The 56,553-nt window shown below is 58.6% G+C and carries 62 protein-coding genes and 1 pseudogene (2 of these 63 cut by a window edge); 46 read left to right on the forward strand and 17 right to left on the reverse strand.

What is annotated here, in order from left to right:
* The 12 genes from F6V25_RS07725 to F6V25_RS07780 all read right to left on the reverse strand — a co-directional run.
* Positions 1-92, reverse strand: partial view of an alginate export family protein gene (locus tag F6V25_RS07725; RefSeq protein ID WP_151128044.1) — the start only. It extends 1,324 nt beyond the left edge of the window; 92 of the gene's 1,416 nt are visible here — the first part of the coding sequence; it begins with the start codon at positions 90-92; the stop codon falls past the left edge of the window.
* A gap of 13 nt (positions 93-105) precedes the next feature.
* Positions 106-1,242 (reverse strand): potassium channel family protein, encoded by a 1,137-nt coding sequence (locus F6V25_RS07730; RefSeq protein WP_151128045.1) that lies wholly within the window; start codon positions 1,240-1,242, stop codon positions 106-108.
* A gap of 1 nt (position 1,243) precedes the next feature.
* Positions 1,244-2,152, reverse strand: a complete 909-nt coding sequence (locus F6V25_RS07735) for a pirin family protein (protein WP_151128046.1) — start codon at positions 2,150-2,152, stop codon at positions 1,244-1,246.
* Between the two features lie 78 nt (positions 2,153-2,230).
* Positions 2,231-4,057, reverse strand: a complete 1,827-nt coding sequence (locus F6V25_RS07740; protein ID WP_151128047.1) for an amidohydrolase — start codon at positions 4,055-4,057, stop codon at positions 2,231-2,233.
* Positions 4,058-4,180: 123 nt separating this feature from the next.
* Positions 4,181-4,708, reverse strand: a complete 528-nt coding sequence (locus F6V25_RS07745) for a DUF302 domain-containing protein (RefSeq protein WP_151128048.1) — start codon at positions 4,706-4,708, stop codon at positions 4,181-4,183.
* 84 nt (positions 4,709-4,792) lie between these two features.
* Positions 4,793-5,224 carry an OsmC family protein gene (locus F6V25_RS07750; RefSeq protein WP_151128049.1) on the reverse strand — a complete coding sequence of 144 codons (432 nt, stop codon included), beginning with the start codon at positions 5,222-5,224 and terminating at the stop codon, positions 4,793-4,795.
* Positions 5,225-5,263: 39 nt separating this feature from the next.
* A complete protein-coding gene (locus F6V25_RS07755; RefSeq protein WP_151128050.1) occupies positions 5,264-5,914 on the reverse strand; it encodes a hydrolase in 651 nt (216 codons plus the stop codon).
* Between the two features lie 403 nt (positions 5,915-6,317).
* Positions 6,318-6,794 carry a hypothetical protein gene (locus tag F6V25_RS07760; protein WP_151128051.1) on the reverse strand — a complete coding sequence of 159 codons (477 nt, stop codon included), beginning with the start codon at positions 6,792-6,794 and terminating at the stop codon, positions 6,318-6,320.
* Between the two features lie 14 nt (positions 6,795-6,808).
* Positions 6,809-7,366 carry a DUF1499 domain-containing protein gene (locus tag F6V25_RS07765; protein ID WP_246166997.1) on the reverse strand — a complete coding sequence of 186 codons (558 nt, stop codon included), beginning with the start codon at positions 7,364-7,366 and terminating at the stop codon, positions 6,809-6,811.
* Positions 7,353-7,964 carry a hypothetical protein gene (locus F6V25_RS07770; protein ID WP_151128052.1) on the reverse strand — a complete coding sequence of 204 codons (612 nt, stop codon included), beginning with the start codon at positions 7,962-7,964 and terminating at the stop codon, positions 7,353-7,355. The genes F6V25_RS07765 and F6V25_RS07770 overlap by 14 nt, the downstream gene beginning before the upstream one ends.
* Positions 7,965-8,375: 411 nt before the next feature.
* The gene (locus F6V25_RS07775; RefSeq protein ID WP_151128053.1) at positions 8,376-10,073 is read right to left on the reverse strand and encodes a methyl-accepting chemotaxis protein; all 1,698 of its coding nucleotides are present in this window, start codon (positions 10,071-10,073) and stop codon (positions 8,376-8,378) included.
* A 517-nt stretch (positions 10,074-10,590) separates the two neighbouring features.
* A complete protein-coding gene (locus tag F6V25_RS07780; RefSeq protein ID WP_151128054.1) occupies positions 10,591-10,965 on the reverse strand; it encodes a hypothetical protein in 375 nt (124 codons plus the stop codon).
* Positions 10,966-11,552: 587 nt separating this feature from the next.
* On the opposite strand from F6V25_RS07780, the gene F6V25_RS07785 reads away from it, so the two are divergent.
* The 9 genes from F6V25_RS07785 to F6V25_RS07825 all read left to right on the forward strand — a co-directional run bounded on the left by F6V25_RS07785 (position 11,553) and on the right by F6V25_RS07825 (position 23,079).
* Positions 11,553-12,698: an ABC transporter permease gene (locus tag F6V25_RS07785; protein WP_218043534.1), complete on the forward strand. Its 1,146-nt coding sequence runs from the start codon at positions 11,553-11,555 to the stop codon at positions 12,696-12,698.
* Position 12,699: 1 nt separating this feature from the next.
* The gene (locus tag F6V25_RS07790; protein ID WP_151128056.1) at positions 12,700-13,404 is read left to right on the forward strand and encodes an ABC transporter ATP-binding protein; all 705 of its coding nucleotides are present in this window, start codon (positions 12,700-12,702) and stop codon (positions 13,402-13,404) included.
* Complete coding sequence (locus F6V25_RS07795; RefSeq protein WP_151128057.1) at positions 13,394-14,479, forward strand: HlyD family secretion protein; 1,086 nt, start codon at positions 13,394-13,396, stop codon at positions 14,477-14,479. Before F6V25_RS07790 ends, F6V25_RS07795 begins: the two co-directional genes overlap by 11 nt.
* Positions 14,480-14,546: 67 nt before the next feature.
* Positions 14,547-15,596 (forward strand): hypothetical protein, encoded by a 1,050-nt coding sequence (locus tag F6V25_RS07800; RefSeq protein ID WP_151128058.1) that lies wholly within the window; start codon positions 14,547-14,549, stop codon positions 15,594-15,596.
* Between the two features lie 81 nt (positions 15,597-15,677).
* On the forward strand, positions 15,678-16,868 hold the full coding sequence (locus tag F6V25_RS07805) for a DUF3300 domain-containing protein (protein WP_151128059.1): 1,191 nt from the start codon (positions 15,678-15,680) through the stop codon (positions 16,866-16,868).
* Positions 16,869-16,937: 69 nt separating this feature from the next.
* Positions 16,938-17,909 carry a DUF2950 domain-containing protein gene (locus F6V25_RS07810; RefSeq protein ID WP_246166998.1) on the forward strand — a complete coding sequence of 324 codons (972 nt, stop codon included), beginning with the start codon at positions 16,938-16,940 and terminating at the stop codon, positions 17,907-17,909.
* A complete protein-coding gene (locus F6V25_RS07815; protein WP_151128060.1) occupies positions 17,899-18,369 on the forward strand; it encodes a hypothetical protein in 471 nt (156 codons plus the stop codon). The genes F6V25_RS07810 and F6V25_RS07815 overlap by 11 nt, the downstream gene beginning before the upstream one ends.
* Positions 18,370-18,664: 295 nt before the next feature.
* Positions 18,665-20,839: an HDOD domain-containing protein gene (locus tag F6V25_RS07820; protein WP_151128061.1), complete on the forward strand. Its 2,175-nt coding sequence runs from the start codon at positions 18,665-18,667 to the stop codon at positions 20,837-20,839.
* Complete coding sequence (locus F6V25_RS07825; protein ID WP_151128062.1) at positions 20,836-23,079, forward strand: EAL domain-containing protein; 2,244 nt, start codon at positions 20,836-20,838, stop codon at positions 23,077-23,079. Before F6V25_RS07820 ends, F6V25_RS07825 begins: the two co-directional genes overlap by 4 nt.
* A 172-nt stretch (positions 23,080-23,251) precedes the next feature.
* Here F6V25_RS07825 and F6V25_RS07830 read toward each other — a convergent pair whose 3' ends face one another.
* The 5 genes from F6V25_RS07830 to F6V25_RS07850 all read right to left on the reverse strand — a co-directional run bounded on the left by F6V25_RS07830 (position 23,252) and on the right by F6V25_RS07850 (position 28,372).
* Positions 23,252-24,448, reverse strand: a complete 1,197-nt coding sequence (locus F6V25_RS07830; protein ID WP_191966125.1) for a sensor histidine kinase — start codon at positions 24,446-24,448, stop codon at positions 23,252-23,254.
* Between the two features lie 771 nt (positions 24,449-25,219).
* Positions 25,220-25,846: a transcriptional repressor LexA gene (gene lexA / locus F6V25_RS07835; protein ID WP_151128064.1), complete on the reverse strand. Its 627-nt coding sequence runs from the start codon at positions 25,844-25,846 to the stop codon at positions 25,220-25,222.
* Positions 25,847-26,118: 272 nt separating this feature from the next.
* On the reverse strand, positions 26,119-27,258 hold the full coding sequence (locus F6V25_RS07840) for a tyrosine-type recombinase/integrase (RefSeq protein WP_151128065.1): 1,140 nt from the start codon (positions 27,256-27,258) through the stop codon (positions 26,119-26,121).
* Complete coding sequence (locus F6V25_RS07845; RefSeq protein WP_151128066.1) at positions 27,255-27,497, reverse strand: hypothetical protein; 243 nt, start codon at positions 27,495-27,497, stop codon at positions 27,255-27,257. Before F6V25_RS07845 ends, F6V25_RS07840 begins: the two co-directional genes overlap by 4 nt.
* 455 nt (positions 27,498-27,952) lie before the next feature.
* A complete protein-coding gene (locus tag F6V25_RS07850; RefSeq protein ID WP_151128067.1) occupies positions 27,953-28,372 on the reverse strand; it encodes a helix-turn-helix domain-containing protein in 420 nt (139 codons plus the stop codon).
* Between the two features lie 113 nt (positions 28,373-28,485).
* Here F6V25_RS07850 and F6V25_RS07855 point away from each other — a divergent pair, with 113 nt between their 5' ends.
* The 37 genes and pseudogenes from F6V25_RS07855 to terL form a co-directional block, all read left to right on the forward strand.
* Positions 28,486-28,716, forward strand: a complete 231-nt coding sequence (locus F6V25_RS07855) for a hypothetical protein (protein ID WP_151128068.1) — start codon at positions 28,486-28,488, stop codon at positions 28,714-28,716.
* A 64-nt stretch (positions 28,717-28,780) separates the two neighbouring features.
* Entirely contained in the window at positions 28,781-29,008 is a 228-nt protein-coding gene (locus F6V25_RS07860) for a hypothetical protein (protein WP_151128069.1), read from the forward strand.
* A 1-nt stretch (position 29,009) separates the two neighbouring features.
* The gene (locus tag F6V25_RS07865) at positions 29,010-29,390 is read left to right on the forward strand and encodes a hypothetical protein (protein ID WP_151128070.1); all 381 of its coding nucleotides are present in this window, start codon (positions 29,010-29,012) and stop codon (positions 29,388-29,390) included.
* Between the two features lie 2 nt (positions 29,391-29,392).
* The gene (locus F6V25_RS07870; protein ID WP_151128071.1) at positions 29,393-29,578 is read left to right on the forward strand and encodes a hypothetical protein; all 186 of its coding nucleotides are present in this window, start codon (positions 29,393-29,395) and stop codon (positions 29,576-29,578) included.
* Between the two features lie 132 nt (positions 29,579-29,710).
* Positions 29,711-29,974, forward strand: coding sequence for a hypothetical protein (locus F6V25_RS07875; protein ID WP_151128072.1), 264 nt, complete (start codon positions 29,711-29,713; stop codon positions 29,972-29,974).
* Between the two features lie 12 nt (positions 29,975-29,986).
* Complete coding sequence (locus F6V25_RS07880) at positions 29,987-30,211, forward strand: hypothetical protein (RefSeq protein ID WP_151128073.1); 225 nt, start codon at positions 29,987-29,989, stop codon at positions 30,209-30,211.
* Positions 30,212-30,587: 376 nt separating this feature from the next.
* On the forward strand, positions 30,588-31,052 hold the full coding sequence (locus F6V25_RS07885) for a hypothetical protein (RefSeq protein ID WP_151128074.1): 465 nt from the start codon (positions 30,588-30,590) through the stop codon (positions 31,050-31,052).
* Positions 31,049-31,459: a hypothetical protein gene (locus F6V25_RS07890; protein ID WP_151128075.1), complete on the forward strand. Its 411-nt coding sequence runs from the start codon at positions 31,049-31,051 to the stop codon at positions 31,457-31,459. Before F6V25_RS07885 ends, F6V25_RS07890 begins: the two co-directional genes overlap by 4 nt.
* A 130-nt stretch (positions 31,460-31,589) precedes the next feature.
* Entirely contained in the window at positions 31,590-31,928 is a 339-nt protein-coding gene (locus tag F6V25_RS07895; protein ID WP_151128076.1) for a nucleoside triphosphate pyrophosphohydrolase family protein, read from the forward strand.
* Entirely contained in the window at positions 31,925-32,167 is a 243-nt protein-coding gene (locus F6V25_RS07900; protein WP_151128077.1) for a hypothetical protein, read from the forward strand. The genes F6V25_RS07895 and F6V25_RS07900 overlap by 4 nt, the downstream gene beginning before the upstream one ends.
* Positions 32,164-32,556, forward strand: coding sequence for a hypothetical protein (locus tag F6V25_RS07905; RefSeq protein ID WP_151128078.1), 393 nt, complete (start codon positions 32,164-32,166; stop codon positions 32,554-32,556). The genes F6V25_RS07900 and F6V25_RS07905 overlap by 4 nt, the downstream gene beginning before the upstream one ends.
* A gap of 19 nt (positions 32,557-32,575) precedes the next feature.
* A complete protein-coding gene (locus tag F6V25_RS07910) occupies positions 32,576-32,980 on the forward strand; it encodes a hypothetical protein (RefSeq protein WP_151128079.1) in 405 nt (134 codons plus the stop codon).
* Between the two features lie 2 nt (positions 32,981-32,982).
* Entirely contained in the window at positions 32,983-34,017 is a 1,035-nt protein-coding gene (locus F6V25_RS07915; RefSeq protein ID WP_151128080.1) for a tyrosine-type recombinase/integrase, read from the forward strand.
* A 9-nt stretch (positions 34,018-34,026) separates the two neighbouring features.
* Positions 34,027-34,443 carry a hypothetical protein gene (locus F6V25_RS07920; RefSeq protein WP_151128081.1) on the forward strand — a complete coding sequence of 139 codons (417 nt, stop codon included), beginning with the start codon at positions 34,027-34,029 and terminating at the stop codon, positions 34,441-34,443.
* 4 nt (positions 34,444-34,447) lie between these two features.
* Positions 34,448-34,900: pseudogene (locus F6V25_RS17515) on the forward strand (DNA cytosine methyltransferase); the annotation flags it as partial.
* 7 nt (positions 34,901-34,907) lie between these two features.
* Positions 34,908-35,369, forward strand: coding sequence for a hypothetical protein (locus F6V25_RS17265; protein WP_246166999.1), 462 nt, complete (start codon positions 34,908-34,910; stop codon positions 35,367-35,369).
* Between the two features lie 76 nt (positions 35,370-35,445).
* Positions 35,446-35,886, forward strand: coding sequence for a DNA N-6-adenine-methyltransferase (locus F6V25_RS07930; RefSeq protein WP_151128083.1), 441 nt, complete (start codon positions 35,446-35,448; stop codon positions 35,884-35,886).
* A 23-nt stretch (positions 35,887-35,909) separates the two neighbouring features.
* A complete protein-coding gene (locus F6V25_RS07935; RefSeq protein WP_151128084.1) occupies positions 35,910-36,191 on the forward strand; it encodes a helix-turn-helix domain-containing protein in 282 nt (93 codons plus the stop codon).
* 170 nt (positions 36,192-36,361) lie between these two features.
* Positions 36,362-38,011, forward strand: coding sequence for a portal protein (locus F6V25_RS07940; protein ID WP_151128085.1), 1,650 nt, complete (start codon positions 36,362-36,364; stop codon positions 38,009-38,011).
* Positions 38,008-38,217, forward strand: a complete 210-nt coding sequence (locus F6V25_RS07945) for a Bbp19 family protein (RefSeq protein ID WP_151128086.1) — start codon at positions 38,008-38,010, stop codon at positions 38,215-38,217. Before F6V25_RS07940 ends, F6V25_RS07945 begins: the two co-directional genes overlap by 4 nt.
* Before the next feature lie 12 nt (positions 38,218-38,229).
* The gene (locus F6V25_RS07950) at positions 38,230-38,697 is read left to right on the forward strand and encodes a hypothetical protein (protein ID WP_151128087.1); all 468 of its coding nucleotides are present in this window, start codon (positions 38,230-38,232) and stop codon (positions 38,695-38,697) included.
* Positions 38,697-39,545: a hypothetical protein gene (locus F6V25_RS07960; RefSeq protein ID WP_191966126.1), complete on the forward strand. Its 849-nt coding sequence runs from the start codon at positions 38,697-38,699 to the stop codon at positions 39,543-39,545. Before F6V25_RS07950 ends, F6V25_RS07960 begins: the two co-directional genes overlap by 1 nt.
* Positions 39,546-39,695: 150 nt before the next feature.
* Positions 39,696-40,697 carry a phage capsid protein gene (locus F6V25_RS07965; RefSeq protein WP_151128089.1) on the forward strand — a complete coding sequence of 334 codons (1,002 nt, stop codon included), beginning with the start codon at positions 39,696-39,698 and terminating at the stop codon, positions 40,695-40,697.
* Positions 40,698-40,764: 67 nt separating this feature from the next.
* Positions 40,765-41,316 carry a hypothetical protein gene (locus F6V25_RS07970; protein ID WP_151128090.1) on the forward strand — a complete coding sequence of 184 codons (552 nt, stop codon included), beginning with the start codon at positions 40,765-40,767 and terminating at the stop codon, positions 41,314-41,316.
* Positions 41,317-41,400: 84 nt separating this feature from the next.
* The gene (locus tag F6V25_RS07975) at positions 41,401-41,712 is read left to right on the forward strand and encodes a hypothetical protein (RefSeq protein ID WP_151128091.1); all 312 of its coding nucleotides are present in this window, start codon (positions 41,401-41,403) and stop codon (positions 41,710-41,712) included.
* Between the two features lie 4 nt (positions 41,713-41,716).
* Complete coding sequence (locus tag F6V25_RS07980; protein WP_151128092.1) at positions 41,717-42,265, forward strand: phage connector family protein; 549 nt, start codon at positions 41,717-41,719, stop codon at positions 42,263-42,265.
* Positions 42,265-44,457, forward strand: coding sequence for a phage tail protein (locus F6V25_RS07985; protein WP_151128093.1), 2,193 nt, complete (start codon positions 42,265-42,267; stop codon positions 44,455-44,457). Before F6V25_RS07980 ends, F6V25_RS07985 begins: the two co-directional genes overlap by 1 nt.
* On the forward strand, positions 44,450-44,800 hold the full coding sequence (locus F6V25_RS07990; RefSeq protein WP_151128094.1) for a hypothetical protein: 351 nt from the start codon (positions 44,450-44,452) through the stop codon (positions 44,798-44,800). Before F6V25_RS07985 ends, F6V25_RS07990 begins: the two co-directional genes overlap by 8 nt.
* A gap of 1 nt (position 44,801) precedes the next feature.
* Positions 44,802-45,338 carry a hypothetical protein gene (locus F6V25_RS07995; protein ID WP_151128095.1) on the forward strand — a complete coding sequence of 179 codons (537 nt, stop codon included), beginning with the start codon at positions 44,802-44,804 and terminating at the stop codon, positions 45,336-45,338.
* A 165-nt stretch (positions 45,339-45,503) separates the two neighbouring features.
* Complete coding sequence (locus F6V25_RS08000; protein WP_151128096.1) at positions 45,504-47,543, forward strand: hypothetical protein; 2,040 nt, start codon at positions 45,504-45,506, stop codon at positions 47,541-47,543.
* A 47-nt stretch (positions 47,544-47,590) separates the two neighbouring features.
* Positions 47,591-47,773: a hypothetical protein gene (locus F6V25_RS08005; RefSeq protein WP_151128097.1), complete on the forward strand. Its 183-nt coding sequence runs from the start codon at positions 47,591-47,593 to the stop codon at positions 47,771-47,773.
* Positions 47,773-48,024 carry a hypothetical protein gene (locus tag F6V25_RS08010; protein WP_151128098.1) on the forward strand — a complete coding sequence of 84 codons (252 nt, stop codon included), beginning with the start codon at positions 47,773-47,775 and terminating at the stop codon, positions 48,022-48,024. The genes F6V25_RS08005 and F6V25_RS08010 overlap by 1 nt, the downstream gene beginning before the upstream one ends.
* A 60-nt stretch (positions 48,025-48,084) precedes the next feature.
* Positions 48,085-52,494 carry a hypothetical protein gene (locus tag F6V25_RS16980; protein ID WP_191966128.1) on the forward strand — a complete coding sequence of 1,470 codons (4,410 nt, stop codon included), beginning with the start codon at positions 48,085-48,087 and terminating at the stop codon, positions 52,492-52,494.
* 2 nt (positions 52,495-52,496) lie between these two features.
* Positions 52,497-53,198, forward strand: a complete 702-nt coding sequence (locus F6V25_RS08015; protein WP_151128099.1) for a glycosyl hydrolase 108 family protein — start codon at positions 52,497-52,499, stop codon at positions 53,196-53,198.
* Positions 53,195-55,843 carry a hypothetical protein gene (locus F6V25_RS08020; protein ID WP_151128100.1) on the forward strand — a complete coding sequence of 883 codons (2,649 nt, stop codon included), beginning with the start codon at positions 53,195-53,197 and terminating at the stop codon, positions 55,841-55,843. Before F6V25_RS08015 ends, F6V25_RS08020 begins: the two co-directional genes overlap by 4 nt.
* Positions 55,844-56,194: a hypothetical protein gene (locus tag F6V25_RS08025; protein WP_151128101.1), complete on the forward strand. Its 351-nt coding sequence runs from the start codon at positions 55,844-55,846 to the stop codon at positions 56,192-56,194.
* Positions 56,195-56,197: 3 nt separating this feature from the next.
* Positions 56,198-56,553, forward strand: the beginning of a protein-coding gene (terL, locus tag F6V25_RS08030; RefSeq protein WP_151128102.1) for a phage terminase large subunit. It continues 1,279 nt past the right edge of the window; the window shows 356 of its 1,635 coding nt (coding positions 1-356); its start codon is at positions 56,198-56,200; its stop codon lies beyond the right edge, outside the window.

Raw genomic sequence — 56,553 nt, forward strand, 5'->3', positions numbered from 1 at the left:
GGTGGCTCCCCGAAGCCGGCAGGGGAAGGCGCCGGAAGAGCGAGCAACGATACCCCGATAATAGCCACCCAAACCGCCTGAAAAAGCTTCATCGCACCGCCTCCCCTAAAAGTGTTCACCCCTGCCTTTCCGCACCGATATCCTGTCCTTGGCCGACCGCTCCCAGAAGCTGCCCCGCCAGTTGTCCACCGAATCCTCGGCAGCGATCCAGGGAGGAAGGGCGATCTGGAAGTGGGCGGCAAGCTCGTGGACGTACGGCTCGTACAGAAGGCGCAACTCCCGCAGTTTCCGGTCGAAGGCCTCGCCCTGCCGCAGGTGCTGCCCGCTTTCTGTCAGAAGGAGGCGCAACTCCTCCAGCCGCTCCGGGGGCAGCCGGTCCGGGATCGATTCCCGCGGGGCGGTCCTGAAGACCAGGGAGAGGTCGATGACCGCGTGGCGGGCCATGGCGAAGGTCAGTTCCGCCTGGCGCTCGCAGGCCCCCTCCAGGCCAGCCATGACCAGCGCGCAGGTGTCCAGGATCGCGGCCAGTGCCGCCAGCCACGACTGGTTGTCGTGCTGGGAGCGGAAATAGGCCAGGACCGGATAGGAGAGGTGCCCCTCCAGGAACTCCGCCGACCAGCGCTCCCATTCGTGCAGGAGCTGGCGGAGCGCCTCCTTCCCGTGTTCGTAGCCGTGGCGGCGGAGCATCTCCGAGGCGGTGGGGGGCGATCCGGCCCGGGCGTCCAGGAGGGAGATGCTCACCTCCCGGCGGGCGAAGGACTGGTTGAGGGCCGGCAGGTAGCCGATCACCAGGGCGAGAAAGGCGAATCCCATGCCCGATTCCACCACTACCAGGAGGCGCGCCAGGGGGGTGCGGGGAACGACGTCCCCCAGCCCCAGGGTGAAGAAGGTGGTGCCGCTCAGGTACAGGTCGGTGAGGAAGCCGCTGGCACCGTCCCGGGCCACCACCGCCGAGCCGAGGGCCCAGTGGATGAGGGCGAAGCCGCAGATCAGGCCGAAGGCCCAGAAGCTCAGGAGCAACAGGAGCGACAGGGGGCCGAAATAGCTGAGCCAGGTCTCCTGCCGCCGGGCGGGGATCAGGAGCGTGACCATCCGCACCCAGGGGCGCCAACTGCTCCGGTAGAAAAAACGGGTGAGGCGAAAACGGCGCGTCACCCGGCGCGGCAGGACGATGGTCTCGAACCCCTCCCACAGGACCAGGAGGACCAGGGCAATGCCGGATATGATTGCCAGGACCGTCACGTTATCTGCTCTTGATAAAGGTGCCGTTCTGGAATTCCTCGAAGGCGACCCGCAACTCCTCCTGGGTGTTCATGACGATGGGGCCGTACCAGGCCACCGGCTCATGGAGCGGTTTCCCCGCGATGAACAGGAAGCGGACCGGCCGCTCGCCAGCCACGACCTGCACCTCGCTCCCTTCCCGCTTGTAGAGGACCACGGTTTCCGGGCCGCAGATGCAGCGCCGGTCCAGGTCCATCCACCCCGCGCCCGCCATCTCGTAGGCAAAGGCGTCACGCTGCTCGTCGAAATACCCCTCGCCGTCCAGCACGTAGGCGATGGCGGTATGTCCCGCCGTGACCGGGTGGCGAAAGGTCGCGCCGGCCGGGATGCTCACATCCAGCATCTCCGGGTCGATCACGATGTCCCGCACCGGCCCCTGGACCCCGCCGACCCGGCCGCTGACGACCTTGATCCTGACCCCCGTATCCAGGGTCACCTCCGGGATATCGCCCGCCTTCACGTCCCGGTAGCGGGGCGCCATCATTTTCTGGCCGGCCGGCAGGTTGGCCCAGAACTGGAAGCCCCACATCATGCCGGTGGGGCTCTTCTGGGGCATCTCCTGGTGGATGATGCCGCTGCCGGCGGTCATCCACTGCACGTCGCCGGGGCCGATGACCCCCTTGTTGCCCATGCTGTCCCCATGCTCCACCAGCCCTTCCAAGACATAGGTGATGGTCTCGATGCCCCGGTGGGGGTGCCAGGGAAAGCCGGGCAGATACTCGGCCGGATTGGCGGTATGGAAGTCGTCCAGCATCAGGAACGGGTCGAACAGCGGCACCTGGGAGTTGCCGAAGGCGCGTTTCAGGTGGACTCCGGCCCCCTCCACGGTGGGGCGGCTCTTGTACAGCTTGTCGATGGCGCGGGTGGTCATGGGGGGATTTCCTTTCAGGGGGATTTGGGGTGTATGGGACCTATGGGACTCATAGGTCCCATACACCCCTCTATCATATCAGAATGCAAAACATGTACAACCGATCCCCCAGGGACCATCCTCGCCGAATACCCGGTGGGTATGCCGGTGAAGCGGGTCGTCGCATGAGACGGCCGCCGCCAGGGCAGGCACCTCTGGTTCGCCGTGCCCATCCCGGTACGCCCCGCCGTAGACGCCCGTGGGCGACCAGTCGGGAGAAACCGGCGGCACGGGGGGCGCCAGGGAGGCGAAGTCGCCCGCCCCATGGACGATACGTCCCCCCATGATGGTCAAAAGCGACTCGATCCCCTTGATCTCCTCGTCGGGCACGCTGAAGTAGTCGGCCGACAGCACCGACAGGTCGGCGAGTTGCCCCACCGCGATCCGCCCTTTTTTGCCATCGTCGCCGGAAAACCATGAGCTTCCCTCGGTGTAGAGCCTAAGGGCCGTGGCCCGGTCCAGGCGGTTCTCCTCGCCGCACAGGGCAAGGCCGCCGACGGTTTTGCCGGTCACCAGCCAGTAGAGCGATACCCAGGGGTTGTAGCTCGCCACCCTGGTGGCGTCCGTGCCCGCGCCCACCGGAATTCCCATGCGGAGCATGGTCGAGATGGGCGGGGCCATGCTGGCCGCTCTTTTCCCGTAACGCTCCACAAAATACTCACCCTGGAAGGCCATGCGGTCCTGGATGGCGATGCCGCCCCCCAGGCGGCGCACCCGCTCCATGTTCCGCTCCGAGATGGTCTCGGCATGGTCGAAGAACCAGCGCAGACCGTTGAAGGGGATCTCCCGGTCGATGGCCTCGAACACGTCCAGAAAACGGGTGATGGATTCATCGTAGGTGGCGTGCAGCCGAAACGGCCAGCGTTTCTCCACCAGCAGGGCCACCACCTTTTTCAGTTCCGCCTCCAGGACCGGTTGCAGGTCGGGGCGCGGCTCCAGGAAGTCCTCGAAGTCGGCGGCGGAAAAGACCAGCATCTCGCCTGCGCCGTTTACCTTGTAGACATCGTTCCCCTTTCCCGGTTCGGTGATCTCGGCCCAGTGGGCAAAGTCGTCGTACTCCTGACCGGGGCGCTGGGTGAACAGGTTGTAGGCGATGCGCAGGGTCAGTTCGTCCCGTCCCGCCAACTCCTCCACCACCCGGTAGTCGTCGGGGTAGTTCTGGAAGCCGCCGCCGGCGTCGATGCAACTGGTGATCCCGAGCCGGTTCAGCTCGCGCATGAAGTGGCGGGTGGAGTTGACCTGGTCGTCGAAGCCGAGCTTCGGCCCCTTGGCCAGGCTGGCGTAGAGGATCAGGGCGTTGGGCTTGGCGATCAACAGGCCGGTGGGATTGCCGGACCTGTCCCGCTGGATCTCCCCGCCGGTTGGATTGGGGGTCTCCTTCGTGTACCCCAGGGCTCGGAGTCCGGCCCGGTTGACGAACGCCCGGTCGTACAGGTGCAGGACAAAGACCGGGGTGTCCGGCGCGGCGGCGTTGATCTCCTCCAGAGTCGGCATGCGCCGCTCGACGAACTGGAACTCGGTCCAGCCGCCGATGACCCGCACCCACTGGGGGGGCGGGGTGCGGCGGGCCTGCTCGCGCAGCATGCGCAGCGCCAGAGCCAGGGAGGGCACCCCGTCCCAGCGCAGTTCCATGTTGAAGTTGAGGCCGCCCCGGATGACGTGGATGTGGGAATCGTTCAGGCCGGGGATGACGGTGTGTCCTTTGAGGTCGATTCGCCTGGTCGCGGCGGGGGCATCCTTGAGCAGCTCTTCGCCGCCCAGGGCGGTGATCTTGCCGTCGCTCAGGGCAACGGCGGAAATCGTGGCATGGCCGCCATCCGCTGCGGCAATGGCGCCGTTATACAGAATCATGTCAGGTGCGTTCATATCGCTACCCCTTTATTACCTTTGAGGGCGGTGTTCCAGCCAGGGGACCAGCATGCTGACCGGTCAGACGCCCAGGACCGTGACGGCGGCCATCTTCCAGCTTTGTCTTTGGCCGGTCCATGGTTACTGCGTACCGGTCCCCGGTGATCCACCGGCTCGGCGTTCTGCCGCCAAGAGCCCGGCCTTTTTGATAAGCCTCGCCAATTTTGCATCAAGGGACCGAGCCACGGCCATGACCTCAGGATGATGGAACTGGCCGAAAAGAGAGGAAGGCTGGTCATATTCGATGCGCGTCAATCCGTCGCCGGCTGCGTAGACGAACAACCTCAGAGGGGCGTAGAGCCCTGCCCTGATATCGTGGCGTGTCATGGTGACCGCGATGAGCGGGTTTCCCAGGACATACTGTTTGCCCTTTTGCGGGGTGCCGAAGAGGTTCAGAAGCCCACCATGGTCCTGGACGTTGAACAGCATCAGTCCCTCTTCGCCAGCCGCTTTCTCAAGGCGGTCCTCCACTGAGCGGGGATCGGTCGCAATCCCCTTGAGGAGAGCGTCGTCGAACCGGCCGAGGGATTGTTCGAGTGCTTTGGTGAAGTCCTCAAAGTCGGCATCCGCCTCCAGAGCTATATGATGTACTTCAATGATGCGTTCCATGTTGGGTTCCTTGCAGCAACGTCACTGTCATCGCGGCGTTCCCGGCTTTGAAGGGTCAGTTGAGGAAAGCCATGTCTAGCCGCCCTATGATACGAGCGTCGCCTCCAGGGTGATCTCGGTATTGAACAGCTTGGAAACCGGGCAGCCGGCCTTGGCCTGGGCAGCGAGCCGTTCCAGGGTCGCCTGGTCCGCCCCCGGAATCTTGGCTTCCAGCTTCAGGTGGACGGCGGTAATGGCATAGCCCCCCTCCACCTGCTCCAGGGTGACCGTGGCCATGGTCTCCATCCGTTCGGCGGTAAGCTTCGCCTCGCCCAGGATGAGCGAAAGGGCCATGGTGAAGCAGCCGGCGTGGGCCGCCCCGAGCAACTCTTCCGGATTGGTGCCCGGCACCCCCTCGAAGCGGCTGGAAAAGCCGTAGGGATAGGCATGGAGGGCGCCGCTCCCGGTGGAGATGGCCCCGCTGCCGTCCTTGATGCCGCCTTGCCATTTGGCCGATCCGTTGCGCTTGATCTTCATGGTTGTTCTCCTTGTCAGCACTGCATTATGGAACGGGGACTAATGCCCGGCGCCGGCCCGGCTGGGAGGCGCGCCGTGCACCATGGTGTAGGCGTACTCCACACCCTGGCCATAGGCACCGCACAGCTCCTTGACCACCGCCATGACGTCGTTGTAGGTCTCTTTGTGCGCCCAATCCCGCTGGTACTCGAGGAGGACCTGGAGCGCGGTCACCGGGATTGCGCCCGCCTGTTCCACGCGACGCATGGCCGCGTTGTGCGCCGTCACTGAGGTGCCCCCCGAGGCATCCTCCACGGCATAGACCTCGAACCCGGCCCTCATGGCCTCCAGGGCCGGGAAGGTCAGGCAGACCTCGGTCCAGAGGGCGGCCATGACCAGTTTGCTTCTCCCGGTCGCCTTCACCGCGGCGACGAACTCCTCGCTTTCCCATGAGTTCATGGAACTGCGCTCGATCGGCTCCTGGCCGGGGAAGATGTCCAGGATCTGGGGCCACATATTGCCCGAGAAACTCTTGGTCTCAACGGTGGTGAGGATGGTGGGAACCTTGAAGATCCGTGCCGCTTTGGCCAGCAGCAGGACATTGTTGAAAAGGGTCTGGCGGTCGATGTTGGCAACCCCGAAAGTCATCTGGGGCTGAAAGTCGATGAAGATGACGGCGCTGTTGGCCGGATTGAGCAATTCGGTTTTCATGGAAATGCCCTCCTATAGGACTATTTTTATCCTTAATATCGATTTAAGTCCTTTCAAAAAAAAGTTGCAACATTAAAATGTGGCCGGGAAGGCGGTTCGGTCCGAGGCCTTTCTCTTTCCGCGCCCAATAAGAAAGGCCGGGCAGCGCGAAGGGTATGTCCTTCGGCGGCCCGGCCATGTTCAGGGGGAGAATCTGTGGCGCTCGTATCCTCCTCGTGCAAAGTAATTCTCAACCACCCCCTCCTAGTTTCGGAGGACCCTCTGGGGCCTAAAGGGCCGGGGGTGGTAGTATCTCAGCCTACCATCCTTAATCCTATCTTAATAAGGGGAGAAGCCTTGAAGTCCCCCGGTGGTAATGGGAGATTGAGAGGTGGCGTTGCGAAAGAATACGTGTTGCACGAGATTAGTCCACGTCGTAAACCCAGACGTCCATGTGGGGGGCATGGATGCGGTCTCTGATGATGGCGCCGGTCCCGTCGTTGATGATCAGCGAGGAGACTGAGCAGGAAGCCGGCGCAGGAGAGCCGCTTGTCGCCGTGTCCACGCATTTTTTCAAGGCTGTGAATTCCTGGTTGGCATTGCGGAGACATGCCGCGTGTTTCAAAAGGCACTCGGTGGGGAAGGTGAGGTGCAACGCCATTTTCCTGGCGTTGACAAAGCCGATGGCGATAATCCTGAACTGGGTTGCATCCTGTTTCGTGGTGACGGAGATCTGCCTGTTGGCGGGGATATACCTGTAATTGCCGGCTTTATACGCCTCAAGGGCGGTCCGGGATTCCAGGTAGAGATCGCCGATGTCCATGGGCTTTTCGGCGCAGCCGGCCAGCGCCGTGAAGATCACAGCCCAGAGAAAAATCCGATCTGCCGCGGCACTGCGCATCTCCGGCCACCTCCCTAGAAAGCTGACGTAGGCATAATCCGGAACGCCTCCCGGATCTCCTCCATCCGGCGACGGTTTTTCCCCAGGTCGGAATACCCGAGCCGCGAGGCGGAGCGTATCTGGATGCAGCGCCGTTCCCGGTCCAGCAGGAATTCGGCGTCATCCGTGAACAGGGTCGTCCGCAGTTCAGCCCGCAGATACCCGGGGCGTTCTTCGATGACCGTCGCATCGGTCCGTCGGGCGAGGAGTTGTTTCAGGCGGGCAAAGGCGGCATCCGGTTCGCCTGTGAACGACAGGGGCGCAATCCGGTGCCGCTCGTCGTCGGCCTGGCTCAGCACGCAGTTGGGCGACGTGGGACAGGCGGTCAGGCGGCCGTCCCGCATGCCCAGGTTGGTGGGCCGTTCGCCGGTACACGCGGCCAGAAGGCCTGACAGGATACCCATGATCATACCCCTCGTGACGGCCCGAAACGAAGCGGGTCGCTTGCCCGGCAGGCGACAGATGCCGAAACGCATGTCCCCTCCCTTGGGGGAACGGCGGCGGCATTCCCCCATCGTTTTACCGATTATCATAACAGATGTTGACGTCCCGCTCTGACAGTATCTTTCCCGCAGAGTCAAAACCGTCCAGCACCGTGACCTTGAAGCTGCATTTCGTCTTTCTCGTCCCGTTGACCGTAAAGTTTCTTGTTGGGCGGGAATAGATGATGACGGAAAATCCGTCTGGGGATAAGGCCCCTACGGCTGCCGAGTAAATGGTTTTCTCATAATCCACGTCCGGGGAGGGCGCCATCACCGGCTCTGAGTAGGCTCGTATCTTGCCGTCTACAACAAGGTAATTGGTTATTTTTTTCGGGGTCATCTCATCGGCTTCATGACCCGACCCTACAACAGCTACAACTAGCTGATGCGAAGAGTCCGTGGCAAGGTATACGGCCGTGATATCACCACTACGGACGGTCGTTTTCGACGCGGCAGCATTGCATACCGCCATTTCTACCGGCCCTCGAGGTTCGCGCGGGGCAACACGGTTCGTCCACGTTTCCGTTTCCGCGTCAAGACTGCCGACCATTGTTATGCCGGAGCAGCCGGCCGCCATGGCGAGCAAACCGCATACGAGCGCGATCTTTATACCGTGCGGGACGCGGGGCATGGTCTCCGTAATCTTCATCGTGCATCCCCCTGCTGTTCTGGTAAGCGTACCGGAAAAATGAGTATCGGTTGCCGGGCGATAAATGGAAAATGCGGCGTGCATCCGGGGTGCCACGGGCCTGCGTTGCGATGTGGCGGGGGAGGAACGTCCCTTATCGACCGCCAATTTATCCAGTATACGCGCATAAAAATAATTTCAACAGACTGTTTTTATCCGCCAGGGACGGTTATACTTCAGACAGATGGAAGGTAGAACAAACTACGCATAAGGAGGCTTTATTCTCTATGGAAGACACGCCACCGTGCCGGTATGGGAAATAGGATGTGAAACAGTCCCGGTTGCACCAGAGCGCCGGATAATTCCTGAATGGAATCGAATAAAAAGGAGCCCACCGAATTGCTTGGTGGGCTCTTCTCGTATATGACCGGGCTAGACCCGGAACATCCTGACCAGGTCCTGCAACTCCACGGAGAGCTGGGACAGGCTTGAGGACGATTGGGAGATGTCCATGGAGCTCTTGGCGCTCATCTCCACCACATCGGAAATCTGCTGAATATTGTTGGATATCTCCCGGGTCGTGGCGGTCTGTTCCTCCGCAGCCGTGGCGATCTGGCTGATCTGCGCCGTCACCTCGTTGATCTTTTCCAGGATCTCCTCCAGCGCCTGGCCGGACCGGGCCGCTTCCGTCGTCCCCTGCTCCACCTCCCGGACCCCCTCCTCCATGGCGGACACCGCCTGGCGGGTCTCTCCCTGGATATTCTTGATCATCTCGCCGATCTCGCGGGTGGCCCGCGCGGTGCGCTCGGCCAGGGCCCGGACCTCGTCGGCGACCACCGCGAAGCCGCGACCCTGTTCTCCGGCGCGGGCCGCTTCGATGGCGGCGTTCAAGGCCAGCAGGTTGGTCTGGTCGGCGATATCCTCGATGGTGGCCACGATCGCGCCGATCTGGTCGGAGCGGGTGCCCAACTGTTCAACCGCGGTGGCGGAGCTGCGCACCTTGCCGGCGATGCGGCTCATGCCGTCCACCGTGCTCCTGACGATGGCGGCGCCGGCCTGGGCCGTCTTGCTGGCCTGGTTGGAACTCTCCGCCGCCCGGTGGCAGTTGTTGGCGATATCCATGCTGGTGGCCGACATCTCTTCGCTGGCCGTGGCCACGGTGTTGGCCTGGCCGACGACCTGGTGGGAGGCGCTGGCCATCTGATCGGCGTTGCTGCTCAACTGCACCGAGGCCGAGGCCACCTCCTGGGAGCTTTTGTTGACCTTGTCCATGACCTGGCGCAACTGCTCCACCATCCGGCGCATGGCCTCATAGATTCCGCCACTGCCCTGCTCGAAACGGTAGGTCAGATCGCCGGCCGCCACCTGCTGGGTGATCTCCTCCAGATGGGCCGGTTCGGTGCCGATATGGAGCAGCAGGCGCCTGGTGACGAAGATCGAGATGACGGAGATGAGGATGATCAGGACCAGGGTGACGCCGATGATCAGGTAGATCCCCTGTTTGAGGCTTGTCATGCTCTCGTCGGCGGCCTTCTTGACCAGTGCGTCCAGGTCGTCCACGTAGTTGCCGGTGCCGATCACCCAGCCGAAGGGCTTGAATTCCACCGAGTAGCCCCGTTTCGGGGCTGGGGTCGTTTCACCCGCCCGGGGGAACCAGTAGTCGGTGAAGCCGCCGCCCGGCTGTCTCCCGTTCCGGATGATCTCCCGGACGAGGTATTTGCCCTTTGCGTCCTGGGAATCAATGCGGCTCTTGCCTTCGACCGGCTTGCCCAAAATGACGACGTTGATCCCCTCGGTCGTATCGGCCCAGAAATAGCCGTCCTTGCCGTACTTCAGACCGCGCAGCAGGTCGGCGCCCTGTTTCCGGGCCTCTTCCGGCGATGTCCCCTCCTTCTGGGCGCGGTCGTAGACCGCCTGCAACAGGCTGACGGCCGTCTCCACCTCGTTTCGCGCCTGGGCGTCGAAATCGTTGAACAGGGATTTCTTATACATCTCGATGGAGCTGCGGTACGAGGCCACATACTCCTTCAGGGCGATGCAGGTGGTCGCCAATGCCAGCCCGATGCTGCACGCCAGCACCATGATGAGAATCTTGTTCCCGAACCTTACCCCCTGTTTTCCCGTAGCCATGTCGCCTCCCCGTGTAAGTACAAATTTTAGCTGCGGCACCGGAATCATCGCCACGGCGCTGAAGACGGATCAAGTATATCAGAAAAATATAAGATAGCTTTGGTGGGTGGCTAGGGAGCTTCAATGCGGTTTCGGCCGCTGCTCTACGCCTGGTGGGGGGCAATTGACCACGGGGCAGCGGTATCGAACGAGCGCCGTGGCGTCAACTGCGGAAGAGTGAATACTGAAACACGAGAAACGGCTGTTGCCTGTTTCGGGAGGCCGGACATGGGTGGGCCGGCCGTGGCGGGAGAACTACCGCCTGCGTGCTATGAAAAAGAGGATCATGCCGAAGAGCAGTCCGCACAGGATGATGGTGTTTGCCAAGGTGTGCATGGGATAAGATTAGCATTAGTCGGGTAACCAATACAAACAAAACCTCCTGGGGGCGAGTTTTTCCCCTCCTGCCGGGATTCTGCTGGAGATTCAGGCCCCCGTGCGTGCCGCTCCCCCACGCATCCGCCCCGGCGCAGGGGGCTCACTCATCCTGTTTGGTATCGCAGTCGAGCACCATCCCCCGGGCATCGAAGAAGACGATGATGAAAAAGTGCGCAGGTCCGGTGCCGGGGGCGGCATTCGACGATTTGTGCCTGCTGACGGTCCAGTAGGTCCAGATCTCGGAAGCGGTATACTTGGCCGGCAGCGGCTCGGTTCCGGGCACTTGGCGCAGGGGCACCTGGCGTTCGGCAGACTGGGGTTCGCCCAGGAGGGCCCGCACCTGGGCCTTGTTCGTGGTGCCTTTGCGGATGGCCGCAGCCGCCGCAGGGCCGAGGTGCTTCGTGGGAAAGACGGGGCGGTACATGAGGAGCAGCACAATGGCAATGAGCATTGTGCCGAGCAGAAGTCGTATCAATCCAGGCGCTCCATCATCATGGATTTTACAACAGGCCGGGCGTGTTCCGGTTCGGCCTCTTTCGTTCTCGGGTGGTTGAACAGTCGCGTCTGGTCACCGCTTGGCCGCATCGCCCCTGAACTCGATCAGGCACGACACCCCGCGAAGTTCGCTCGGCCTGCCTGAATGAACTGAAATCCCTGGAGGGTCGTGTCGGGTGCGGGGCAGGGGGTGTCGCGGCAACGGCATAACCGGCGGAAAGCAGGACAAAAATAACGGCCAAGAGACGCTATCGATTCCATTGCACCAATCCCTCCTTTTCTACCTGATGGACACCCAACTTTCAATATAAAATAAATTCAAGGGAGGCGATTGCATCCGCCCCGTGGGGCCCGAAACCCTGGAGCGTTTTTGCATGGGGATGGCGGCAGGGACGGCGAAGCTGACTATCGCGCCGGTGGGCAAATTAATTTGTAACCAACGGCATGGCATCTGCGTTCAATAGATATATACTGTAAACAACGATCAGTCTGACCACCGCAAATGGGGTGAAAGAAGGGAAACAATCCCGATAACCTGGGACATCGCCGTAAGCCGACGCGGGAAGGATGGCGGCAGTGAAAGGAATCCTGAAAATCGCCTACAAGCTGTTGGTGAACGACAAGGGTAAATTTGCCGCCTTGCTGGTGGGCATCACCTTTGCGGTCTTTCTGATGGTCATGATGACCTCCATGTTCTCCGGCATCCTCCATCGTTCTTCCGCCACCGTTCTCAACGTGGGCGCCAAGGTGTGGGTTATGGACCCGGCGATCAATACCCCTGCGAACAATATCCCGATGCCCGATTACGTGCTCGACGCCGTACGGAGCATCAACGGCGTCACGTATGCCGTGCCGCTCTATTCCGGGGGGGCATTGGTAAAGCTCCGCAGCGGCGCCTATCAGTCCGTGACGGTTATCGGGCTGGACGACTCCAGCCTGTACGGACGGCCCGAACTGCTTGAGGGGCAGATCGAGGATATCTATGGGGAAAACGCCTTTATTGTGGTCAAAGATGCCGAATTTCCCAAGCTGCAGAATCCCCGGGTCGGCACGGAATTCGAGATAAACGACCACCGCGGGGTGATCGTCGGTATCGCGCGTGTCACCACCAGCGGCCTTTTCGGGGTGCCGACCCTCTACACCACCTACAACCGCGCGCTCCAGTATATCCCCTCCACGAGATTCACCACCGCCTTCATCCTGATAGAGCCGAAGAACACCACCGCCATCCCCTACATTAAGCAGCAGGTGAAAGCTCTGGGGTACGAGGCGCTGACCAAAGACGAATTCATCCAGAAAACATCACGCTTCTACAAGTACCAGACCGGCGTCGGCACCAATGTCCTTATCATGACGGTGATCAGTTTTATCGTCGGTCTTTGCATCTCGGGACAGACCTTCTATACCTTCATCCTGGAGAACCTGGAACGGTTTGGGGCGTTGAAGGCGATCGGGGCCAAGGGGAGGGAACTCGTCTACATGATCCTGTTCCAGGCGTCTTTTGCCTCTCTGGCCGGTTTTGGCCTCGGTATCGGGCTCGCCTGCCTGCTGATCACCGTGGCTCGGCTCAGGATGCCGAGCTATGCGGCCATGACGACATACACGGATATCGGGCTTGCCTTTATCATGGTCCTGATAATCGCCGGTATTTCGAGTTATATCGGCGTCAGGAAAGTGCTCAAGATCGAGCCGTTCGACATCTTCCGGGGGTAATATGGCCGAGTTGGCGATGCAGGCAACGGCGTTGGTCAAATGGTTCGGCGAGGGGGATGCCAGAACGGTCGCCGTACAAGGGGTCAGCTTCGATGCCCGGTTTGGGGAGATGCTCTTTATCGAGGGGCCCTCGGGGAGCGGGAAGACGACCCTGTTGAGCCTGATCTCGGGGATTCTCAGGCCGAACGAGGGGACGGTCATGGTGGAGGGGCGGGATATCTGGAGCATGACGAGCGACCGGATTGCCGATTTCAGGCTGAACAAGGTGGGGTTCGTGTTCCAGGATTATCACCTCTTCCCGCGTCTGACGACGGTCGAGAATGTGGCCATCCCCCTCATCCTGAAGAAAAACGACTGGGACAAATCCATAGACGAGGCCATGGAGTACCTGGAGATCGTCGGAATCAAGGACCGGGCGCTGCTCCCGCCGGTAAAGCTGAGCGGCGGGGAACAGCAGCGGGTGGCTATTGCCCGGGCCATCGCCAGCCATCCCGATATTCTGATCTTCGACGAGCCGACCGCCTCCCTGGATGGGGAGACCGGGAGGAAAATCCTCGATTTCGTCAAGAAGAACATCCTGACCGACAAGCGCTGTATCATCGTCGTTACCCACGACAACAGGATTTTCGAATACGCCGACCGGATCATGACGATGGAGGACGGCAGGGTCATCGGCTTCGAACAAGGAGGCGGACGTGAGGAATAGGGTCATATTCATCCTCGCCGTTATCGGACTGGTGGCCGGTCTGGTGAGCGCCTACCTGTTCGGCATCGAGAAAAAACCCCAACCCCCGGCGTTCACCCCCGCCTCTAATCCCTACGGCGCGGGGATCTACGCCAACGGCATCATCGAAAGCTACCAGACAAACGGCGAGAACATCACTATCTATCCGGAAGTTGCCGGAACCGTTGCCAAAATTATGGTCGCCGAGGGGCAGGGCGTGACCCGGGGAATGCCGCTCCTCATGATCGACGATACAGTGCAGCGGGCCACGACAGCGCAGCAAGAGGCCCAGGCCTCGGCGGCGCGGGCGCTCCTTGAGGAACTGAGGGCTCAGCCAAGAAAGGAAACTCTCCAGGTGGCGCAGGCTCAGGTGGAGTATGCGGCCGCGGGGCTCAAGAACGCCCAGGACCAGTTTGACAAGCAACGGAGCGCGTACCGGCTCGACCCGGGATCGGTGAGCCGGGACGCCCTGGACAATGCGGAGAACGCCGTTGTGGTGGCGCGGACCAATCTGGGGGTTGTCCGGAGGCAGTACGATCTCACCAAGGCCGGGGCCTGGGTCTACGATATCCGCAACCAGGAACGGCAGTACGAGGCGTCGACCAAGGCGTATCTGGCGTCCAGAGCCCTTCTGGACAAGTACGTCGTCAAGGCGCCCGCCAACGGGGTGATCCTCTCCATAAACGCGGCCGCGGGGGGGTATGTATCGCCCCAGGGGGCCTATGACAGCTATACCCAGGCGCTTGGCCCGGTCATCGTCATGGGGGGCGCCCAGGGGTATCTGGGGGTCAGGTGCTATATCGACGAGATCCTGGTGCACAGATTGCCGCAACCGGGTCGGATAGCGGCCAAGATGTTCATCCGCGGCACCGATGTCAACATCCCGCTGGAGTATGTCCGAATTCAGCCGTACATATCGCCGAAGATCCAGTTGTCGAACCAGAGGACCGAGAGGGTCGATGTCCGGGTCCTGCCGGTGCTGTTCCGGTTCGCGAAGCCCAAGGATACCGCCCTGTATCCCGGCCAACTGGTCGATGTGTACATCGGCGGGAAATAGACCGTCCACCCGGGGAGAACGCCCCCGGCCCTGCTACAAAGCCACACCCTTTGAAAGGGCTCCTTCCATGACCGTCGGCACCAAAACGAACAACACGGAAAAAACGGCAATCCCCGGGACGATTGCCGGTGTCGTCCTTTCCCTCACCCTGGCCGCCTGCCACGGCAACCAGGCGATCAACGAGGGGAACATGTACGAAAAGATGGGAATCTACTTGCTCATCTCCCTGTCGATTTTTGCCTTCTTTATCGTTTCGTTCGGCGGCGGCAAACGGAGGGGCAAGGAGATGGGTAGCGGAGCGGATACCGGGCAACCCCGCGCAGCCTATCCGCTGTCGGCAACGGAACTCACCGATTATCCGGTGTATGTCTGGGATTACCGCTCTTCATTCCACAAGGCGGTCTTCCATCCCGACGGCGCATTTTCGACATCGCCGAACGTCTCGGTCAACGGCCTGGACCCCACGGCCACAGCTGCGGGGAACTGGACCCTGACCCCCGACGGCAAGCTTCGGATCACGCCCCGCCTGGCCGGAAAATCCCGCACCTATACCTGCATTTCCCCACATGACTCGGCAGCGGGGGTGCTGCTGCAGCCCGATCTGGGACTGGTCGAGGTGTGGTATGTGGGGCCGAACAGTCTTGCCGACATCCAGATCTCGATCTTCGGCATCTCTGCGTCGTTTCCCGCGACCATGAGGTTCAGCACCGCCCAGGTTAGCGGCAGGACCTTCTACGGGGCCACCTATCCCTGTCTGGAGGTGACGAGCTCCGGGGAGGTGGTTACCAATCACGAAACCACCTGCGGCATGATCGCGTTCCACGAAGACGGAACCCTGGCGAGATCCGTCGACAACAAAATCGGTTCCGTTCCGGACTATGCCCCGTCGATCACCGGGAACTGGTCGGTTGACGACGAGTCCGGAGTTTTGACCATGATGGTTTCCGGCTTTCGGACAACGGCATCCATCCTGGGGCCGGCGCCGGGGAATGGGGGATTGATCGTCGGCACCACGATCGAAAACAGGCTCTGGTTCCCCGATCATGAACAGGTCTCGGCCACGTTGGCTGCTTATCTCTCGGAAGCGGTCAGACGCATCCCGACATTTTTGCGGTGAATTTCCTCCAAGAAGAGTTTGCTTACCGTTCCGTTGGTTTCTGGTACACTGTAGATGGACCCCACGTCCATGGAGAGAGACATGAAAACATTTCTGATTACGGTACCTGCGGCGGTCCTCGCCCTGGGGCTCCTGGCGGGCAGCGCGGCGTATGCCGACGACGACCGGTATGACCCGGCCGACGAGGCGGAACAGGCGTATGAGGCCCCCTTCACGGCCGCTGAGCTGGACGACCTGCTCGCCCCCATCGCCCTCTATCCCGATCCGTTGCTTGCCCAGATCCTGCCGGCGGCCACGTTCAGCGACCAGATCGATGCGGCGGCCCGCTACGTCGGGCAGTACGGCCAAGCGGCCCGGATCGACGACCAGCCGTGGGACGTGAGCGTCAAGGCGGTGGCCCACTACCCCAACCTGCTCGCCATGATGGACCAGAAGTTCGACTGGACCGTCTCTCTGGGGCAAGCCTATATCAACCAGCAGCAGGATGTGATGGACTCGATCCAGCGGCTGCGCGCCGAGGCGGAGGCCCGGGGCAATCTCAATTCCACCCCGGAACAGCAGGTGGTGGATTCGGGCGGGGTCATCAGCATCGACCCGGCCGCGCCCGATGTGATCTATGTTCCCCAGTACGACCCCCAGATGGTGTATATGGAGCCGGGGTACGGGTTCTTTACGTTCGGCACCGGATTTATCATCGGCGCCTGGCTGAACCGCGATTGCGACTGGCACGGCCGGCGCATCTACTACCACGGCTGGCAGGGCGGGGGATGGATCGGCCGGTCCCGGCTCCATGTCCGGGGCGGGAACAGCATCTACATCAATAACCGCTACCGGACGATCTCCGTCAACAGGGGGGCGCTGCAACACGATACCACGCGCTATCGCGGGGAGATTCGCCGCAACGTGCAACTCCGTCCCGCTCTTCCGGGCCGCCCGGCGCCTTCGGTCAGGGGGGGGCAGGGCATTCCGGCTGCGGTCGGCACCCGTCCGCCGGCGGCCACCAACGTGTACCGGGGCCGTGACGTCCAGAGGTCGCAACCGGCATCCCAAACCGGCTACGGCGGTTACGGCAGCAGCAGGGACGCCACTACCTACCGTCAGCGCGGCCAGACGAGCAGGGGGGCCATGCAGCCGGTCAACCGGGCGGCCCCGGCCCCGCGGCCGGCACCCTCCGTGAGCGCACCGGCCCAGAGGGCGGTCTCGCGTCCGGCGCCAGCCTCCCGCCCGGCGCCGTCCGGCGGCGGAGGCGGAGGCTGGCGGCAGCAACGCTAGTAAGGGGTGGTCGGTGTCATTGGTTGCACAGCCGGGTGACCGGTTGCGCTCAAGAAAGGAACGAAGCGTATGATGACGGAGAGGGGAAAAATCTTGTTTCGCGGCTTGGGGACGTGGTGTCTGGCCGCCCTGCTGGCGGTGGTGGCTGTGTGGCCGGCGGTCGGCAGCGCCGCCCCGTCCGTGCCGGTCCAGCAAAGCTTCGCATCGCCCGAGGCGGCCCGCCAGGCCCTGGTGGATGCCGTTCAGCACAAAGACCACGGGGCGCTGGCCAGGATCTTCGGCCCGGTTGCCGTTGAGCTGGAGCCGGGCGATCCGGTGGAACAGGCCGCTGAGTTCGACCACTTCAGCCGCCACGTGCAGGAGGGGGTCGGTTTGGTCCGGGAGGGGGAGACAAAGGCGGTCCTGGTCATCGGCGCGAAGAAATGGCCGTTCCCCGTGCCGATCGTCAAGCGCGGCGACACCTGGCAGTTCAACATGGAAGAGGGGCGCGAGGAGATCGTCAACCGGCGCGTCGGCCACAACGAAGTGCTGGCCATCAACGTCTGCCGGGCCTATGTGGATGCCCAGCGGGAGTATTACGCCATGGCGGAACCGGATGGCGAGCAGCTGCCCAAGTACGCCCAACGCATGATCAGCAGGCCGGGTAGAAAGGACGGGCTCTATTGGCCGACCGCGGCCGGCGAGAAAGAGAGCCCCCTCGGTCCCCTGGTCGCCAAGGCGAAGGAAGAAGGGTACATGCAGAAGCGTCCGGCCGGTGACCACGGTCCCCGGCCGTACCACGGCTACTACTTCCGCATTCTCACCAGTCAGGGCAAGAACGCGCCGGGCGGCAGGTTCAGCTACGTCGTCAACAACAACATGGTGGCCGGCTACGCCCTGGTCGCCTATCCCGCCAAGTGGGGGGTCTCGGGGGTGATGACGTTCATCGTGAACCAGCGGGGCAGGGTGTATGAGAAGAACCTGGGGCCCAAGACCGCGGAGATCGCGCGCAGGCTGAAGGGGTACAATCCGGACCTGACCTGGAAGCTGGTTGACCAGTAGCCCGGAACTGCTGTGTCGCGACGCAACGCGACATAGTGTCGAGTACGGCTGGGAGGAGTGGACCGAGGGTATGGGGACAGACGGGCATAAACATTCATGGCATACCAGGCTGCAAGCGCGCCTCTACCTCGGCGGCGCCGTTATTCTGCTGGCCGGCTTGGGGATATCCGCCCTTGTCTATCTGGCCGCAGGAGATGTTTCGGAGAGCGCTCAAACCTATGAATTTGAAGAGTCGAAGCAATCCCTGCGCGATTTGGAGGTCTACGGCGGCACGGCGAATGTCCTTGCCGTGGAATTCATGAGATGGTTCGGCGGGCTGTGGCATGGGAGGCCGCTCGCCTCTACCCTGGCATGCCTTACCCTTCTCCTCTCCTGCGGGCTTTTCTTTATCGCGTACCGGTGGCCATTCGACCGGGAATCCGATGGCCGGGCAGAGGACAAAACAGACGATGCCGGCTGAGGGGCCCACGGGGCGAAGGGCAACGTCCGGACCCGCAGTCATACCCCCGGCTTCCAACGTAAGATTTCAGGCCGTATCATGCCACGTTCTCCTCAATGCGCGTCAGCACCGGTAAGGGGGCGGCTCCTTTTTGACGGTTCATCCAGTGTAAACAAAAAAATTATCGCGATCTAATTTATTTCTTGTTAAAAAGTAACTATTTGTGGCTTAATACGATAAATTTTATTATATTTCCTCTCATGTCAATGAATTCCGTTCTTGTTGCATTGCCAAAGCACTACAAGGAGGATTTTGATTGCAACAGATTCCGGGAACGATCCTCAATGCCATAGAGTCGATCCAATTGCCGTCCATGCCGCAGGTCTTGCTGCGGTTTTTGGCCGTGACGCATGACGATCTGACGTCGATGGCTGACTTGGCAAAGGTGGTCGGGCAGGACCCGGCACTGAGCGCACGGGTTCTCACCGTCGCAAATTCGCCGGCGCTACGCTGTGGGACGGAGATCAAAAGCCTTGATCAGGGGCTGGTCGTGCTGGGCACGCGCCTGATGAGAACTCTGGCCGCCTGCCTCGCCATTCAGAGCGTCTTTGCCCGCACTTCCGGTGAGTTGCGATACGATCTGACCGGATTTTGGGGCCATGCGCTCCGGGTTGCCGAGTTATCCTCCGTCATCGCCTCCCGCGTCAACTACCCCGATGCGGGAGAGGCCTATTTGGCCGGCCTGATGCATGATATCGGCCAGTTACTCCTGCTGGGAGGCATGGGTGACAGCTACGGCGTTCTGCTTAACGGGAGCGCCGATGAAACCGCTCTTCAAGGCAATGAAAATTCCCGGCTCGGTACCGATCATACCGCCGTCGGTGCCTGGTTGGTCGATCAATGGAACCTCTCGTCCTTCATGGGGGATGCGATTCTTTTTCATCACCGGCCGGCCAGCGAGATCGTAAAGGCCGATTTCCTCAGTCAAATTGTGTGGTCTGCGCATATCATCGATGACAACAGGGATTCAGACCCCGTTCAAAACGAATCAACCCCCGCGTTAGCCGTTGTCGAATCGGCCCTTGGCATCACCGCGTCCGATGTAGCGACCATGCGGCAGGCGTGTACCGAACGCATCGACGCACTGGCTACCGCGCTTGACATCGAGTGCGCCAGCCACACGAAGACCCTTCCGTATTTCGCCACCCCGTTCGAACACTTCAGACCAAAGCTGAACGATACCAGCGCGGCCTATTCCCGCATGGAAACGGTGGTGCGTGACATGGCCACGATGAATTCCCTGCAGCAAAACCTCTCCGGCCTCTGCGGCGAAGCCGAAATTGTCCTGGCCGTACGCGAATCGGCCCGAATCCTGTTTGGCGTGGGGCGCATCGCCTTTCTGTTTGCCCAGCAGGATAAACAGGTGCTCTCCGGAGCGGACCTGGCCGGACAGCCGCCCCTGCTTCAGCGGCTTCGGATCAAACTCGATTCCGGGCAGAGTCTTGCGGCTGCCGCTCTCCTGGAACACCAGCCCGCCTCCACCTTTGATGCGGAACGATCGTCGTCGGCCTCGCTTGTGGATGTGCAGATTACCCGTGCGCTGGGGTGCCAAGGCGTCCTGTACGCGCCCCTGTGTGTCCGCGATAATCGCATCGGCGTCATGGTCTATGGAGTGACCGCGGCCCAATATGCCAGGATACGGCCCCGCCTCGGCTTGGTGACCCGTTTTGCCGACCTGGCTGCGGAGAGCATTGAAACCTGGAGAGAAGCGCGCGATCACGAGCAGGAGGTTGCCACAACCCTGCGGAGCGGCTTCGAACAACGGGCACGCAAGGTCGTGCATGAAGCCGGAAACCCGCTCGCCATCATCAAAAACTATCTGAAGATCGTCAGCCGGAAGCTGCCCGATGAACTCAACATGCACCAGGAGATGACGATCCTCGGCGAGGAAATCGATCGCGTGACGCAGATCGTGCGGAGCCTGGTCGAGGTCGGCGACGTTCCAAAGGCCACGGGCCTATTCGACGTCAATACGGTGATCGAGGAGATGTTGGCGCTGTATGGCGAAACGTTCTTCGCCGGTTGCGGCATAACCCTCCTCAAGTCCTTGGAGCCCAACCTCTCCCCGGTGAGCGGGGAGAGGGACAGTTTCAAGCAGATCCTGTTCAACCTCTGGAAGAATGCGTCCGAGGCGATGCCGGAAGGGGGCCGTATTACCATCTCCACGCGCGGGGACATGCTGCTGGATGGGCAGCCCTCTATCGAAATCCATGTCAGCGACTCGGGCCCCGGCCTGCCCCCGGAGGTCATGCAGGGGCTCTTCAAGCCGCTGGCCCCCAACAGGCGCCCGGGGCATTCCGGCATCGGCTTGTCCATCGTGGCCTCACTGGTGGAACGGCTCGGCGGACGAATCGGATGCCAGAATCAGGCCGGACAGGGAGCGTGCTTCATTATTCTTCTGCCGCAATCCAAGGGACAACCCAAAGAATGAACTTTTTTGTCCAATCGAAATTCAACCAGACGCACGAAGTGGTTGAGCAAGCGGAGCGCATACTCATCGTCGATGACGAACCGCGGATGCGTTCCAGCCTGCGCCAACTCCTGGAGGGCCCAAACCGGGACATCGCGGAGTGCGGAAACGGCGAAGACGCGATCGCCGTACTCAAGAACAACAACATGGACCTGGTCCTGCTGGACATCCATCTGCCGGGCATTTCCGGCCTGGATGTGATGGAATGGCTCGTGAATTTCAATACGACGACACGAGTCATCATGGTCAGTGCGGATGCCAACATCGACTCCGCCATACGCGCCCTGCGCGGCGGAGCCGTGGAGTTCATACGCAAGCCCTATGACCTGGAAGAGATGCAGCACAAGGTTGACAATGCCCTGCTGCGCAGCCGCCTGGAGCGCATCAATGCTCTGATGACCATGCGCCTCGAACTTTCCGAGCGCATGCACCGGTTCCTGGTGGAGAGCTCCCCGGATATCATCTACACGCTCGATACGGACGGCTGCTTCATGTTCATCAATGGCCGGGCCGAGTCGCTGCTCGGCTATTCCCGTGACGAACTTGTGGGGCGCCACTTCACCTCAATCGTTTCTGACGAAGACATCGATATCGCCAGATATGCCTTCACCGAGCGCCGCCGCGACACCCGTGCCACGACGAATATGGAAGTGCGCCTGAAGTGCAACGGCAGCCACCGCTTCGAGCCCCGCCAGATCGTCGTGGTGGTGAGCGCCATGGGGGTCTATGAGGAGAACGGTGATGGTGATGACTCCCTGGAGAGCCGTTTTCTCGGCACCTACGGCGTGGCGCGCGATATCACCGAACGCAAGAAGGCCGAAGAGACCATCAGTTTTCAGGCCCTGCACGACCATCTCACCCATCTGCCGAACCGCAGGCTGTTCAAGGACCGGCTCGAACTGTCCATGAGCCAGGCGAAGCGGAATGGCCGGCTGGTGGGTGTCATGTTCATCGATCTCGACCGCTTCAAGCTCGTGAATGATACCCATGGGCATGCCGAAGGGGATGAACTCCTGATCAACGTGGCCCACCGCCTGCGCAACTGCGTCAGGGGCGGCGACACCCTGGCCCGCCAGGGTGGGGACGAATTCACGGTGCTGTTGCCGGATCTGTATCGCCCCGAGGATGCCAGTATCATCGCCGGGAAGGTGCTCGATGTGCTGAAGGCGCCATTCCTGGTGAGAGGGCAGGAATTCCGGGCAACGGCCAGCATCGGCATTGCCGTGTATCCAAGCGACGGGGATAGTGCCGATGTGCTGTTGAAGAACGCCGATATCGCGATGTACAAGGTCAAGGCCACCGGCAAGAACAACTACCTATTCTTTACCCCTGAGATGAATGCCTGCTATCACGAGCGCATCAGCCTTGAAAACGAGTTGCGGCAGGCCATCAGCAACTCCGAATTCGAGTTGTACTATCAACCCAAGGTCAGCATTTGCGGGGACCGGGTCGTCGGCCTGGAGGCCTTGATCAGGTGGCGGCATCCGGTGCATGGGCTGCTGAATCCGGCCAGCTTTATCGATTTGGCCGAGGAATCGGGATTGATTTGCGACATAACCGACTGGGTGTTGGCCGAGGCGTGCAGCCAAATGGCCCGCTGGCGTGAAATAGGGCTGGATAATCTGCGTATTTCGGTCAACGTCTCGCCTTCGGAGTTCACCCATAGTGATTTTCTCGAACGGATCGTCTGCAACATTACCAAGTTCCGCCTCCCTGCCGATGCCATGGAGATAGAAATCACCGAAAACCTCCTGTTGCACGATGTCCCGGGTATCATCGACAAGATGCGCTATCTGCGCAATCATGGGGTGCGGATCTCCATCGACGACTTCGGCACCCGCTATTCTTCGCTCAATTACCTGCGCAAGTTCCCCGTCAACACCATCAAGATCGACCAGTCGTTCGTCCGCGACCTGACGGCGGGAACGACGGTCTCGCCTATTCTCCATGCCATTATCGGCATGGCGCGCGGATTTGGGCTGCATCTCGTGGCGGAGGGGGTCGAGACCATGTTTCAGATGGAAACCCTGAATGAACTGGGGTGCGATGAAATGCAGGGCTATCTTTTCAGCAAGCCGATACCTCCTGCCGAGGTTAAACTGATGCTGATGAATTCACTCCCGGGGTTCTCGAGCCAGTGGCACTACGGCACACGATCGTCGACCTCCGGCATGGCTGTGCCGGTCGGCTTGCCCGAGTGAGGCAGATGGCAGGGGCACCACGTGGCACGGGGCATAATGTCCGGCGGTGCCGGTAGGGGGCGTCGGTCAATCATTGCCGGCAAAGCGTCTCATCATGGCTAATGGCCTTGGGACGGTCAAAGTTGTTACGTCTCTCACGTGCCGTGAGTATGTATATCGAGAGGCAAAATTATTATTGAGTGAGGAGCGTGAATTTGAATATTGTGCCTTTCTCCTCAGAAGACTCAAACTGAACAGAACCGCCAAGTACCTTCTCACCAAACAGCTTCATTGAATATGTGCCAAATCCCCTTCCCATATCAGCTTTTGTACTGAAATTTCGTTGAAAAATCCTACGTGATACATCTTCTGGAATTGCTCCGGTGTTCCATACATAAAAAGTCACCGCCTTGTGGTGCTGTTCAACGCCCAGAACAACCTTTCCACCAACAGGGGTTGCTTCAAGAGCGTTAGTAGTCATATTGATTAGAATTCTGCTCGCCAGGTGAAAATCGGTAATGACGGTTATATCGCTCGGTATATAATTTACTTCAAGATTCCGTTGCGTTTTTAAAGGATGATCCAGAAATAGCTGATCAATCTCTTTTAAGATACTGTTGATTTTAACTTCGGCGTAAAGTGGGTTGTAGGTAACATCGAGTGACTTTTGTAGAGAGTTTTGAATTGACATTTCCTGTGCTATTCGGAGAACAATGTGATGCAGCTCTTGTAATTTTTCTTCAGTTGGTTGCTTTCGTAGGGATATTAGCTCACTCTTTCCTACAAGAGCGCAGAGTATGTTGTTGACATCATGGTAAAATGTTCTATCTAGACAGGAGCGATACTGTTGCATGCTTATATCTTGCAGAAATAACAGGACATACAGGCTATCATCTACCACCAATGGGCAGCTGCGCACGCTAAAATAGAGATCAACATTTTGATTATCCCTCTCCACGGTAAGTGCGCAGGTCCGCTCTTGTGGTTGCCTGGTTTCCATGGCTGTTACTATCGAAACGACAGCACCGCACGTGGAACAATATTCCGATGTTCCGCATCCTCCCGGCATTTCACAGGCATGAATACAGTTGACCACTTCTCCTGGTCTCAACCCAAATACCTGCGCCGTATCTTCGATTCCCATCAACTTTATAAATGAGTCGTTTAATGCGATTACCTGGCGTTTGTCGTTCAATACAGCAAAAAGACCGTTAGCAATGGTCATGAGGCCGCTGATAAGGCCGTTGGTTGTAGCTTGCTTTATATCCTCGTCAAGGTCTGCGCCAACTTTCCTTTCGGCTTGGGCAAAGTGGGTAGGGATATTAATGTAAGAGGGATCTGATCCAACATTTTGGGGCGCTGATGACGTATCTACAGGGTCTGGGCCCATGAATATTACCCCCATTTATTTCCGATAGGAAAATTTAATCATTTATAGCACTCCCAAATCAGCAGTCAATTACAATCCGTAATTGCGCCGCTCGATGGTTATTTTGCCCTGGTGGGGCATGGGTCATAAATGTTCATGGCAGGGATGTCGTGGCATGAATCTGCTTAAGCTCGAAGAGGGGATGAATCTCTACTGCGTAGCGTCTGCGTCAGGATAACAAAAAAGCCAGTTTGCTTTGCGGGCTAACTGGCTGCACTGTTTTGGTCGCGGGGGCAGGATTTGAACCTGTGACCTTCGGGTTATGAGGGGGCGAAAGCGCCCAATTTATTCGCAACAAAAACAATAATTTGCTGTTATTTTGGTGGCTTGCGTTAAAAATACACTATAGCCTGTTTGTCATATTTGCCATCTTTTTGTTTTGTAGGGTACAATTTTTTTTGTACACATGGACACGGGATTCGAAGCCATTTCCCATTGAATAGTTTGCGGCGGGGTGATTCATTCTTTTCGATGTCCGAGGGGTACGCGTACGGGGACACACAAAGAATACACTGCACACCTAGTTAGGGGAGTAAGGAACATACCGGTTCCCTAAGATGGGCTTTCGCTCGGTTGTTGCCATGGCAATTATTCCCTTCAGCAGATTGCTGCGACAAAAGGAACGGGTAAACCTTTTTACCGGTGATTCACATTCGATCCACAAACCAAATGCCACTATCACGATTCCACACAATGTAAGGGGTTCCATAGTATCCCTCCTGAATTTTTAGCCTACAGTTGCCGAAAGACACCTGTCACCTTGCCGACAATGGTAACTTCGCCATCCTCCGGGCGAACGATGATCGGCTCCATGTCCGGGTTTTCCGGTTGCAGCCGGATGTAACCGGATTCCCGGAAGAACCGCTTGACGGTCGCGTCGCCATCGACCATGACGACGACGATCTCCCGGTTGTCGGCATTCTTTTGCGGGCGTACCAGGACAAGGTCGCCGTCAAAGATACCGGCCGTAATCATGGACTCGCCGCTGACTCTCAAAAAGAAACAGCCATCTCCCCTGACCGCCACCTGATCAACTGAAAAGTATCCCCGTATGTCCTCGATAGCCGTGGAGAGTTGTCCCGCTCGAACGGTGCCAACGATAGGCAGGGACACGTTTCGACTATGAGGCGTCGTCAAGGTGATCCCCCGGTTCACGTTTTCCCGTTTGATATAACCTTTGCGCTCCAACGCATCCAGGTGCCTCATAACGGGGAGTGTGCCGGACACATTCAGGTGCTTGGCGATATCCCGTTGGCTGGGCGGGAAGCCTTTGCTGTCAGAATACGACACGATGAACTGGAGCACCTGGCGTTGGCGTTGAGTCAGTTCTTCTGGTGATTTTGAAGCATACGTAGTCATATGACTACGTATATCGAATTCGGCTGGTACTGTCAAGAATAGAATGCGGGTTCGAGCGTTTTTTTGAAATCCCGTGTGCCGGGATAGAAGGACGCATCGCACGATAGTTGGTTCCGGTGAAGTTGGTTTTGCTGATGGCTGGCGGGGGAAGCACAACAAAAAAGGACTCAGGCAATTAAGCCTGAGTCCTTAGAATGTTTTGGTTGCGGGGACAGGATTTGAACCTGTGACCTTCGGGTTATGAGTTTTCATGTCAGTCTGGAAAAGCTTTGTCATTTAGGTAGTTGCTTGTTGTTTTGTTGGTGCAATGAACCACCGCCTAATTTTTCCATCTGTTCGGCCAGGAACCCGGTGGCCAGGGTAGTATAGATCTCCGTTGTCGTGACGCTGGCATGCCCTAACATAAGCTGGACGCTACGTACTCCTATGCCGCTTTGGATGCTGTGCGTGCCGAAGGTGTGACGCAACAGGTGGATATACATTCGTTTGTCGAATCCGGCTTTGTCGGTGGCCCGCTTGATGGCTCTGGTGAGGAAGACCCAGGGCTTCTCCGTTTTCGGGTTGACCCACATGAAACCGGGTTTGTAGTATTTGCGGAGGTAGATCCTGATCTTCCGATGGATCGGGACGATCCGTTCCTTGTTGCCCTTGCCCAGGACGATCATGTAATTCTGCGCCAGGTTGACGCGCTCCCCCTCCATTGTCAGCAGTTCTTTCTTTCGTAGGCCCCCATAGTACCAGACGCAGAGCATGGCTCTGTAGGGGCGTTCTGTGGCCCGTAGCAGGGTTATGACCTCCCGGCGGTCCGGCACGACCGGCAGGGCGGCCTTGACCTGTTTAGCGGGGAATCCTTTGATCTTGAAGCCGAGGGGCAGGGCCAGATTGATTTCCGGCAACGTCATCCAGGTGATTATGGCCGAGAGATAGAAAAGCTCGTTATTGATCCGTTTGCGGGAGATCGGCCGGCGCTTAAGAGCCTGTTCTTCGCTGTCGTCCTTCGGCAGTTGTTTGACTTTTCCGGGGAGGTAGGTTTCGGAAAGCCGCTTTGTCTTGTAGTTTTCTATCAAGCCGGGGGTGATCTGCATCGGGCGGAACTGGCCGAAGAATGGCGCAAGGTGCCGGTGCCAGGTCTTAAGGAAATCGAAGTAGGTTGTTTCGCTGGTCTTGTTCTTGTAGTAGGTGCAGAAATCCGCCCATGCTTGCTCAAGGGTGGGGGCCAGGGGGATGGTGGCTTTCTGTTGGGTCTTCAGCACCTGGGCGTACCAATCAAGCGCCTGGGCTTCGGTGCCCTCGAAATTGTAGAGTTTTCGCTTGTTGGAGGGCTTACCGGTTTTCGGATCTTTGCGCCGGCCGTCGAGGTAGACGCGGGCGATCCAGACGTTCGGGTATTTTGGGTGCTTGGTGAGGCTCATTGTAGTGCCTTGGGTGTAATGTACCAGAGGCGGACGCCCTGCTTGTCAGCGGTGCGCTTGAGACGCCAGTAATAACGCCAATCCTTTTCGCGCTCGATAATCAGGAGGATACCCGGTCGCTTGCCGGTCTGGTCCGCATAGTGGAGCGCCTGGCCGAGGGCTTCCGCCCACTTCGGGGCGAAATCAATCTCAACCGCGTAATCATCGGTAACGCAATCCGCACGGGTGCCGTCCGGCATTTGTACTTCCATTTCGCCCTGACACCACACCTGTTGATATTCTTTTTCTTTATGAAGGTGGGCGGCGTGGGCGGTAGTGGCTAAAAAACAAACTGCACAAGCTTGAACAATGTATGCCCGATTACAAACACTCCTCCAACTGAAACACATAATAATAGTGATCCTTTTACGTATTTACGGCACAATGAAAAGTCCCACATCACAAAAGAGTACATTCCTAACGTAGCTAAGAAAAGAGTAGCTGCCGCAATAAATCCATAAGAAAAAGTAATAAACAATGATAATGGGAAATCTATTAAATTTGTGAATAGATCAACTTCTTTAGTTATAAAAGGTAATTTATGGTCAAGATAGAATAGTGCGGTGAATAAGATGATAATCCTATAAGTCATGCGGTACCCCCAGCGCGTGTAGACCCGCGTGTAATTGGTTCGACCACAAAAAAACCCGCCAGCCTAAGCGGCTGACTTTCTCCCATAGTGTTGTTCCTCTGAGCCGCCCGCCGCTGTTATGTCCGTGTCCGCACTGCCCTCGCTCAAAGCCTCTTTTGCCTCGTAACCCCCTACGGTTTCCAAGGTCATTTGTTTGTGCAGCACGTTTAATTTTCGGTATTGCCCCAATAGTTTTCGTTCCTCTTCCGTGAGTCTATCAGGCACATACGTTTCTTGAGGTTCAGCAACAACCTCTTTCCCCGTTGCCAACCAGTCGAGGGTTTTCCCGAATCGTTCGCATACGAGTACGGCAAAATCAAAAGGAATGGGCCGCCCTTTCAGATATTGATTAACCGTTGTTTTCGGCGTTTCCAGGTACTTAGCAAACTCACCAATGGAGAGTTTGCCTTGTATTATTTTTAGCCTGTTCTCGATTGAGTCCATTTTTCTATTGACACCGTTCTCAAATGAGTTCAATAATATATTTAACAGATACGAGAGCAAGTGCACCCGAAAGGGTATTGACGCCACAGTTAGCACAATACGAGGTTTTTGTCATGTTGATTGTTGATTACAAAGCCACGCAAGACCGCATTAAAGACCGTTGTGTCGCTATTACGCGCGTGGCTGAGAAGTTCGGAATCAACAAGACCTCACTGCAAAAGTTCGTTGAAGGCCGGTTTTTCGGCACATCGGGCCAGGGCGTTTATGGCGATTGCGAACAGGCCATGATTGCCATGGACCTGTTGGTTTATTCGGAAGTCGAGGATGTGAAGCGGGCTGCATGATCCTGTTGTAACACCGGTCTTGGCAACCCCATAGACCATAAATTTGACGCTGGAGGGGAGTGTCATGGAATTAAAAGCCAGCCAAAAAAAGAAGCTGATTCTCGATTACGCGCGTGAGTGTTTGCAGGATGCCATCAAGTACAATTTTCTTGAAGAAGGGTGGCAAAGGCTAAGTGCCGTCAGAACTACGGTGCATATCGTGTTCGGCCAGCAAAGCCAGCTTTACAAGGAAGTTTCGTCATTGCAACTCGAAGTGATGGAACTGAAAAAACAGCAGTTGGTAAAAGCATAAGATGCCGGGCCTTATCACCATAGGCGACGATCTTATTAAGGCCATCCCCGACAAGCGTGCCGCCCTGGCCGCTTGCGTGAAGATTTGCGGCGTGCCTCCCAAGGTTATCGCCGACCAGCTTGGCATAGACCGTTCCGGTTTGACCAAGATGATCATTGACACGCCTGATCCCCGTCACTTCCCCCAGGAAAAGGAAAACGAACTGATGGACCTCTGCCGCAACGAAATCCCGCTTACTTGGGTTTTGCTGTCGCGCGGTTATCCGTCAGTCAGTGAAATAATCGCCATGCGGGCCGAGATCATAGCATTGCGTGCCGAGGTCGAACGCCTAAGTTCCGACCGCCCTGGCCTTGTGAACGTATTCAAATTTATAGGTGACTGAGCATGTCGGAATTTGAACAGGCAATGATTGAAGAACTCCGGGCGATCCGGGCGCTGTTGGAACGCCAGGTGGCCCCCGTGGTCCAGGAAGAGGTCCGCCAGCTTTTGACGGCTTCCGACGATGCCCGCAAGGCCCACAACCGTGATGTACTGGCGCGGGCACGGCAGAGGCTTAAGGCTGCGGCATGACGTTGATGTGCGGTAATGGTCATGCCTGGAACTCGGAATTCACCAACTGTGTTTGTCCGCGATGTAAAGCCAGGCCGGTGGCGATGATCGAGCCGTTACCGGGGAAAACGATTTGTTGCGGAGGAGGCAACGATGAACACGCCAGCAGAGAACGAAATCCCAAAGATTAAGCATTTTAGGATCACCGTTGACGGCAAGACTTATGGCCCGTTTCCCCTATCGAAGGAGCGCCGGTTCAAATCTCTGCGCCATGCCGCCGGCGTCAAGTTTGAGTACGTCTGGCTGGACGGGATGCCCAAGGCCCAAGGCCCAAGGCCCAAGGCCCAAGGCCCAAGGCGGGGATGCTTCACCTTCTCTTTTAGACGGTTTGGATTGGCGGCCGGTGCCACGGCATAGACAGGGGGATTTATGAGCGTCTGGAAAATTCTTGTGATCATTGCTGCTTTTATCGTGGTGGGCCTTGTTGATCGGCCTGAATACTACACGCTGCCCGGTTCCCCGGAGGCGTCAACCGACACGCTGGACATGTTTAACGCTTTCAATGTGCGTTCGGGTGCCCTGTTGCCCGCCGCTGCCCCTGGTGGAGCCCCTCCTCTCCGTCAGGGGTCTTTTTTTGCCGAGGCGCGCCCATGAGTGGGGGTTCCGTGGTGGGTAAGATTAAAATAATCCCATTTTGTTCTGTGGAAAACTCTGTGGAAAACCCCGCTGTTTGAGGTTTTTCCCCGTCTCCAATGTTTTGGAGAAAGATTAGAAACACTAAGACATATATCCAGGCGGGCGCTCCTTATAGTCGCCGCCGCGCCTGTGGAAATCTTTGTAAATTCGCCCGCCGAAGCAATCCGTACCTACTGAAACTTTAATACGGTGGCGGCCATGGGCGGATGGTGAGGCCATCACCGGCACGTGCCGCTATTTGTAGCGGTCTGCCTAGCCTGTCGGCACCAAGCCGGCCGACAGGCTGCAATTCAAAAGCGTTGTTGAAGTTAAAAACTCAAGGGTCGTGCCAACTTTGTACTTTTATCCAACCACAACCGAATTTGCGCCGAATAAGACCAGCTATCGCTTGATGAAGCTGTTCCACGGCTATTTCCGCAAGACCGGGAAAGGTTGGGCGCATATCAGTCAAGGGTGGATCATTGGGCAGATGGAGGCATTCGAGAAGCAGAAACTCCCGGCCAGTACGTTGAATTACAACCTGGCTATCCTTGAGCGAGAAGGTTTCATCATCCGACAGAAGCGCCATATCCGGGACAAGTCCACGGGACACCTGACGTTCCGGCCCTCAATGTACAAAATCACCAAGAAATTGCGCACCTTTTTTGCCAAGTTGGCGACGTATTTCAAACGTTGCGGGTGGACTCCCACGTTGCCGCAGCTTGGCCGGGGGATCACCGCCGTGGTGGGTACCGTTACCACCAGGGAAGAGGCGTTTTACGAGTATCGAAGTCAGCAAAGAGCGAGGGCGTCGGGATGACTTCCAGAGAGGCTTTCCAGGGAATACGGAAAATTGAGGCTTGTTATGGTGAAAAGTTCCTGCCGGTCGATGTAGCGCCGATCTGGAACGACCTTTTGCAGCAGCCTGCGGCGGCCATGGCCCATACAGTGGGTGAAATGAGCATGATCTGGAGACGGATGCCGACCGCAGATCAATTACTGGCAAAGGTCAAAGCGTGGACGGCACGGCTTGAGTTGACGGCGGTCGAAAAGGGCATGACCGAGGGCCAGGCGCTGTTCAGCTTGATGAACGGTTTCCTGTCCGGGAAGATCCCGGAAACCGAGTACATCCAAGGGCTGTATGTCATGGCTGAAACCTTCGGGAAGCCGGAATACGCGCATGACGCGGCCCGGAGAGAAGAACAGATGAAGGCCCGCGCACCGTAAATTTTTTTGCCCTTTTTTAAGGGCGCGGATTGTGGACAGATTTTGGACAAAAACTTTGTAACTCTCTGAAAATAAAATCTCTACCTATGAAATTTGATTATAGGTAGATAAGGCCAAGAAAGGGGTAACTATGCAAAATGATAAAGTTTTAAATGATTCTTGTATGGTTGTTTCTGCGGCGCACCGTAAATTCCTTACAGATGTCGCCGAGGAAATACAGGCCGCCCGTAAAAAGTTTCCTGATAACGGTCATTTGCTGGCCGCCTTGGTGGAGGAAGTTGGCGAACTTGCAACGGCATATCTTGAAAACGAGGGTACTTCCAGGGTCTGGGATGAAGCAAAGCAGGTTGCTTGTGTGGCGGCTAGAATAGCCACGGAAGGTGATTCTGATTTCTTCCCTGCCTCACCTTCCCCTCGCGCGCGCGGTTGTGTCCAGACAGACCTTAACCCTGGGGGTGGCTCACTGTGAACTGCTCAATCGGACAGGCGGCGCATCTTGTCGGCGGGCTGCTGCTGGAACGTGCCCCCCAAGCCATGCTGCTGCCCGATAGCCAGCTTGAGGGATATTACCAGGCCGCCTTGCAGAGCTTCATCGGCATTATGAAACAGTCCGGTACGGAGTTTGAGCCGCCGGAAGACTTTAAGGAAAAGGTCATGGACCAGGTGCGCCGGTATCTGGACTACAAGGGCAAGAGGTTCAACCTGTGACCAACTCTATCATCCACCAGCCGACAGAATTTAGCTGCATGGCCTGTGTCGCGGCCATGATCACGGGCGATCCGTTGCAGATGGTCTTTGACGTGTTGGGCCATGACGGGAGTAAACGGGTTTTCCGCTTTCTGGAGATTGCCGGGTATCTGAATAGCCGAGGTTACCACCTGGGGGCGTATGGCGATTTCTACGGACGGGCGCGTGTTGAGTTCAGCCACCCGGCGCTGCTGATCGTCGCCAGCACGTCAGGCAAAGGAACCCATGCGGTGTTCTGGCCGGGGGATGCTTTCGGGAAGATCCTGGACCCGGAACCGGCCAATGCCGGGAAGCGGTTGACGGCGTATAGGGTGCTGGAGTGGTGGCCGGTTACCAGGTTTGAGGACTGACATACGAAAGGGGTGCAAAATGGCGGACAAATGGTACAGCACAAACGGTGAGGAATTCAATCACACAGAGCTTGATGATGCTATTAGGTCGGCGCTGGATGATTTGCGGATTCCTGTTGGCTCTGTCGTTACGGTTTATGAAGGTGATAGCCTCGTAAGAAAGGCCGGTGACTATGCGCCGTGCATCTTTGATGAACTTGCATCAGCGGCGGGTGACGAATGTGGTGAATATGGCGATGATTGGCCTAATTGCTCGAAGGAGGAAATAAAAAATCTTGATGAACGTATTAAGCGGGCAGTCAACGAGTGGGCGGATAATTACGGTCTGCATCCGACATTTGGGACTGTTAGCAATGTCAAAGGAATTAAGGTGAAGTTGTTGGACAATACCGGCAATTACGAGATTTTGAAAGAGTGCAACTAAAAATGGCATCAATGAGCGTTTCGACAAACAGGAAGGGTGAACCGCGTTACCGGGTGCGGGTGCGGATCAAGGGTGTGTATGCGTCGAAGACGGGCCGGAACAAGCGCGAGGTTGAGCGTTGGGCGCGTAAGACCGAGGACCGGGCGGACCTTAACACCATGACGCCCGAGACACAGGCCACCGTGCGCACCGTGGCGGAGATGATCGACCGCTATTGCAAACAGGTGTTGCCGTACAAAGCCCTGAACACGCAGTTTAGCCAGCAGGGGCAACTCATGTTCTGGAAGTCGGAGATCGGGGGCATGAGCCTTGCCGACGCCACCACGCCGGTAATCGCCAAAAGGAAAGCCCTGCTTGCCCCACGCGGTAACGCCACGATCAACTGCTATCTCGCAGCGCTTCAGCATTGTTTTGCCATGGCTATCAAGGAATGGCAATGGTGCGAGATTAACCCGGTGCGTGACGTGTGGCGTCTGCCACAGCCTGCGGCCAGGGTGCGGATGCTGTCGGCGGCGGAACGGTCGCGGCTGATGTTTTATTGCCGCATGGCGCCATGTTCGCTGCTGGAAACCATTGTGGTTGTGGCGCTCTCCACCGGCCCGCGCAAGTCGGAAGTGCGTAACATCAAGATCGAGGACTACAACCACGTCACGGGCCGCGTGGTGCTGGACCAGACGAAGAACGGGGATCGGCGCACCGTGCGCCTGTTCGGTGAAGCCCGCAAGCGCATGGCGGCGCTGTACGAGGCGCGGAAGCCCGGCCAGGTGTATTTTTTCCCGTCTCCCCGCGATCCGTCCCGCCCGGTGGATTTCCGTTACTCGTGGGAAATGTCCCTGGAGAGCGCCGAAATTCCAAACTTCTGCTTTCACGATCTGCGGCACAGCGCTGCCAGCTATCTGGCCGAGCAGGGGGCCACGCTGGCGGATATCAAGGAAATCTTGGGACACAAGACGATCCAGACCACGCAGAAATACACGCACCTGACCGAGAGCCACACGGCGGCCCTGGTGCAGAAGATGAACCTTTCAATTTTCTGAGGAGGCGCAATGTCCGCATATCAGGCCAAGGTGTTCCAGGCTGCACTTGAAATAGCTCTGCGGGCCGTGCTGCCGCAATCAACGACGCTGGCGAATGTCGTTGACCGGCTTTCCGCCGTGTCGCCGTCGAAGTCGCAAGCCGGGATGTACCGGAACGAGGATTGGGCCAGCGATTTCCTGTCATGCCTCCCGGACGATCCCGACCAAGCCCGCTTGATCGTGTTGTGCTACGTGCCGTCTTACGTGTGCGGGTGCAACGTGATCCACCTGAGCCAGGAGCGGTGCGACGATTGCGGAGAGTGGCCGGAGCCGTACCGGATGTTGCCGGTGGAGGGTCGTAAGGCGGGCGGGGTGGCGCGGTCGTTTTGGGGCAGGGTGCAGCAGCGGCGCTTGTTCGGGCGTGGGCTGCGGATTGTGGAGGGGTAGGGGGATGAGAACAGCGCATTTGTTCGCAGGCGCGGGGGGGGGATTACTTGCAGACCTTATTATTGGACATGAACCGATCCTTGCCGTTGAATGGGCCGAGTCCTGCTGTAACTCTCTGCGGGAACGTGCAGCGGAGGGATGGTTTCCCGGCTTGCACATCCATTGCGGAGACGTTCGGCTGTTCGACTTTGCCCCCTGGCGCGGTCGAGTGGATTGCTTGGCAGCGGGCTTCCCTTGCCAGGATATTTCTGCGGCGGGAAGAGGCGAGGGAATCAGCGGAGCGAGAAGCGGCCTTGTTAGCGAAGTGTTCCGAGCAGTTGACGTTATTCGACCTGGAATCGTATGGCTCGAAAACAGCCCTCGAATCCGAACCAGAGGGCGCCATATCGTTCTTGGGGAACTTGTGGCGCGTGGATACGCCTGGAGGGATGGAGTCCTTGGCGCGGCTGATGTCGGCGCTCCCCATGAGCGCGATCGATGGTGGTGCATCGCTGCCAACGCTGACGGTATGCGGCAACTACAACAGGAAGGGACTAACTGCAACCAGTGGCGACGGGATTGCTACGGCGTTGAAGCGGTTGCCGACATTGACGGCTACGGAAATGTCAGGCGGTCGAACTATCCCGCCAGGAACGACGCTGACCGGCATGACTCTGGACGGCAAGAAGGTCCAAGTCGGACTGAAAAGCGCTTTGAAGATGCTTCCGACGTTATGCTCCACCGACTACAAATCGCCGTACAGTGCGGAGGGCTTCGAGAAACAGACGCTGAAACGATCCAAGCCGCTGCGGGATACACTGGTGCATTCAACTGGTCACCGCCTCACCTCGGCATTTGCGGAATGGTGGATGGGGTGGCCGCTCAATTGGACGGCAACACGAAGCAAGCCCGCATCAAAGCGGCGGGCAACGGACAAGTCCCGATAGCGGCGGCAGCCGCGTGGATGATTCTTTCGGGTGTTGATAAGGGCCGGTTTGAGAGCGGAAAGAACGGGGTGTGGTGATGAACGCTGGTTTGATGTTTTCGAGTGAAACCGATATGTGGGCAACCCCTCAAGATTTCTTTGACAGGCTGAATATTATTTTCCGTTTTAACCTGGATGTGTGCGCCCTGCCCGACAATGCCAAGTGTGAACATTATTTCACGCCTGATATGGACGGACTGGCGCAACCGTGGGGGGGGGTGTGCTGGATGAATCCCCCGTATGGTAGAGGAATCGGCAAGTGGGTGGAAAAGGCATATAGAAGCGCAAAGGATAACGGTGCAACTGTCGTTTGCCTCCTTCCGGCAAGGGTAGATACGCGCTGGTGGCATGATTTTTGTGCAAAGGGAGAGATACATTTCGTGAAAGGCCGCCTGAAATTTGGGGCCGCAAAAGACAACGCCCCGTTTCCCAATGCCGTGGTTGTTTTTAGGCCGACACTTTCAGACGTGTTTATTTAGTTGCATACGGGAGGTTGCAAAAAATGCAAAAGCGTATGCGGTTGAAAGAGGCACGGGAGAAAATGGGGTACAGCATGGCGGAACTGGCCGAATGCCTGGGTATTCATAAGGCCACCTGGCAGGGGTACGAGATTGGCCGCCGCCGCTGCCCTTACGCCGTACTGCGCCAGGTCGTGACGATCCGCAAGAAGGACCGGGCTTTCTTTGCCGAACTCCCGGCCCGCCTGGACGTTCTTATCGACAAGGACTTCCCCCACGGCATTCCCCCGGAAATAAATTATTTCACCGATGAAGATTTTTCTTGATTTGTGCTGCCCGGTTTTGCTAACGAAATAAGTACAATTTGAGTCGTGTCACTGAAAGCTCCTTGGCCTCCGCCTTGGGGCTTTTTTCGTGGGCGTTCAAAGAGTCGCTGCCCCGCCCACATGCGCCGCTCCTCCCGGCGTGTGTGGGAAAGGGGCAAGCAGGGAGAGTTATGAACGGTGCGGATGTAGTCAAGCAACTGTCTGACCTGAAAACCAAGCGTACCCCGCTTGAGTCGCACATTCGCGAGTGTTACCAGTACACCAATCCCATTCGCGGCATGATGTTCGGCACCGGCAGCACTACCCTTTCCGCCGATACGGTTCAATCACAGGCCGCCGCCGCCACGGCCAAGCTGTTCGATTCCACGGGGGATGATGCCGCCAGTACCGTTGCTTCCGCGCTGGTTTCCAATCTCACCCCCGCCAATTCCCGCTGGTTCGGCTACAAGTCCGAAAAATCCAACGATGAGCTTAACAAGTGGCTCGATGCGGCCTGTACCAAAGTCCACGCCGAGATCCACGCCAGCAACTACGACGCCCCTGGCTACGAGGGTATGTACGATACCGCCATCGCGGGCCAGTGCGCTTTATATATCGAGGACGGCAAGGATGGGGCCACCTACCATTTCGAACTGTGGCCCCTGGCGCAATGTTGGGTAGCCACCACCACCCGCGACGGCCTGGTGGATACGATCTTTTACGAATTCACCCTGACCGCGCAGCAGGCGGTGAAGGAGTACGGGGAAAAGAACGTTTCCGAGAAGATCACCAAGATCGCCGAGAAGAAGCCGCACACGTTGTTCCGGTTCGTTCAGGCGATCTTTCCCCGCGTGAAGGATGACAAGGGGAAACAGCCCCGCGTCAAGGACAAGGTGCTGCCGTTCCAGTCCATGCATGTGGAACTGGACACCAAGAAGGTCTGCCGGAATTCCGGCTACCATGAATTTCCCGTGGTTTATCCGCGCTGGCTCAAGCTCCCCGGCTCTGTCTATGCCCAGGGGCCGACCTCCCGCGCGTTGCCCGATATAAAGACGTTGAATGAGGCCAAGCGCCTCACCTTTGCCAGCGCCGACATGGCGATTTCCGGTATGTGGGGGGCGGTCGATGACGGCGTGATTAATCCGAAAACGGTACGGATCGGCGCGCGCAAGATCGTGATGATGTCAAGCAAGGATTCGTTTTTCCCGATCACACCGGGCGGAAACTTCGACCTGTCCATGATTATCGCGGAGGATCTTAAAAAGAGCATCCGCCGCATAATGATGGCCGACCTGCTGGAAACCAATACCGAAGGTCCGGCCAAGACCGCCACCGAATGGCACTACCGCGTCAACCTCATTCGCCAGTTGCTCGGTCCCATGTTCGGGCGCATTCAGAACGAATATTTGCAACCGATGGTCTGGCGCTGCCTCTGGATAGCCTACCGTAAAGGGCTGTTGGGCGAACTGCCGCAAGGGGCGCAGGGGGATAATCTTCAGTTGCAGTTCCAGGGACCGCTTGCCCGCGCTCAAAAGCTGGAAGAGGTTGCGGCCATGGATCGTTTCGAGCAATCGCTCATGGCCCAGGCCAAGGGTCAGCGTGACGCCGGGGAACCCCCCACGGTATTGGACAACTACGATCTTGACGAATCCGCCCGCCACCGTGCCGATCTGTTGGGCGTGCCGGCAAAGTTGATCGTTAACATAAAAGACGTGCAAGCCCGGCGTAAGCTGCGGGAAGATCAAGCCGCCAAGGCCCAACAGGCGCAGGCAATGAGCGCCATGATGCAGCAGGGCGGCCAGGGCGCGGTACCGGGCGCGGAAATGGGGATGGCGGCATGACGAAGCGGCGGGACGGATTACCGGATGCGGTTTACAACCGCGTTTTTCAGCAGGATCGGGACGGCGCGGCGATCCTTGAGGAACTTTCCTCCAAGTACCATGATTGCGCCAGCTATGTTGTCGGTGATCCGCACGCCACGTCATTCAACGAGGGCGCCCGTAGCGTCATTCTGTACCTGTTCAAACGAGCAGGATCAAGCGAGTAAGGGAGGTTTGATATGTCGAGGAATTTGGGGCCGGTGAGGACGGAAATTCGCCGGACGTTTATCGAGGGTCAAGGTCATCTGGTCGAAGAGGTCGCGGTGGGTGATCCGCTGGCGTCCGGCCAGGCTGTAGTACAGCAGCTTCCGTCACCTCCGCCCGTCCCTGTCGTTTTGACCGCCGATTCGGTGCCGCTGTCCCTGGCAAAGGATGTTATTGCGGCAAACGGCATGGTGGCGGTCCCGCCTACTTTCCTGACCGACGAACAGCTTGCCGAGTTGGGTATCAGCAAGGATAACGCCAACCTTCCCGGTGACAATGAATCTAAGGGCGAGAAGGTGACGAAGCTATCCGAAAAACAACTGCTCCAGGCGATCAAGGACGCCAAGACGTTCGACGAGCTGAACGCTCTTACCAAGGACGAGCGCCGCACAAAGATCCTGTCCGCCGCCGAGACTCGCGCAGCAGAACTCAAGGGGGCGTGATGGACTGGCGCACTCTCATACCGACACGTTTTGACCCGAGAGCCGGCGACGATGCAGCGGGTGCCGCTGCCGGTGATGATGGCGCTGCCGCTGCCGCCGCCGCTGCTGCTGCTGGTGCCGCTGCCGCTGCCGCTGCCGGAGGCGGTGACAACCTATTGAACCCGGACGGCGGAGCGCAGCCGTTTACGGTGCCCGACAAGTTCATGGTCAAGGGCGCCGACGAACAGCCGGATTATAAGGCCATCGTCGAAAAGATGGGCCAGTCGTACAACCATCTGGAAAAGCGCCTCGGTACCGGCGACGTTCCGCCCAAGACGGCTGATGAATACAAGCTGGATAAGTACCTTCCTGACGGTTTCGACGCAAAGCCGGAAGCCGTAAAGCCGATCCTGGAGAAGTTCCACAAGGCCGGTCTGACCAACGCGCAGTTGCAGGTTGTCATGGGCACGTTCGGGGAACAGCTTTCCGCCGGTCTGGCTGCTGAAAAAGCCGGCCACGCCCAGGCCACCGAGGCCTTGAAAAAGACCTGGGGGGAGAGTTTCGGGCAGAACATGGGCGCCGCGAATACTGCCCTGGCCGCCTATACTGCCGACGACCCTGAGTTGAAAGCGCAATTTTCCGATCCGAAGCTGGCAAACAACCCGGCGATCATCCGCCTGCTGGCAAAGGTGGGGGCCGATCTGGGAGAAGATCGACCGGCGGGCGGCCTGGACGGAGCCACGGCGGAGAGCATTGACGAAATCAGAAAATCCAAGGCGTACACCGACAGCAAAGACCCCGGCCACGCTGAGGCGGTCCGCAAGGTCACTGAAGCGTACGCAAAGGGTTACAAGGCAAACAGGGAGTAACCCGCCACATTGCAGCACCACATAGCCGGGACGGTGGGATAAGGAATCCCTGTCTGTTTCCCCCGCTTTCCCGGCACCACACCATCAGGCCCGCCCACGCGGACAACCTGGAATGACGTAGCAGTACACATCAAACCAAGGAGTCCGCACATGAAAACATTCATCCGTTACACCCTCATGTTGTTCCGTATCGTCATGGCCTTTGCCGCGTCGCTGTTCGCCGTCCGGCCTGTTGCGTTCACCCGTCGCGACCCGGCGGCCGCCGGTGACCAGGTGCCCGCCCACTTTGTTAATAAGTACGCCGACGATGTGACCCTGAACATGCAGCAGACCACCAGCCGCCTGGAACCCTACGCCACCGTGCATTCCGGCGTTGTCGGTGCGTCCGAGTCCTGCGACAACGTGGGATCGAGCGAATCCCAGGAAGTGACCACGCGCTTTTCGGATATGGAGGCCAATAATACCCCCCATACCCGGCGCTGGATCGACCTGCGGGATTTCGATTGGTTCGACTATGTTGACAGCTTCGACAAGCTGAAGGTGTTGACCGACCCGACGAACAAGTACGTTACGCTGGCCGTCGCCGCCCACAATCGCCGGAAAGACCGCCTGATTGTCGAGGCCGCTCTTGGCTCGGTTCGTGAGCAGACCGGCCAGGGCAACAACGGCAGCAGCCAGTATGTGGTATTGCCTGCCGGCCAGAAGATCCTTCACGGCGGCACCAATATCAGCATGGCGAAGATCCGCAGCGCCATCGAACTGATGAACGCCGCCGAGGCCGCCAGCCCCGAAGAGGGCGGGGAGCGCATCTTCGTATACACCTCCAGCCAGTTGACGGTGCTGATGGCCGACAACACCCTGACCAGCAGCGATTACAACACCCTGCAAGCCCTGATGGATTACAAGGTGGAATCCTTCATGGGCATGACCTGGAAGCGCACCGAGATCCTGCCGAAGGTCGGCACCACCCGGTCGTGCTGCATCTTCGGCAAGGGGTACATGCACCTGGGGATCGGACAGGAGATCACCAACGACGTCGCCGTCAACAAGAACAAGCGCGGCTATCCGTACCAGGTGTACAGCATGATGTCCCTGGGGGCCGCCCGTTCCGAGGACAAAGGCGTGGTCGAGATTCAATGCACCGAACCCTGACCCGCTGAATAAACCGTAACCGGGGCGGTCATCCGCCCCGCAACCATCAATCGTTTGGAGGCTGTATATGAAAACATTTATCAACATGCTTGTGTCCCTGGTCGCCTATGTGGCTACGGCCATGACCAGCAGCAAGCCCGCCGGCACGTACATCCGCCGCGATCCGTGCGCCGGGGCCAATGTCTATGCCGCCGAGTATACCAACGCCTATGTTACGACGCCTGCGGTCAAGAATTCCGCCGCCCAGCTTGGCGGACGGGTGCGCATCGCCCGCGCCACCTATACCCAGGGCGCGGCGGACGGGGCAATCGGTGACGTGGTGTACTTCACCAAACTGCCCCAGGGGGCGACGCCGCTTCCCTTCGGCAAGATGTATTTCGGTGCCGGGAACGCCACCGCCACCCTGAAAATAGGCTTTGCCGGTAATGACGCCTGTTTTCTCGCCGCCACTTCCATTGCCGCCGCCGGTAGCGCCGTGCTGGACGCCTTTGCCGCATCCGGCGCCATCCTGAAAAACACCGGCACAACCGGTCTTGACGTTATCGGGACCAATGCCGTGGCGGCCATCAAGGCTGCCCAGGTGATCACCATCTGGATTCCCTACGTGATGAACGACTGAAAGATGAACGACTGACAAAGGAACGGGGCCGGGGAAACCCGGCCCCGCTGGTGGACGATGCAATACTGGATCAATGGGGGATGGGTGGATGAAGTACCGGCGCAGGCCATCGCGCAGACGCCTGATGCGCGTCTTGTTTCCGATGACCAGACCACAGCATGGAACGGGGCTATCCCTACGGAGATTTATGCCGATGCCGCCACCGGCCCGGCTACCGTGATCCTCCCGTCCACCGGGAACGTCATTGTCTATAAGAGCGATTTGAGCGTCAACCCGGTAACGGTAGTTCCGCAGGGTGCGGACACGGTAATGCACAAGCCGAACACCGTCTTGACGATGCAGGGTGAAACCATCCATCTACGGAAAAAGGGCACCAATTGGGATGCCATAGGATAACGACATGTTGACCAAGCTCGATATCATCAACGCCGCCCTGGTTTCGCTGGGCGCTTCCCCGGTCCAGGACTTGAACGAAACGGTTCATGCGAAGGCCGCCGCCTCCTTTTGGAACCTGGCCCTGTCCGCAGTATTGCGGGCGCATCCGTGGAACTTCGCCATGGCCCGCCGGTCGCTGGCTGCATCTGCCGATGCTCCCGTATTTGGGTACGCCAAGACGTTCCCGCTCCCTGCCGACTGGATACGGACGGTCGAGGTCACCGCCGAGGATTTCAAGCAGGAAAGCGGCCGTATCCTGTGCAATCAAGATTCACTGAATATCCGTTACATCGCCATGGTCGCAGATCCCTCCCGGTTCGACGCGCTCTTTTCAGACGCCTTGTCTGCGTACCTGGCCGCCAAGCTGGCCTATCCGCTTACGAGCAGTTCCAGCCAACAAGATGTGTGCTGGTCCGCCTATAAGGAACTGCTGCGCCTGGCCCGGTCTGTGGATTCTCTCGAAGACCCGCCCGACGATCTGCCGGAATCAAGTCTGTTGACGGCGAGGGGATAATGGGGAAATTCCGCACCATACAGACCGCGCTCAATGCCGGTGAGATATCGCCGAAACTTCGGGGCCGTACCGATATCCCACGTTACCAGCACGGGCTTGAATTGTGCCGTAACGCCATCCCCATGGTCTGGGGGGGCGTGCAGCGTATGCCCGGCACTCGGTTCGTTGCGGAGGCATCCGGGCCGGTCGTGCGGTTGATTGATTTCCCCGTATCCATAGACGGAGCAATGGCAGGCTACGTGCTTGAACTTGGCGACCGGAAGCTGCGCGTCTATTACAACGGGACGCAGATCAAGAACGGAGCCGCGCCCTACGAAGTCGCCACCCCCTACCAAAGCGCAATCCTCCCGGAGATCCGTTACACGGCCAGCGCGAACGTTCTCTATTTTTTTCACCCGACCAAACGGCCAAAACGGTTCTATCGCAAGGACTCCGACACAAATTGGATACTGGAGGATGTTCCGTTTACCTATTTCCCGTACATGCGGCCGCCGAACAGTTCCGGGATCAAAATAACGCCGTCCGCCACCAGCGGGAACATAACCCTGACCGCAGACAAGGCGTGGTTCATAGCCGATCATATCGGCTTGACGTTGGTGGTCAACGGCGGGATTTGCACCATAACCGCCGTAACGGATTCGATGCACGCCAGCGCCTCGGTAGACGCCGGTACTCCCATAAGCGCCCCGGATTCGACCGGACGCCGCCTGCATGATGTTGTGACCTTCACTTACACCCCGCCGGAAATCCCTGTGGCATTCGGCTTCAATGTGGATATCAAGGCGCTTTACGATGGCAAGATACCGGACTTTTCAACCAGCTATGCCGAAGGGGGATACTCTGGGAATAGCGATGACTATCTCACGGTGACGCCATCCAATCCACTCCCTGACGGTGTTACCGTTACTCGCGTGCGGGAGATAAACCAGTTGAGCGGTACTGACCCCGATCCCGATTGGAAGGAACAGGCATGGTCTGATTTCCGTGGCTGGCCGGCGTGCGCCACCTTCCACGAACAGCGCATGATTGCGGCCGGTTCTCCGACCTACCCCACATACGAATGGGGCAGCTCTTCCGGCGATCCGCTGGACTTCACCATCGGGACGCTGGACAGCGACGGTTGGGCCTTCAATCTCTCGGCGGCTTCAACGTCGATCTACCACCTGCTTGGCGTGGATTGCATTGCCACATTCGCGGGTGACAAGGAGTTGACGGTGCGGGGTAGCAGCGATTCGCCCATAACGCCGTCGAACGTTCAGGTCAAGAACCGCACGCCCCACGGCACCGGCCTGGTGCGCCCCGTGCAGATCGGCGGGGAAATATACTTCGTGCCCCCGTCCGGGTTGAAACTTCGGGGTTTCGGGTATCAATACAGTTCGGACAGCTACGTGGCGCCGGATGTCGCGGTTATCGCAGACCACCTTGTGGCGGATGGCAACGGTATTTCGCAAATTTCCTACGCGCGGGAGCCGTACAGCCTGTTGTGGGCGGTCACCAACGGCGGCGCGCTGCTGACCCTGACCCTGGATAAGGAGCAGGAGGTCACCGCGTGGGCCGCACACGGCACCGACGATTCCCGACATATCAGTATTACCAGCGTCCCGGGCCAAGACGGCAGCGATCAAGTGTGGTTTGCCGTGAAGAGGCTGATTAACGGCCAATGGCGAACCTATGTCGAAATGCTCGACGTGGGACTTCAAACCGATAGCTCTGTTGTCGCCAGCGGGGCCGGGCTGGTGGAAATATCGGGGCTCGGCCATCTGGAAAACTGCCTGGTCGATGTAAAGGCCGATGGTTTCTATTGCGGGCGCAAGACCGTCATTGGCGGGAAGATTGCCCTTGAAAACCCTGCGGCGACTATTGAAGCAGGTCTGCCGTACCATACCACCATCAAAGACCTTCCCCTTGAGCTTGCCAATCCCGGTCAATCGATCCAGGGGGCCGCAACCGCTGTCGGCAAGATCCGGGTGCGACTGTTTGAGACTCAGGGCTGCACCGTCAACGGCGAACAGATCCCGTTCCGCCGGTTCCCCAACATCAACGCACCGGTTGGCGTATTCAGCGGCGACAAGGAAATATTCAACCTGGGACGCGGCACCGACCCGTCGCAAACGCAGGTTTCTATTGAGCAGGATCTTCCGTTTTCACTCACTGTGCTGGCGATCATCAAGGAGGTAACGGTTAATGGATGACAAGGTGACGCTCATCACCGATCACGGTGATAACCGCCTGCGCTGGCGGGCAAACTACCGGGGCGTGCTGGCCGCCGAACTGACCGCCGATATCGACGGGAACAACGCCGTGCTGCACAACCGGGTGTACCTCTGGAACAAGTCGCTGTGCCGGGAATACCAGACCATTTATTGCCGGGTCCGTGAGCAATTGAAGGAGCTTGGCATTCGATTGGTCATGGTCTGTTCCGATCATTATACCGTCACCATGGGCCACTACTGGCGGATGATGGGGTTCAAAATCTTTTATGACGTTCAGGCTCCAGGGGGTATCACGATTCCCTGCGCCGTGATGGAGGTTTGATATGGGACTGGAAACGGCGACGATTATTGCAATAGCGGCAACCGTTGCATCCGCTGGTGGGGCTGCCTATAGCGCGTATTCCCAAAGTGAGGCCGCAGACGAACAGGCCAAGCTTCAGGAGGAACAGGCCGCCCAGGAAAAGGCCGCCGCCGAGGCCGAGGCCGCCAAGATCCGGGAGAAGGGGCAGCGTACTGCCGCCGCCCAGGAAGCGGCCCTGGCCGGGAGCGGCGTCAAGCTCGATGCCAACGGCAGCGGCGGGGCACTTCTGGCGGAAACCGACAAATTGACCGAACAGGACGCCTTGGCGGCGCTCACCACCGGGAATAACAGGGCCAAGCTGTTGGAGGGGGAGGCGGCTATCAGCCGGGATAAGGCTACGTCATCGCTTATTTCCGGCGGGTTTAATGTGGGGTCAAGCCTGATCGGGGGCTACAACTCTTATCAAAAAAGCAAGTCAAACACCAACCTTGCAAATTCATTGAACGCCGACACGTTTTATCAGCGGAAAGCACCAAAATACACCTTGCTGGGGGGCTAATGACTATTCCGCCTGAGTTGTGGGACATATTCAAGATGGCAATCGGCGGATACGCCATATTCCTTTTGAATCGTTCCGATAGGAGCCAGCGCGAGTTGTTTAAACGCTTGAGAGCGCTGGAGTTGCGGTGTGCGGGCCAACATGGCGCTTTTGGGGATAACGGCAATGAAGATTCCTGACGCATATTTCGGGGGAGGTTTGGGGCAGCGTGTGGCGCAACCGGCGCCCGCCCTGCATACCGACGCTTCCGGCGACGTGGCCGTGGGACAGGCTGCGCAGCTCCTAGGGCAAAACCTGTTGCAGACCGCCACGGACCAGAACGAATTCCAGGGGCGTATCGACCTGCAACAGGCCCATGACCTGAAAGCGGAGATGGAGCGGAAGCAGCGCGAACAGGAGGCCGAGTTGAAGGCCCAGGCCAAGGAACGGGAACTGGCCGCAGCGAAGAGGGAATACCTGAACTTCGCCCCGCAGCTTTCGGCCCTGCAACAGAAGATCGTTGATGATCCCGACACGGCCCCCGAGGACTATCCGGCAGCGTTCCGCGACCAGGCGCAGAAGCTGGCAAGCGATACGCTTTATCCCAAGTTGAACGAACACCAGCGCAATACCATTGAATCCCAGGTGATGGAGCATATCAACCAGGGCTCGGAGCAAATTTATAAGACGGGCCAGCAGGAGATCAACGACGGGGCATGGGCGGAGAGCATCGCCACCCTCGACGCTCTCAAAAACGATCCGACCAAGGACGTGCGCACCAAGATCGCCATCATCAAGGATGACAACTTTTTCGGCGATACCGGCCGCCCGGCTCATGATATCGAGGACACCCGCCAGAAAGCCATACAGGAGATCATTACCGAAGACGCCGCGCACCGCTTCAATGCTCTGAAACCGAACACCAAGGCAAAAGACCCGATCAAGGCGTCACTCTCGATGCTGGATACCTTCCGCCAGCAGATCACCGCCACCGACGCCAACGGCCAATATACCTACAACCCCGAATGGGACCAGAAAACCCGTGAAGAATATGTTTCCATGGCCCTCGCCAAGAAACAGGCCCTTGAGGCCCAGGCGGAGCAATTGCGCCGGGAACGGGATACCCAAGCAAAACAGGAAGCCACCAACCTGGTGATGGAGCTTAAGGACAAGGTTAAAACCGGCTGGATACCGACTACGGCCGCAGATTACAAGTTTGTGGCCACGGTGCGGAAATACTCCGCCTTGTCGCCCAGCCTGTCCCGGCAGTATTCGGACGCCATGTCGTACACCACCGATTTCGGCAAGCGCATGGAACTGAAAAAGGCCGATCCGCTGGGGGTCGCGGCGGCGGAACATGGCGTACAGCTCCCGGCGCTCAACATGCTTGACGTTACGAACCTGCCGAAGCAAATCGCCGGGCGCCTGGCCGTGGCGAAACAGCTTGGCGTCAATGCGGTATTCCGGGGCGACGAAATCAAGGCCCTGTCCGAGTACCTGCAAACCCTCCCGGCCCGTGATCAAGTCAAGCTGATATCCACTATTTCCCGGCCATTGGGGCCGGCTATTTCCTCCGCCACCTTCAACAGCGCCGCCGAGCAGGTACGGCTGGCGCACCCGGACCAGGCGGTCATGTTCAAGCTGTATGCCAGCGGGAAACCGGCGGAGGCTCAATTGTACGCCGAGGGTCGCAGCTACCTGAACGGGGAAAAGAAGGATTTTCTCAAGGATAAATTCGGGGCGATCCAGCAGGATATGACCGACCGCATCAATAAACAACTGGGCAGCGCCCTGGCCGCAATGCCCGAGGCGAGGAACACCACCAGGGATGCCGTTGCCACCGTCTACCTGGCCGAGGCGCAACGGCGCAACGCGCCCCTGGATAGTGTGGACAAAGACCTGTTGACGGATGTGGTAAGGCGGGTTGCCGGGAATACCGTACATACCGGCGCCGCGTATTTCGGCAGCGGAAAAACCACCATCGTGCCGGACGGCATGAACGGTGACCAGTTCCTTAACTCGATCAAGGCGATAACCCCCAAGGATATCGCCAAGCGCGGCGGGATCGACGGTATGAACGACGCCGATGCGGCCCGCTTCCTTAAATCTTCCGCATGGCACGAATGGAATGGGGGGTACACCTTCGTCAGGGATGGCAAGCCGCTGTACGGCAAGAGTGGCAGACCGTTCGTGTTCCGCCTGGATGATGGGATTGGGGCGCGGTAGAAAGTAGTAACAGCGCTTCGGCGCTGAATTCAGCAAGGAGAAAGACCATGACAAAGAATTGGAAAACAACGTTGGCGGGGATTATTGGCGCAGTAGTGGCGTACACCGTAACCGCAGTACAGAGCGGGAATGCATGGGACTGGAAAGCGTGGGCGTTGGGTATCCCTACGCTGGTTCTCGGTTTCCTGGCGAAGGACAGCAACGTGACCGGCGGGACGGTGCAACAGTAATGGAGTGGGCGGCGGTCATATCTGCGGTCCTGGGGATCGCCGCCCTTGTTCTGCGGCAATATTTGTCAGACAAAGCAAAACAGGAGGCCAACAGTGACCAGACCAATATCCAGACCATGCGCAAGGCGCTTGCTGATAATGACGGCGCTGCTGTCGATGCTGCTGCCGCTGACCAGCATGACCGGGTGCTCTCCGCGCTTGGTGGTGGTGGACGGGGAACAATCGGTGACAGTGAAGAAGAGCACTATTGACAACCTCCACCGCGATAACGAATTGCTGATAAAGGCGCTCAACGAGTGCAAGGGTAAATAATGCCGATCATCTGGGATAGTGAAACTTCGGGGCTTGAAGAGGATTACGCGGCGGCTCGTACCCGCCCGCAGCCACCCGAGAAAACCGGCCTCTTAAAAGCGGCCGGCATGGGGGCCATGAGGAGTAGCGTTGCGCTGGCTCGCGGCACGGCCTTGGCCGCTTCAACTCTTTTCCCCCATGAGTCTGCCCCCGATGACGGCACCCGGATCATTCCGCGCAAAGAGGATTTTTTCAAGTTCATCGACACCAAGCTAAACGATGCGGAAAAGTATTGGACTCCCGACCCGGAAAGCGTCGGGTGGGCCGGGGAACTTATTGGTAATATTTCCGGGCTTCCGGTGCAGATCGGGGCCGGTCCGGGCCTGATGGCGGTATCCGCCGGGCTGAACACCGGCAGCAAACTGGTGGAACAGGGCGTGGACCCGACTACTGCGGCCGTGGCCGGTGCCGGGGCGGGCGTCGCCAATGCCCTGATGATGAAGATCCCCCAGGCCGGGGGCACCCTTCTGAAAACTGCCGGCGCATCCACGCTTATGCCGCTGATCGGAGCCGGGCAGGATTACGCTTTGAAAACGGGCCTGGAATCCCAGGGCTACACCGAGCAGGCCGCCACCATCGACCCCCTTAACCCGGTCTCCCGCCTGACCGATTTGACCTTGGGCGGCGTATTTGGCGCTTTGGGCTACCACGCCAACCGGGTTACGGCACGGGCCAACGCCACCGCCCTGGAGAACGTGGCGGCCCGCGCCACCGAGTATCACGACTTGATCCAGAAAGCCGGCGGAGAAACGGCCCTGCGTGAGCAGTTGCCGGTTGAAACCGTGGACTCTCTGGATACCGTCCGCAGCTATCTAAAAACCCTTGAAACAAATCCCTTCAACAAAGATGCCCTGGCTGGCGTGGACCGCCACATTGAAATGCTTAAGGGTGCTTTGGGGAGTGTTACCGAGGGCAAGCCTGTGGACGTTGCCGACCACGCCGGGGGTATGCTGAAACCGGCTCCCAAGCCGCTGGAACTGCAAACCCTGATGGATAAGTGGAGCGCAAAGTACGGCATGGCGCCCGATGAAGAGGCGGGGGTATCCGCGCTGATCCAGGCACGGGCGGCAAAGATGAAGATCCCGGTCGATGAATTCGTGGGCAGGTATTTCGCGGATGTTACCACCGAGCCGCCAGGGGAGGGGAGTTATTACCAGGGCCGGACCTTTGACCGCTTCAAACCCCTTGATGTGCCCTTTGACAAGATGCCCGTCAAGGAAGAATACCGCTTGACCTCCGAACAGGCCCAACAGTTGGCCGATACCTACGGCAATGGCACGATTGATCGAGTGACGGACCGTCGCTTCTTTGAAACCGGGCAGGACCGGGGCAACCCGGAGTACGGGCACCGATTCAAAACCACCGATAACCAGCCGGTGCGGGGTGCAACATCATTTGCAGTTAATGGCGAACGTGATATAATCCATACGAAATTGCACGAACAGCCCGGCAATGACGCCATGATACATTATGGCGTAAGACCTGCCGATATCGGCGGAGATTTCGTTGCAATGCGCGTCGGTACGGCCCGGGACGGGAAACCGATCTTTCACCTGTTTTCCGACTCCCCCGTCAATACCGATGCGGCCACGGTACGTTCCCATGGTTTGGCGCTTAAGGCCAAATCCGAAGAAATTGCAAAGAGTAATGAGGCAAAAATCCATGATATCAGCAACGACGATGGAATCAATGAAGCACTGGCCGCCCTCGGAATTAGAGAACTATTCCGCCCAACTGAAAGACCATCTGCGGTCCGTGAGGGACAACCCGGAGGATTGGGCGAAGGTGCCGGAAGATCTGAAAGCCAAAATAATGAAGTCCCTGGAGGACCAAGCGGCGTAACGTCTGATCCAACAGACCCGAATGTCTTATACCAATCCCGCCCCGTAGTACAGCCGTTCTACTCCAAATTGCTCCGTGAGGTTGACGCCCTGCCGCAAGAGAAGTGGAACGCCAGCGACCTGTTGAACAAAGTCCGTAAGACCCCCGGAGTCAAAGAAGAGGAAATAGCTTGGACCGGTTTGGATGAATTCCTGAAAGGGAAGAAATCCGTTACCCGCGCCGAGGTGCGCGCTTTTCTCGATGAAAACCAGGTGCAGGTTCGGGAGGTCCAGCTTTCTGGCGATGCGAAATACGGCAGCTATGTCACCCCCGGCGGAGAAAATTACCGGGAACTGCTACTGACGCTGCCTACCTCTGAAACAAGTAAAGTGTCCCGAAGGGCGGAGCTAGCCGCCTTGGATCGTGAAAGGCCCCTTAATCCGGCAGAACAAGCAGAATTTGATTCATTGCGAGGTTATGCCGGTGGCAGTGGAACATATCGCTCCAGCCATTTCAATGAACCCAACATCCTGGCCCACGTCCGTTTCAACGAGCGCCCCGGCCCGGACGGTGAACGCATCCTGCACCTGGAGGAAGTGCAGAGCGATTGGGCGCAAGCCAAACGTGCCGGGAAGCGCGTACCCGATGCCCCCTTGATCGATTCGACCGAGAAGTGGGCGGGTATGGCGATCCGGCGCATGTTGCGCTATGCCGCCGAGAACGATTTTGACCGTATGACCTGGACCACGGGAGAGCAGCAGGCCGAGCGGTACGATATCAGCAAAAAAATGGAGTCGGTCAGTTATCGCAAGGATGGTGAGCAGTTCATCATTTCCGGCGTGGACAAGAACGGCCAGGAACACGCCCTGGGTGATTTCACCGAAAAGCAGTTGCCCGATGCCGTAGGCAAGGAGTTGTCGCAGAAGATCACCGCCGGAGATGGCAAGCCGGACGGCCAATGGACGAAGCTGGCCGGGCTTGACCTGAAGGTAGGCGGGGAGGGGATGAAGGGGTTTTACGACCGCATCCTGCCGCAGTTTCTTGATAAGTTTGGCAAGAAGTTCGGGGCCAAGGTCGAGGACATAAATATAAAAACGGGTGCCTATACCCTTGCTGATTTAAGTGGGGAGGCCAACCCGTTAGAAGCATATGCCGCCTCATTGGCAAAAGGCGAGACCGTCCATTCCATCCCGATCACCGAAGCCATGCGAGATAGCCTGTTGTACGAGGGACAGCCGCTTTTTCAGGGGGAGAAGGGCGCCGTATCGTTCCTCCGTGATGGCCGCGCCGTGATACACGCCCTGGAGTCGCCGGACTTTTCCACCGCTGTTCACGAGCTCGGCCATGTGTTCGAGCGGACCCTTGACCGTAGCGAAAAAAATGAGTTTACCCAATGGTTGTTTTCCGAGGTGCCGGGAAGCCGATGGACTCGTGAGCATTCTGAGAAATTCGCCCAGGCCTTTGAAAAGTACCTTTCCGATGGAGAAGCCCCCACGGAAGGATTAAAGGGCGCTTTCGAGAAGTTCAAGTCCTGGCTGGTGGACATTTACCGCAACATCAAGAACAGCCCGCTGGAAATGCGCCTGAACTCGAACGTCAAAGGGCTGTTTGATGCCATGCTGGCCGACAGCACCGTCAACCGCCAAGCCCGCCCGGAAATGGCGGCTCTGCACACCCTGGCCTCCGCTGCCCACGCCGAGAACCAAAACGACCTGACCGCCCTGGCCGGAGATCCGCCGGCGCACCTTGATCTGCAACCTTCACCCGCCCCCGCCGCCCCGGCACCCGCCCCCCCGCAATTCGATGCCAGCCTGTACAGCGAGTCCAACATGGTCAAGCGCTTCATTGCCGCACCGGACCGGCCTACGCCGGGCCTTTCCGGTCTGCTGCGGGCCGAGGCCGATCTTCTGGAAAAGGCCGATTTCGGCAAGGTGGTGATCGACGGTCACGCCAAGGAGGCAAGCTGGTCCACGGCGCAGGATTGGTACAAGGAACTGAACCGCTTTTACCGGCAGGGGCAGGGGGCTATCGGCAAGCAGAGTGTGGTCAATGCTCTGCGTAAGGCCGCCGAGGGTCAGTTTCAAACTCTTACCGCCGGACAGCAGCAAATGGTGGAACATGCCCTGGATAGCATCGCCCGCCGGGCCGAACCAATGCTGCGCGAGATCGACGCTCAGGAACTCCAGGTGGGTGATTCGTTCAGCGACAGCACGCTTGACCGTCGCACGGTGGTGGCCGAGCGTGACGGCAAGCTGATCCTGGACAACGGCAAGGCTCTCGGTATCGACGGCACCCTGCGCATTGCCGGGGAGATCGACCAGAGCGGCCGCCCGCCGGAAAAGGGCTATGATGCGCTTGATTACCAGGTGCAGAGCATTTTGCAGGAGCGCGGCGACATTCTCATTGTCACGGGCAAGGACGCCGCCGGCAACGACATAACGCAACCCGCCAGTGAATTTATCGACACGGCGAAAAACGACCTTGCAGCGGCGGAGAACCGGAAGCACCTGTACGACCGGGCCGCCGCCTGCATGGGACTGGAGTTTTGATTATGACTGATTTCAATGCGATTCACGCCGCCACCATGGGCTACGAGGGGGGAGCGAGCTTTAATCCTGCCGACAAGGGGAATGTGGTGGATAAGAAGGGGATCGTCACCCTGCCCACCTACAAAGGCATCGCCCCAGCGTATTGGCCTGCATGGGGGGGCTGGAAGTATATCGCCGGGGTGATTGCTTTGCTGGTCCCGATGCCGGAATACGGCACCACGGGGCACTCGAATTGGGTACGACACCTTAATGGCAAGCTTACCGAGTTGGCCGCATTGCAGCAAATGGTGGTCGATTTTTACCGGAAAAACTTTTGGGACGCCAACCGCCTGGGAGAGATAACCGATTCGCACGTTGCCGCCTGGATTTACGACCATGTGGTGAACGCCGGGCCGCGGGGCGTCATGTGGGCGCAACTGGCCGCCAAGGTAAAGCCTGACGGCAAGATCGGCCCGGCTTCGCTGGCCGCCATCAATTCCGCCGATCCTGCCGCACTGCTGGAGCGCATGGAGGATATCGCCGGGGAGTACCGTCTTGACAAGGCCCACGATAACCCGTCACAGGTGCAGTTCCTGGTTTCATGGCTGCGCCGTGACGGCCAGCCGGAAAGCATCATTGCCATGGTCCACCAGGCCGCCGTAGACGGCAAGCTGTCCGATTCGGAAATGGCGGCTATTAAAGCGACCATGGAGGCCACAGCATGATCAAGTGTATTGGCGAGATCCTGAACGCGGCCAAGGGGGCCATTACCCGCAAAGAAGCCGAGGCGATCATTGCGGAGATCGAAAAGCGTTTCAACGCCCAGATGCCGAAAAAGGATGTTTCGCTTTCCCGGCGCATGGACCTGAAAAAAGATCCTGCGGCCATGACTACGCAGGAACGCATGGTGCTGGCCGCCGAGGAAGCGTTTAACGACACTCTCAAGGAAAAACAGAACACCGTCAAGCGGGCGCAGTTGCAGGTAAAGATTCAGGCCGACGCGCAGCAGCGTATCGCGCAGTACGGCCATGGGGCGAAAGGGGTGCAGGAATACCTTTTGCGCGACGTGGCGAACAAGGCCAAGGGGATCGAGGAACTGTTGATGGCCGAACTGTACCAGGGCCTTGAACCGTACATGACCGCCACCGGGCACAAGATGGCCGTTGACCAGCAGCTTGAGGTGTTGAAATTCATAGCCGACCCGGAACTGCACAGGCGCGACGCCACGGCGGACGCCAGCCCTGCGGAACTGCTGGCGCGTGCCTTTCGCCGCATGGAAGACCGAGTACATGCCCGGAAGAACGGGGCGGGGGCCGATATCGGGTATATCCCCGGCCATTTCCCCCAGGCGTGGGAACCAAACAGCGTCAGGTGGTTCGGTCTGGACTGGAAACAAAAACTTGATTTTCGCCCGGAATGGGCGGGGGGCAAGTCCGCCACCATCGCCCGGATGCGGGAAAAGGCCCGTGCCGCCTGGGTCGATTATCTTATGCCAAAACTGGACCGGAGCCGCTATGTGGATGAAACCACCGGCCAGCCGTTGAACGATGACCAGGTGCGGGAGGTCATGGGTAACGTGTGGCAGACCATCGCCAGTCATGGCCTTTCCGGCATTGATCCGGCCACGGCGGGGGGTGGGGGGCAAACCGCTCTTGCCAAACAATTGGCCGCACACCGCGAGATCCATTTTAGCGACCCGGCGGCGTTTCTGGAAGCCAACAACGCCTTTGGCAGTCGCGACCTGTTCACCGCCATGGTGTCCAACGTCCGGCGCCATGCGAACGAAATAGCCATGCTGGAGTCTTTGGGTCCGAATCCTGATTCGGGATTCAGAACCGCTCTTGCCTACGGCCAGCGGTTCGGGGCCGAGAAAACCACCTTTGGTCGGGAAGGTTCGACCCTGGCGACGCATATATGGGATGAAATCACCGGACGCAGCAACATGATTGCCGAGGACAAGTTTGATCTGATTGCCCGCGTGATGCAGGGCGCCCGGAATATGATCACATCGGCGAAGTTGGGCATGTTGCCGTTTTCACAGGTGGTGGACGTGGCCGGCTTTCATGCTATTGCCACCAGCGACGGCCTAGGCATGGGGGAGGGATACCGCGCCATACTCCAGATGTTGAACCCCCTGAACAAGGCAGACCGCGAGCTGGCACGCAAGCATGGCCTGTTGGCAAGCATGGTTATCAATGACGTTGCCATGCGCTACGGCGACGAAACGCGCGGCGTTGGCTGGACCAGCCGGGCCGCAGATGCAACCGTGACCTGGAGCGGCGCGAAGTTTTGGACCGACAGCATGTTACAGGCGTTTCAACTGCTGATCGGTAGCCACGTTGCCGGGGCGCGGGATCTTGCCTTTCATGAGCTTGACCCGCAATTCCGGCTGATGATGGAGCGCAACGGGATCACCCCGGAACATTGGGACATTATCCGGTCGGCCGAGGCGGCCAAGATCGGGGATTTTGAGGCGGTGACACCCTGGGCGGTCAAGGGCGCCACCAGCCGGCAGATGGATAGCGCCGCCAGTATCCCAGGGGCGGCAGGGGCGCGGGCGGACGTGGCCGCCGAACGCATGGTGCAGGAGGCTGCCGAACGGTACGCGGCCCTGCTGTCCGATGAATCCCGCGTTGCCATCCTGCACCCCAACAAGAAGGATCAAGCGTACATCAAGGGCGCCACCCGTGCCGGTGAAACTCCCGGCGAATTTATGCGTTCGGTGTTCCTGTTCAAATCGTTCAGCCTGGCGCTGTTGACCCGGCATGTGCCGCGCGTGTTCAGTGGTGAGTATGGCCCGGCAAGTTCCCGCGCCGAGGTAGGGGCAAAGCTGCTGGTGGGAATGATGTTGACCGGAGGCCTGGCCGTGCAGCTTAAGGAGATTTTCAAGGGGAAGAACCCCCGCGATATGACCGATCCGGCCTTTTGGTATGCCGCTTTTATGCAGGCCGGCGGCTTGGGAATTTTCGGTGATTTCTTCCTGGCCGACGCCAACCGTTTCGGCGGCGGGTTTGTGTCCAGCGTGGGCGGCCCGGTGGCCGGTCTGATCCAGGACACGCAACGGTTGACCCTTGGCAACGCACAGACGGCCATGGACGGCAAGCAGCACAAGAAGAGTTTCAACCAGGATTTTGCCGGTGATGCGATCCAGTTTGCCAAGAACTACGCGCCGATGATGAACCTGTGGTACACGCGCCTGGCGCTGGATCATCTGTTTTTCTACCAGGTGCAGGAGTCCATCAACCCCGGCTACCTGCACCGCATGAAGCAACGCACCCGCTCGGAGAATAACCAAACCTTCTGGTGGGACCCGAATAGCCCGCTGCCGGAAAGCGGGCCGAGTCTTGAAACCGCAATCGGAGGCAACTAGATGACGCCGCTACAGAATAAGAAACTGGCCGCAATTGAAGGTAAACTGCTTGACGTATTCCTTGAGGAAGCCGACCCGGACAAGTGGACGCAGATCAAGGCCGATGATCCGGTCAAGGAACAACAATTTGCCCGTGGTAACCGGTATTGGCAGGCCAAGGTTGCCAACCAGACCATGGCCCTGCTGACCCGCATTGTCGCGTATCGCGCCAAATCAACCGAGACAGGCGGGGCATCTTCGGCGGTCGATGATGATAAGCAGATGAAGGCCGACATGAAAGCGGCGGAAAAGAAGGTTAAGGAACGTCTTGGTAGCGCCCGGCTGTCGCTGGTAAAGAAACGGGCGGTGTGATGCGTGAGCGAAAAAGGGAGTTTTCCGGCCTTTTACCTGAAATGGGGCGAACTGGTGCATTGGGATGTGCCGGATGTGCATTTGGAGGCCTGCGATTGGCTTGAACATGGCCGCACGGGCCGAGTAGCGGTGTTCAAGGCGCTGCGTGGTTTCAGCAAGTCAACCATTGTTGGGCGCTATGTTTCCGACAAATTAAGAAAAAATTCGGCATACCGCTTCCAGCTTCTTTCCGCCACCGACAAGGACGGCGCCAAGATGTCCCGTGACTCGCAGCACGTGATAAACCGTCATCCGTGGTGCAAGGGGATGCGCGGCAAGGGCGGTCTTTGGAAATCCCATAGTTTCGAGGTTGAAGGGTC

The sequence above is a fragment of the Oryzomonas japonica genome (assembly GCF_008802365.1).
Taxonomy (GTDB): domain Bacteria; phylum Desulfobacterota; class Desulfuromonadia; order Geobacterales; family Pseudopelobacteraceae; genus Oryzomonas; species Oryzomonas japonica.

Coding starts and splice junctions, on each gene's coding strand:
- F6V25_RS07945 (WP_151128086.1), top strand. CDS start 38,008: ATGACGAAGCGGCGGGACGGATTACCGGATGCGGTTTACAACCGCGTT.
- F6V25_RS07775 (WP_151128053.1), bottom strand. CDS start 10,073: ATGGCTACGGGAAAACAGGGGGTAAGGTTCGGGAACAAGATTCTCATC.
- F6V25_RS07920 (WP_151128081.1), top strand. CDS start 34,027: ATGTCCGCATATCAGGCCAAGGTGTTCCAGGCTGCACTTGAAATAGCT.
- F6V25_RS07855 (WP_151128068.1), top strand. CDS start 28,486: ATGTTGATTGTTGATTACAAAGCCACGCAAGACCGCATTAAAGACCGT.
- F6V25_RS07750 (WP_151128049.1), bottom strand. CDS start 5,224: ATGAAGATCAAGCGCAACGGATCGGCCAAATGGCAAGGCGGCATCAAG.
- F6V25_RS07765 (WP_246166997.1), bottom strand. CDS start 7,366: ATGATAATCGGTAAAACGATGGGGGAATGCCGCCGCCGTTCCCCCAAG.
- F6V25_RS07980 (WP_151128092.1), top strand. CDS start 41,717: ATGTTGACCAAGCTCGATATCATCAACGCCGCCCTGGTTTCGCTGGGC.
- F6V25_RS07805 (WP_151128059.1), top strand. CDS start 15,678: ATGAAAACATTTCTGATTACGGTACCTGCGGCGGTCCTCGCCCTGGGG.
- F6V25_RS07800 (WP_151128058.1), top strand. CDS start 14,547: ATGACCGTCGGCACCAAAACGAACAACACGGAAAAAACGGCAATCCCC.
- F6V25_RS07740 (WP_151128047.1), bottom strand. CDS start 4,057: ATGAACGCACCTGACATGATTCTGTATAACGGCGCCATTGCCGCAGCG.
- F6V25_RS07960 (WP_191966126.1), top strand. CDS start 38,697: ATGGACTGGCGCACTCTCATACCGACACGTTTTGACCCGAGAGCCGGC.
- F6V25_RS07770 (WP_151128052.1), bottom strand. CDS start 7,964: ATGAAGATTACGGAGACCATGCCCCGCGTCCCGCACGGTATAAAGATC.
- F6V25_RS07860 (WP_151128069.1), top strand. CDS start 28,781: ATGGAATTAAAAGCCAGCCAAAAAAAGAAGCTGATTCTCGATTACGCG.
- F6V25_RS07735 (WP_151128046.1), bottom strand. CDS start 2,152: ATGACCACCCGCGCCATCGACAAGCTGTACAAGAGCCGCCCCACCGTG.
- F6V25_RS07985 (WP_151128093.1), top strand. CDS start 42,265: ATGGGGAAATTCCGCACCATACAGACCGCGCTCAATGCCGGTGAGATA.
- F6V25_RS07890 (WP_151128075.1), top strand. CDS start 31,049: ATGACTTCCAGAGAGGCTTTCCAGGGAATACGGAAAATTGAGGCTTGT.
- F6V25_RS07840 (WP_151128065.1), bottom strand. CDS start 27,258: ATGAGCCTCACCAAGCACCCAAAATACCCGAACGTCTGGATCGCCCGC.
- F6V25_RS07940 (WP_151128085.1), top strand. CDS start 36,362: ATGAACGGTGCGGATGTAGTCAAGCAACTGTCTGACCTGAAAACCAAG.
- F6V25_RS08000 (WP_151128096.1), top strand. CDS start 45,504: ATGAAGATTCCTGACGCATATTTCGGGGGAGGTTTGGGGCAGCGTGTG.
- F6V25_RS08015 (WP_151128099.1), top strand. CDS start 52,497: ATGACTGATTTCAATGCGATTCACGCCGCCACCATGGGCTACGAGGGG.
- F6V25_RS08020 (WP_151128100.1), top strand. CDS start 53,195: ATGATCAAGTGTATTGGCGAGATCCTGAACGCGGCCAAGGGGGCCATT.
- F6V25_RS07875 (WP_151128072.1), top strand. CDS start 29,711: ATGAACACGCCAGCAGAGAACGAAATCCCAAAGATTAAGCATTTTAGG.
- F6V25_RS07950 (WP_151128087.1), top strand. CDS start 38,230: ATGTCGAGGAATTTGGGGCCGGTGAGGACGGAAATTCGCCGGACGTTT.
- F6V25_RS08010 (WP_151128098.1), top strand. CDS start 47,773: ATGGAGTGGGCGGCGGTCATATCTGCGGTCCTGGGGATCGCCGCCCTT.
- F6V25_RS07915 (WP_151128080.1), top strand. CDS start 32,983: ATGGCATCAATGAGCGTTTCGACAAACAGGAAGGGTGAACCGCGTTAC.
- F6V25_RS08005 (WP_151128097.1), top strand. CDS start 47,591: ATGACAAAGAATTGGAAAACAACGTTGGCGGGGATTATTGGCGCAGTA.
- F6V25_RS07850 (WP_151128067.1), bottom strand. CDS start 28,372: ATGGACTCAATCGAGAACAGGCTAAAAATAATACAAGGCAAACTCTCC.
- F6V25_RS07810 (WP_246166998.1), top strand. CDS start 16,938: ATGATGACGGAGAGGGGAAAAATCTTGTTTCGCGGCTTGGGGACGTGG.
- lexA (WP_151128064.1), bottom strand. CDS start 25,846: ATGACTACGTATGCTTCAAAATCACCAGAAGAACTGACTCAACGCCAA.
- F6V25_RS07830 (WP_191966125.1), bottom strand. CDS start 24,448: ATGGGCCCAGACCCTGTAGATACGTCATCAGCGCCCCAAAATGTTGGA.
- F6V25_RS07825 (WP_151128062.1), top strand. CDS start 20,836: ATGAACTTTTTTGTCCAATCGAAATTCAACCAGACGCACGAAGTGGTT.
- F6V25_RS16980 (WP_191966128.1), top strand. CDS start 48,085: ATGCCGATCATCTGGGATAGTGAAACTTCGGGGCTTGAAGAGGATTAC.
- F6V25_RS07965 (WP_151128089.1), top strand. CDS start 39,696: ATGAAAACATTCATCCGTTACACCCTCATGTTGTTCCGTATCGTCATG.
- F6V25_RS07870 (WP_151128071.1), top strand. CDS start 29,393: ATGTCGGAATTTGAACAGGCAATGATTGAAGAACTCCGGGCGATCCGG.
- F6V25_RS07935 (WP_151128084.1), top strand. CDS start 35,910: ATGCAAAAGCGTATGCGGTTGAAAGAGGCACGGGAGAAAATGGGGTAC.
- F6V25_RS07760 (WP_151128051.1), bottom strand. CDS start 6,794: ATGCGCAGTGCCGCGGCAGATCGGATTTTTCTCTGGGCTGTGATCTTC.
- F6V25_RS07845 (WP_151128066.1), bottom strand. CDS start 27,497: ATGCCGGACGGCACCCGTGCGGATTGCGTTACCGATGATTACGCGGTT.
- F6V25_RS07755 (WP_151128050.1), bottom strand. CDS start 5,914: ATGAAAACCGAATTGCTCAATCCGGCCAACAGCGCCGTCATCTTCATC.
- F6V25_RS08025 (WP_151128101.1), top strand. CDS start 55,844: ATGACGCCGCTACAGAATAAGAAACTGGCCGCAATTGAAGGTAAACTG.
- F6V25_RS07910 (WP_151128079.1), top strand. CDS start 32,576: ATGGCGGACAAATGGTACAGCACAAACGGTGAGGAATTCAATCACACA.
- F6V25_RS07790 (WP_151128056.1), top strand. CDS start 12,700: ATGGCCGAGTTGGCGATGCAGGCAACGGCGTTGGTCAAATGGTTCGGC.
- F6V25_RS07930 (WP_151128083.1), top strand. CDS start 35,446: ATGAACGCTGGTTTGATGTTTTCGAGTGAAACCGATATGTGGGCAACC.
- F6V25_RS07895 (WP_151128076.1), top strand. CDS start 31,590: ATGCAAAATGATAAAGTTTTAAATGATTCTTGTATGGTTGTTTCTGCG.
- F6V25_RS07745 (WP_151128048.1), bottom strand. CDS start 4,708: ATGGAACGCATCATTGAAGTACATCATATAGCTCTGGAGGCGGATGCC.
- F6V25_RS07865 (WP_151128070.1), top strand. CDS start 29,010: ATGCCGGGCCTTATCACCATAGGCGACGATCTTATTAAGGCCATCCCC.
- F6V25_RS07785 (WP_218043534.1), top strand. CDS start 11,553: ATGGCGGCAGTGAAAGGAATCCTGAAAATCGCCTACAAGCTGTTGGTG.
- F6V25_RS07880 (WP_151128073.1), top strand. CDS start 29,987: ATGAGCGTCTGGAAAATTCTTGTGATCATTGCTGCTTTTATCGTGGTG.
- F6V25_RS07995 (WP_151128095.1), top strand. CDS start 44,802: ATGGGACTGGAAACGGCGACGATTATTGCAATAGCGGCAACCGTTGCA.
- F6V25_RS17265 (WP_246166999.1), top strand. CDS start 34,908: ATGAGCGCGATCGATGGTGGTGCATCGCTGCCAACGCTGACGGTATGC.
- F6V25_RS07970 (WP_151128090.1), top strand. CDS start 40,765: ATGAAAACATTTATCAACATGCTTGTGTCCCTGGTCGCCTATGTGGCT.
- F6V25_RS07990 (WP_151128094.1), top strand. CDS start 44,450: ATGGATGACAAGGTGACGCTCATCACCGATCACGGTGATAACCGCCTG.